The organism is Brevundimonas sp. (genome assembly GCF_036659295.1).
In the GTDB taxonomy this organism is placed as follows: domain Bacteria; phylum Pseudomonadota; class Alphaproteobacteria; order Caulobacterales; family Caulobacteraceae; genus Brevundimonas.
Map to the genome: position 1 here is coordinate 1 of NZ_JAVXCU010000003.1, position 57,109 is coordinate 57,109.

Annotated in this window: 52 protein-coding genes (1 of these 52 cut by a window edge); 28 read left to right on the forward strand and 24 right to left on the reverse strand. The window is 61.6% G+C overall.

Annotated elements, in window-relative coordinates; translation table 11 throughout:
* Nucleotides 1-91: 91 nt before the first annotated feature.
* Together RSB01_RS01035 and acnA are read right to left on the reverse strand one after the other, a co-directional pair.
* Nucleotides 92-595, reverse strand: coding sequence for an ATP-binding protein (locus RSB01_RS01035; protein ID WP_332619351.1), 504 nt, complete (start codon nt 593-595; stop codon nt 92-94).
* 178 nt (nt 596-773) lie between these two features.
* Entirely contained in the window at nt 774-3,467 is a 2,694-nt protein-coding gene (acnA, locus tag RSB01_RS01040) for an aconitate hydratase AcnA (RefSeq protein ID WP_332619350.1), read from the reverse strand.
* 184 nt (nt 3,468-3,651) lie between these two features.
* Here acnA and ccmA point away from each other — a divergent pair, with 184 nt between their 5' ends.
* Complete coding sequence (ccmA, locus tag RSB01_RS01045; RefSeq protein ID WP_332591587.1) at nt 3,652-4,272, forward strand: heme ABC exporter ATP-binding protein CcmA; 621 nt, start codon at nt 3,652-3,654, stop codon at nt 4,270-4,272.
* Entirely contained in the window at nt 4,269-4,934 is a 666-nt protein-coding gene (gene ccmB / locus RSB01_RS01050; protein ID WP_332591581.1) for a heme exporter protein CcmB, read from the forward strand. Before ccmA ends, ccmB begins: the two co-directional genes overlap by 4 nt.
* Before the next feature lies 1 nt (nt 4,935).
* Here the strand turns inward: ccmB and RSB01_RS01055 are convergent, their stop codons facing one another.
* From RSB01_RS01055 to RSB01_RS01065, 3 genes are read right to left on the reverse strand one after another with little or no spacing between them, the layout of a single operon-like run.
* Nucleotides 4,936-5,574, reverse strand: a complete 639-nt coding sequence (locus RSB01_RS01055) for a Smr/MutS family protein (protein WP_332591582.1) — start codon at nt 5,572-5,574, stop codon at nt 4,936-4,938.
* Nucleotides 5,575-5,578: 4 nt separating this feature from the next.
* On the reverse strand, nt 5,579-5,809 hold the full coding sequence (locus RSB01_RS01060; RefSeq protein ID WP_332591583.1) for a helix-turn-helix transcriptional regulator: 231 nt from the start codon (nt 5,807-5,809) through the stop codon (nt 5,579-5,581).
* Between the two features lie 26 nt (nt 5,810-5,835).
* Complete coding sequence (locus RSB01_RS01065) at nt 5,836-6,450, reverse strand: DUF2975 domain-containing protein (RefSeq protein WP_332591584.1); 615 nt, start codon at nt 6,448-6,450, stop codon at nt 5,836-5,838.
* 429 nt (nt 6,451-6,879) lie between these two features.
* Between RSB01_RS01065 and rdgB the strand changes: the two genes are divergently transcribed.
* On the forward strand, nt 6,880-7,482 hold the full coding sequence (gene rdgB / locus RSB01_RS01070; RefSeq protein WP_332591585.1) for an RdgB/HAM1 family non-canonical purine NTP pyrophosphatase: 603 nt from the start codon (nt 6,880-6,882) through the stop codon (nt 7,480-7,482).
* Nucleotides 7,475-8,638: a radical SAM family heme chaperone HemW gene (gene hemW, locus RSB01_RS01075; RefSeq protein ID WP_332591586.1), complete on the forward strand. Its 1,164-nt coding sequence runs from the start codon at nt 7,475-7,477 to the stop codon at nt 8,636-8,638. The genes rdgB and hemW overlap by 8 nt, the downstream gene beginning before the upstream one ends.
* On the opposite strand, the gene RSB01_RS01080 is transcribed toward hemW, so the two are convergent.
* Entirely contained in the window at nt 8,635-9,513 is an 879-nt protein-coding gene (locus RSB01_RS01080; RefSeq protein WP_332619348.1) for a metallophosphoesterase, read from the reverse strand. The two genes, hemW and RSB01_RS01080, sit on opposite strands and share 4 nt — an antisense overlap.
* Nucleotides 9,513-10,472: a diacylglycerol kinase family protein gene (locus RSB01_RS01085; RefSeq protein ID WP_332590020.1), complete on the reverse strand. Its 960-nt coding sequence runs from the start codon at nt 10,470-10,472 to the stop codon at nt 9,513-9,515. The genes RSB01_RS01080 and RSB01_RS01085 overlap by 1 nt, the downstream gene beginning before the upstream one ends.
* Before the next feature lie 141 nt (nt 10,473-10,613).
* Between RSB01_RS01085 and RSB01_RS01090 the strand changes: the two genes are divergently transcribed.
* The 4 genes from RSB01_RS01090 (at nt 10,614) to RSB01_RS01105 (ending at nt 14,488) form a co-directional block, all read left to right on the forward strand.
* Complete coding sequence (locus tag RSB01_RS01090) at nt 10,614-10,970, forward strand: glycine zipper domain-containing protein (protein WP_332590021.1); 357 nt, start codon at nt 10,614-10,616, stop codon at nt 10,968-10,970.
* Nucleotides 10,971-11,145: 175 nt separating this feature from the next.
* Nucleotides 11,146-11,538: an OmpA family protein gene (locus RSB01_RS01095; RefSeq protein ID WP_332590022.1), complete on the forward strand. Its 393-nt coding sequence runs from the start codon at nt 11,146-11,148 to the stop codon at nt 11,536-11,538.
* Nucleotides 11,539-11,642: 104 nt separating this feature from the next.
* Complete coding sequence (locus RSB01_RS01100; RefSeq protein WP_332590023.1) at nt 11,643-13,799, forward strand: protein-disulfide reductase DsbD domain-containing protein; 2,157 nt, start codon at nt 11,643-11,645, stop codon at nt 13,797-13,799.
* A gap of 14 nt (nt 13,800-13,813) precedes the next feature.
* Nucleotides 13,814-14,488 (forward strand): redoxin domain-containing protein, encoded by a 675-nt coding sequence (locus RSB01_RS01105; RefSeq protein WP_332619347.1) that lies wholly within the window; start codon nt 13,814-13,816, stop codon nt 14,486-14,488.
* 26 nt (nt 14,489-14,514) lie between these two features.
* On the opposite strand, the gene RSB01_RS01110 is transcribed toward RSB01_RS01105, so the two are convergent.
* Nucleotides 14,515-15,012 (reverse strand): hypothetical protein, encoded by a 498-nt coding sequence (locus RSB01_RS01110; RefSeq protein ID WP_332590025.1) that lies wholly within the window; start codon nt 15,010-15,012, stop codon nt 14,515-14,517.
* A 110-nt stretch (nt 15,013-15,122) separates the two neighbouring features.
* Between RSB01_RS01110 and pgi the strand changes: the two genes are divergently transcribed.
* Nucleotides 15,123-16,748, forward strand: coding sequence for a glucose-6-phosphate isomerase (gene pgi, locus RSB01_RS01115; protein ID WP_332624986.1), 1,626 nt, complete (start codon nt 15,123-15,125; stop codon nt 16,746-16,748).
* Nucleotides 16,749-16,834: 86 nt separating this feature from the next.
* On the opposite strand, the gene RSB01_RS01120 is transcribed toward pgi, so the two are convergent.
* Nucleotides 16,835-17,263: a hypothetical protein gene (locus RSB01_RS01120; RefSeq protein WP_332590027.1), complete on the reverse strand. Its 429-nt coding sequence runs from the start codon at nt 17,261-17,263 to the stop codon at nt 16,835-16,837.
* Between the two features lie 274 nt (nt 17,264-17,537).
* Between RSB01_RS01120 and groES the strand changes: the two genes are divergently transcribed.
* Nucleotides 17,538-17,825, forward strand: a complete 288-nt coding sequence (gene groES / locus RSB01_RS01125; protein ID WP_332590028.1) for a co-chaperone GroES — start codon at nt 17,538-17,540, stop codon at nt 17,823-17,825.
* A 110-nt stretch (nt 17,826-17,935) separates the two neighbouring features.
* Nucleotides 17,936-19,582: a chaperonin GroEL gene (groL, locus tag RSB01_RS01130; protein ID WP_332590029.1), complete on the forward strand. Its 1,647-nt coding sequence runs from the start codon at nt 17,936-17,938 to the stop codon at nt 19,580-19,582.
* Between the two features lie 70 nt (nt 19,583-19,652).
* Here the strand turns inward: groL and RSB01_RS01135 are convergent, their stop codons facing one another.
* Nucleotides 19,653-20,594 carry a LysR substrate-binding domain-containing protein gene (locus RSB01_RS01135; protein WP_332590030.1) on the reverse strand — a complete coding sequence of 314 codons (942 nt, stop codon included), beginning with the start codon at nt 20,592-20,594 and terminating at the stop codon, nt 19,653-19,655.
* Between the two features lie 368 nt (nt 20,595-20,962).
* Between RSB01_RS01135 and RSB01_RS01140 the strand changes: the two genes are divergently transcribed.
* Nucleotides 20,963-22,525 carry a leucyl aminopeptidase gene (locus RSB01_RS01140; RefSeq protein ID WP_332590031.1) on the forward strand — a complete coding sequence of 521 codons (1,563 nt, stop codon included), beginning with the start codon at nt 20,963-20,965 and terminating at the stop codon, nt 22,523-22,525.
* 54 nt (nt 22,526-22,579) lie between these two features.
* Here RSB01_RS01140 and greA read toward each other — a convergent pair whose 3' ends face one another.
* Nucleotides 22,580-23,059 (reverse strand): transcription elongation factor GreA, encoded by a 480-nt coding sequence (gene greA / locus RSB01_RS01145; RefSeq protein ID WP_332590032.1) that lies wholly within the window; start codon nt 23,057-23,059, stop codon nt 22,580-22,582.
* Nucleotides 23,060-23,104: 45 nt separating this feature from the next.
* Here greA and RSB01_RS01150 point away from each other — a divergent pair, with 45 nt between their 5' ends.
* The 3 genes from RSB01_RS01150 to RSB01_RS01160 are packed head-to-tail and all read left to right on the forward strand — an operon-like array spanning nt 23,105 to nt 27,230.
* A complete protein-coding gene (locus RSB01_RS01150; protein WP_332590033.1) occupies nt 23,105-24,322 on the forward strand; it encodes a TIGR03862 family flavoprotein in 1,218 nt (405 codons plus the stop codon).
* A 60-nt stretch (nt 24,323-24,382) separates the two neighbouring features.
* Nucleotides 24,383-26,029: a M20/M25/M40 family metallo-hydrolase gene (locus RSB01_RS01155; protein ID WP_332590034.1), complete on the forward strand. Its 1,647-nt coding sequence runs from the start codon at nt 24,383-24,385 to the stop codon at nt 26,027-26,029.
* A 55-nt stretch (nt 26,030-26,084) separates the two neighbouring features.
* Nucleotides 26,085-27,230 (forward strand): serine hydrolase domain-containing protein, encoded by a 1,146-nt coding sequence (locus RSB01_RS01160; RefSeq protein ID WP_332590035.1) that lies wholly within the window; start codon nt 26,085-26,087, stop codon nt 27,228-27,230.
* On the opposite strand, the gene RSB01_RS01165 is transcribed toward RSB01_RS01160, so the two are convergent.
* The 3 genes from RSB01_RS01165 to RSB01_RS01175 form a co-directional block, all read right to left on the reverse strand.
* The gene (locus RSB01_RS01165) at nt 27,227-27,787 is read right to left on the reverse strand and encodes a hypothetical protein (RefSeq protein ID WP_332590036.1); all 561 of its coding nucleotides are present in this window, start codon (nt 27,785-27,787) and stop codon (nt 27,227-27,229) included. The two genes, RSB01_RS01160 and RSB01_RS01165, sit on opposite strands and share 4 nt — an antisense overlap.
* Before the next feature lie 50 nt (nt 27,788-27,837).
* Nucleotides 27,838-28,812, reverse strand: coding sequence for an EamA family transporter RarD (gene rarD, locus RSB01_RS01170; protein WP_332590037.1), 975 nt, complete (start codon nt 28,810-28,812; stop codon nt 27,838-27,840).
* Nucleotides 28,813-28,888: 76 nt separating this feature from the next.
* Nucleotides 28,889-29,935, reverse strand: a complete 1,047-nt coding sequence (locus RSB01_RS01175) for an aspartate-semialdehyde dehydrogenase (protein WP_332590038.1) — start codon at nt 29,933-29,935, stop codon at nt 28,889-28,891.
* Between the two features lie 148 nt (nt 29,936-30,083).
* On the opposite strand from RSB01_RS01175, the gene zapE reads away from it, so the two are divergent.
* Entirely contained in the window at nt 30,084-31,190 is a 1,107-nt protein-coding gene (zapE, locus tag RSB01_RS01180; protein WP_332590039.1) for a cell division protein ZapE, read from the forward strand.
* 141 nt (nt 31,191-31,331) lie between these two features.
* Here the strand turns inward: zapE and mdh are convergent, their stop codons facing one another.
* Nucleotides 31,332-32,294, reverse strand: coding sequence for a malate dehydrogenase (gene mdh, locus RSB01_RS01185; RefSeq protein WP_332619344.1), 963 nt, complete (start codon nt 32,292-32,294; stop codon nt 31,332-31,334).
* A gap of 145 nt (nt 32,295-32,439) precedes the next feature.
* Between mdh and RSB01_RS01190 the strand changes: the two genes are divergently transcribed.
* The 9 genes from RSB01_RS01190 to RSB01_RS01230 all read left to right on the forward strand — a co-directional run bounded on the left by RSB01_RS01190 (nt 32,440) and on the right by RSB01_RS01230 (nt 38,705).
* On the forward strand, nt 32,440-33,180 hold the full coding sequence (locus RSB01_RS01190) for an EcsC family protein (RefSeq protein WP_332592084.1): 741 nt from the start codon (nt 32,440-32,442) through the stop codon (nt 33,178-33,180).
* On the forward strand, nt 33,177-33,602 hold the full coding sequence (locus tag RSB01_RS01195; protein WP_332592085.1) for an HIT domain-containing protein: 426 nt from the start codon (nt 33,177-33,179) through the stop codon (nt 33,600-33,602). The genes RSB01_RS01190 and RSB01_RS01195 overlap by 4 nt, the downstream gene beginning before the upstream one ends.
* Nucleotides 33,603-33,730: 128 nt before the next feature.
* The gene (gene sdhC / locus RSB01_RS01200) at nt 33,731-34,192 is read left to right on the forward strand and encodes a succinate dehydrogenase, cytochrome b556 subunit (protein WP_332592086.1); all 462 of its coding nucleotides are present in this window, start codon (nt 33,731-33,733) and stop codon (nt 34,190-34,192) included.
* A complete protein-coding gene (gene sdhD / locus RSB01_RS01205; RefSeq protein WP_332592087.1) occupies nt 34,189-34,578 on the forward strand; it encodes a succinate dehydrogenase, hydrophobic membrane anchor protein in 390 nt (129 codons plus the stop codon). Before sdhC ends, sdhD begins: the two co-directional genes overlap by 4 nt.
* A gap of 6 nt (nt 34,579-34,584) precedes the next feature.
* Complete coding sequence (sdhA, locus tag RSB01_RS01210; RefSeq protein ID WP_332624989.1) at nt 34,585-36,369, forward strand: succinate dehydrogenase flavoprotein subunit; 1,785 nt, start codon at nt 34,585-34,587, stop codon at nt 36,367-36,369.
* Between the two features lie 14 nt (nt 36,370-36,383).
* Nucleotides 36,384-37,187 (forward strand): succinate dehydrogenase iron-sulfur subunit, encoded by an 804-nt coding sequence (locus RSB01_RS01215; protein WP_332589768.1) that lies wholly within the window; start codon nt 36,384-36,386, stop codon nt 37,185-37,187.
* Nucleotides 37,188-37,203: 16 nt separating this feature from the next.
* Entirely contained in the window at nt 37,204-37,524 is a 321-nt protein-coding gene (locus RSB01_RS01220) for a 2Fe-2S iron-sulfur cluster-binding protein (protein WP_332589767.1), read from the forward strand.
* A 1-nt stretch (nt 37,525) separates the two neighbouring features.
* Nucleotides 37,526-38,338 (forward strand): kinase, encoded by an 813-nt coding sequence (locus tag RSB01_RS01225; RefSeq protein WP_332589766.1) that lies wholly within the window; start codon nt 37,526-37,528, stop codon nt 38,336-38,338.
* A gap of 40 nt (nt 38,339-38,378) precedes the next feature.
* A complete protein-coding gene (locus tag RSB01_RS01230) occupies nt 38,379-38,705 on the forward strand; it encodes a PilZ domain-containing protein (RefSeq protein WP_332589765.1) in 327 nt (108 codons plus the stop codon).
* Between the two features lie 3 nt (nt 38,706-38,708).
* Here the strand turns inward: RSB01_RS01230 and RSB01_RS01235 are convergent, their stop codons facing one another.
* Both RSB01_RS01235 and RSB01_RS01240 read right to left on the reverse strand, forming a co-directional pair.
* Nucleotides 38,709-39,557 (reverse strand): haloacid dehalogenase-like hydrolase, encoded by an 849-nt coding sequence (locus RSB01_RS01235; protein ID WP_332620280.1) that lies wholly within the window; start codon nt 39,555-39,557, stop codon nt 38,709-38,711.
* 46 nt (nt 39,558-39,603) lie between these two features.
* Complete coding sequence (locus RSB01_RS01240) at nt 39,604-41,943, reverse strand: ATP-binding protein (protein WP_332589763.1); 2,340 nt, start codon at nt 41,941-41,943, stop codon at nt 39,604-39,606.
* A 114-nt stretch (nt 41,944-42,057) separates the two neighbouring features.
* Between RSB01_RS01240 and RSB01_RS01245 the strand changes: the two genes are divergently transcribed.
* Nucleotides 42,058-42,468, forward strand: a complete 411-nt coding sequence (locus RSB01_RS01245; protein ID WP_332589762.1) for a metallopeptidase family protein — start codon at nt 42,058-42,060, stop codon at nt 42,466-42,468.
* Between the two features lie 40 nt (nt 42,469-42,508).
* Here RSB01_RS01245 and RSB01_RS01250 read toward each other — a convergent pair whose 3' ends face one another.
* The 6 genes from RSB01_RS01250 to RSB01_RS01275 form a co-directional block, all read right to left on the reverse strand.
* Nucleotides 42,509-43,918 carry an RsmB/NOP family class I SAM-dependent RNA methyltransferase gene (locus RSB01_RS01250; protein ID WP_332624991.1) on the reverse strand — a complete coding sequence of 470 codons (1,410 nt, stop codon included), beginning with the start codon at nt 43,916-43,918 and terminating at the stop codon, nt 42,509-42,511.
* Complete coding sequence (locus RSB01_RS01255) at nt 43,915-45,888, reverse strand: potassium transporter Kup (protein ID WP_332589760.1); 1,974 nt, start codon at nt 45,886-45,888, stop codon at nt 43,915-43,917. Before RSB01_RS01255 ends, RSB01_RS01250 begins: the two co-directional genes overlap by 4 nt.
* Before the next feature lie 74 nt (nt 45,889-45,962).
* The gene (locus RSB01_RS01260; RefSeq protein WP_332589759.1) at nt 45,963-46,757 is read right to left on the reverse strand and encodes a DUF1223 domain-containing protein; all 795 of its coding nucleotides are present in this window, start codon (nt 46,755-46,757) and stop codon (nt 45,963-45,965) included.
* Between the two features lie 66 nt (nt 46,758-46,823).
* A complete protein-coding gene (locus RSB01_RS01265; protein ID WP_332589758.1) occupies nt 46,824-49,028 on the reverse strand; it encodes a prolyl oligopeptidase family serine peptidase in 2,205 nt (734 codons plus the stop codon).
* A 5-nt stretch (nt 49,029-49,033) separates the two neighbouring features.
* Nucleotides 49,034-51,217, reverse strand: coding sequence for a prolyl oligopeptidase family serine peptidase (locus tag RSB01_RS01270; protein ID WP_332589757.1), 2,184 nt, complete (start codon nt 51,215-51,217; stop codon nt 49,034-49,036).
* Nucleotides 51,218-51,307: 90 nt separating this feature from the next.
* Nucleotides 51,308-52,123, reverse strand: a complete 816-nt coding sequence (locus tag RSB01_RS01275; protein ID WP_332589756.1) for an ion channel — start codon at nt 52,121-52,123, stop codon at nt 51,308-51,310.
* Nucleotides 52,124-52,175: 52 nt separating this feature from the next.
* Between RSB01_RS01275 and dapF the strand changes: the two genes are divergently transcribed.
* Together dapF and RSB01_RS01285 are read left to right on the forward strand one after the other, a co-directional pair.
* Nucleotides 52,176-53,054, forward strand: a complete 879-nt coding sequence (gene dapF / locus RSB01_RS01280; RefSeq protein ID WP_332589755.1) for a diaminopimelate epimerase — start codon at nt 52,176-52,178, stop codon at nt 53,052-53,054.
* 83 nt (nt 53,055-53,137) lie between these two features.
* The gene (locus RSB01_RS01285; protein WP_332589754.1) at nt 53,138-55,417 is read left to right on the forward strand and encodes an NADP-dependent malic enzyme; all 2,280 of its coding nucleotides are present in this window, start codon (nt 53,138-53,140) and stop codon (nt 55,415-55,417) included.
* A 55-nt stretch (nt 55,418-55,472) separates the two neighbouring features.
* Here the strand turns inward: RSB01_RS01285 and RSB01_RS01290 are convergent, their stop codons facing one another.
* Nucleotides 55,473-57,109, reverse strand: partial view of an MFS transporter gene (locus tag RSB01_RS01290; RefSeq protein WP_332619524.1) — the 3' portion only. Its footprint extends 79 nt past the window's final position; only the last 1,637 of its 1,716 coding nucleotides appear in the window; the start codon falls outside the window, past its right edge; it ends in the stop codon at nt 55,473-55,475.

The window sequence follows — 57,109 nt, forward strand, 5'->3', positions numbered from 1 at the left end:
GCTCTTAGGGAAATAGGGCTCCAGCCGAGCCATCTGCTCGTCCGTCAGCCAATAAAGATTGCTCATAATCCAGACTCCTCAGGAGCCTGAATCAGATCGCACGCCGCAAATCAATGGGTCCTGAGCCTAGTAGCCTCTTCACTGTATCTGGATCGCAATTTCGATCTCCATCGTGAAGTCTATGATAAGTGCCTGTAATGGGGTTTCCATTTATATAAACGGGTTTGTGTTGCCGGCTGGCGGGTCGAATATGAATTATTAATATAGATCTGTGATCTATATTTGATACATGAACATCCTCAGATTTCAGTATATTTGAGCTGACTTTTTGTTTATTGTTTAATTGGTTGAATAGGTCCGTTTTGAGTTTTTCAACGTTAATAACGTCGTCTGGTAATGTTAACTTACCATTCTCTACTTCTTTTACGCCAAGTATAATGTACCCGCCCCGACTGTTCGCGAAGGCGCTATAAGTTTCCCAAAAATCTTTAGGAATTTCTCCTTCGCCATTTCTGCCGCGAGCAAGCTTAGCTTCTACCTCTTCACTTTCGCGAATGGCGTGTAGATCCTCGAGTGAATTAATAATTAACGCCATGAATCCTATCAGGTTTTTCTTTAGAGCCCGTACGGTAAAGTGTCGGATTAAATCGATTATAGAAGTTCAAATGTGATTGTCGACGTGTACGAATTCTCGGCAATTCTACCTGTTGCACGACGCAAATAAAAAAGGCCGGTGGGATTTCCACCGGCCTGAGTTTGCTTGATGTTCTACCTTAGCGGGCCAGATTACGCAGCACGTACGGCATGACACCATCAGCGAGCAGGTAGTCCAACTCGGTCTGGTTATCGATGCGGCAGCGGACCGGGAAGCGGGCCATCTTGCCGTCTGACGGGCGGAACATCTCGACCCACAGGTCTTGGCGTGGCTTCAGCTTGCCGATGTTGGCGTCGCTCAGGCCACGGATGGTGACGATCTCTTCGCCGGTCAGGTTCAGCTTCTGCCAGCCGTCTTCCTTGAACTGGAGCGGAACGACGCCCATGCCGACCAGGTTCGAGCGGTGGATACGCTCGAAGCTTTCGGCGATGACGGCGCGAACGCCCAGCAGACGGGTACCCTTGGCTGCCCAGTCACGCGAGGAGCCGGTGCCGTATTCCTTGCCCGCAAACACGACCAGCGGACGACCTTCGGCCTGATAACGCATGGCAGCGTCATAGATCGACATGGTGTCTTGCGACGGGAAGTGCTTGGTCACGCCGCCTTCGATGTCGGGCGTGATCTTGTTGCGGATGCGGATATTGGCAAAGGTGCCGCGCATCATCACTTCGTGGTTGCCGCGACGGGCGCCGTACGAGTTGAAGTCCAGCACATCGACGCCGTGCTCGGTCAGATAGGCACCCGCAGGCGAGGCCTTCTTGATCGCGCCGGCCGGAGAAATGTGGTCGGTCGTGATCGAGTCACCGAAGATACCCAGAATGCGGGCTTCGACGATGTCCTGAACCGGAGCCGGTTGCATCGACAGGCCTTCGAAGTAAGGCGGGTTCTGGACGTAGGTGGAGTTGTTGTCCCACTCATAGGTCTGACCGCCCGAAACCTCGATCGCCTGCCAGTGCTCGTCGCCCTTGAAGACGTCGGCATAGCGTTTGGCGAACATTTTCGGCGTGACCGACTTCTTCTGGATGACGGCGATCTCTTCCGAGGTCGGCCAGATATCCTTCAGGAAGACGTCCTTGCCGTCCTTGTCCTGACCGATGGCTTCCTTGGTGATGTCGATACGCATCGAACCGGCGATGGCATAGGCGACAACCAGCGGCGGCGAGGCCAGATAGTTGGCCTGCACGTCAGGGTTCACGCGGCCTTCGAAGTTGCGGTTGCCCGACAGCACCGAGGTGGCGACCAGACCGTTGTCGTTGATCGCTTTCGAGATCGCCGGATCCAGCGGGCCCGAGTTGCCGATGCAGGTGGTGCAGCCATAACCGACAAGGTTGAAGCCCATCGCGTCGAGGTCGGCTTGCAGGCCGGCGTCGCTGAGATAGTCGGTGACGACCTGCGAGCCCGGAGCCAGCGATGTCTTGACCCACGGCTTGGGCGACAGGCCCAGAGCCTTGGCCTTGCGGGCCACGAGGCCAGCGGCGATCAGCACCGACGGGTTCGAGGTGTTGGTGCACGAGGTGATGGCGGCAATAACCACATCGCCGTCACCGACGGTGAAGTCCTTGCCTTCGACCTCGACGCGAGGTGCATCGGCCAGACGGCTGAAGGTGTCGGTCAGGTGGCCTTCGAACTCGGGTGCAGCGGTGGTCAACTCGACGCGGTCCTGCGGACGCTTCGGACCGGCCAGCGACGATACGACCGTCGAGATGTCCAGTTCCAGAACGTCGGTGAAGATCGGGTCTTCGGACTCGGCGTCGATCCACAGGCCCTGAGCCTTGGCATAGGCCTCGACCAGAGCAACGCGAGCCTTTTCGCGGCCGGTGGCGGTCAGGTAGTCGATGGTGGCTTGCGACACCGGGAAGAAGCCGCAGGTGGCGCCGTATTCCGGTGCCATGTTGGCGATGGTCGCCTGATCTTCGATGGTCATGCCAGCGATGGCCGGACCGAAGAACTCGACGAACTTGCCGACGACGCCCTTCTTACGCAGCATTTGCGTGACGGTCAGAACCAGATCGGTCGCGGTCGTGCCTTCCGGCATGGTGCCCGACAGTTTGAAGCCAATGACTTCGGGGATCAGCATCGGGATCGGCTGGCCCAACATGGCAGCTTCGGCCTCGATACCGCCAACGCCCCAGCCCAGAACGGCCAGACCATTGATCATGGTGGTGTGGCTGTCGGTGCCGACGACGGTGTCAGGATAGGCGACGGTCTTCTTGCCTTCGTCTGCGGTCCAGACGGTCTGGGCAAGGTGCTCCAGGTTGACCTGGTGGCAGATGCCGGTGCCGGGGGGCACAACGCGGAAATTGTTGAAAGCCGACGAGCCCCAGCGCAGGAAGTTGTAGCGCTCGATATTGCGCTCGTATTCGCGCTTTACGTTTTGCTCGAAAGCGGTCGGGTTACCAAAATGGTCCACCATGACCGAGTGGTCGATGACCAGATCAACCGGCACCAGCGGGTTGATCTTGGCGGCATCGGCGCCCAGCTTGGACATGGCGTCGCGCATAGCGGCAAGGTCGACCACGGCCGGAACGCCGGTGAAGTCCTGCATCAGCACGCGGGCCGGACGGAAGGCGATCTCGTGCTCGATGGCGCCCTTGTTCTCGATCCACGCAGCTACGGCCTTGAGGTCGGCTTCGGTAACCGAAACGCCATCTTCGTTGCGCAGCAGGTTCTCGAGAAGCACCTTCATCGAGCGCGGCAGGCGCGAAATTCCGGCAAGGCCCGCTTCCTCGGCGGCCGGAAGGCTGTAATAGGCGTATTTCTTGCGTCCGACCGCGAGGTCCTGACGGGTATTGAGGCTGTCAATCGACGGCATAGGGAAGTCCTCTGACAAACGCCGCCCGACAATTCGGTTGCGCCTTCGCGCGCAGAACGAAAGGGCTCACAGGTCCCTTGCGCGCGCGGCGAAAGCCTGCTGCGACGGAAATGCATATAAGCTCGCATGGGCATAACGTCCATGTATCCACATCATCGTCGTGGATATTGAGAAAGGTTCGCAAATGATGGATGCGCTGAATATTGCGGACCTTGGGGTATCGCGGGGTGACAGACGCCTGTTTCAAAAGCTTTTTCTGGATGTTCGGGCGGGCGAGGCTGTGGCCCTGACGGGGGCTAATGGTGCCGGTAAGACCAGTCTGTTGCGGGCCATTGCAGGCTTTATCCGGCCCGATGGCGGCCGGATCGAATTCGCCAACAATTCAGCTCTACAGGACACGGATGAAGCGCGCCGCACAGGCCTGCATATGCTGGGGCATCTGGAGGGATTGAAGCCTGCCCGCTTGGCGGCACAGGAACTGGCCTTCCAGTGTCGCTATCTGGGTGGCGATGTCGCCCATATGCAAAAGGCGGTCGAGGCGTTCCATCTGGGCCCCCTGCTGGATCTGGAGACGCGGCGTCTGTCGGCAGGACAGAGGCGGCGCCTGTCTCTGGCGCGGCTGGTGTCGGCCCCGCGCCCCCTGTGGTTGCTGGACGAACCGCTAAGCCCGCTGGATTCGGTCTGGCGGATGCGGGCGGGCGAGCAGATGCAGGCGCATCTGGCCTCGGGCGGTATGATTATCGCCGCTGTGCACGATCCCCTGCCCTTTGCGGCGCGAGAGTTTGATCTGGGGGCCTTTTCATGAGGGCGGCTCTGGAACTGTTCAAACGCGAGCTGTCACTGGCATGGGGCGGTGGCGGCGGGCCGTTATTGGCGTGCGGCTTTATGGTTTGCTTTGCGGTTATCCTGCCCTTGGCTGTGGGAGCCGATTCCGGTGTGCTGTCGCCGGTGGCGGCAGGCGTGACATGGGTGGGACTGGCCGTGGCCTCGCTCTTGTCGCTGGAGCGGATGTTCGAGCGCGATCTGGAAGATGGTTCGCTGGATATACTGGCGCTGGGACCGGTGCCGATGGAGGGCGTGGTGCTGTTAAAGGCCCTGTGCCAGTGGCTGGCCAATGGTGTGCCTCTGGCCCTGACCGTGCCTCTGGTGGCGCTGGTGCTGGGACAATCCGCTGACACGATCGGCCTGATGACGCTGACGGCGCTGTTGGGCGGGCTGGGCTTTGCTTTGACGGGGGCGCTGGGTGCGGCTCTGGCACTGGGGGCCAAGCGTGGCGGGGTGCTGATCGCGGTGATCGTGCTGCCGCTGTTTATTCCGCCGGTGATTTTCGGGGCCGGTATTCTGGCGCGTCGGGGACTGGAGCAGCCGATCGGCTCGGCCATCGCCTTTTTGGTGGCCTATGTGCTGTTTGCGCTGGTGATTGCGCCGCTTGCGGGCGCGGCGGCCATCCGCAATGCCCAGTCTTAAGTTAGCGCTGGCGCAAGGTGACGTAGAAGGCGCCGTCGCCGCCATGTCGCTGGTGGGCCACCGAATAGCCGGACACGATCAGCCGTAAATACGGACTGGCCAGCCATTCCTGAATGGAGGCGCGGATCACGCCCCCGCCCCTGCGGCCCTGTCCGGTGATGACCAGAACCGCTTTCATGCCGCGTGCCTGACTGGTCATCAGGAAGGCGCGTAGCTGGTCCTCGGCTTCGAAACGGCCAAAGCCGTGCAGGTCGATACGGGCCTCGATGGGATCGCGTTCGCGCGTCAGGCGACGCTTGCGACGCGGCTCCAACTCTTCGGGCGGCGGTTTGTCGGCGGGGCGTTTGGTAACAGGTGTGACCGGCTGGATGCTCAGACCGACCGAGGCGGCGGTGGGTGTGGCCACCGATGCGGTCTTGGCCGAGGCGCGTTTGGTAGCGCGGGTCCTGGGTTTTGTGGTCGGTGTGACCTCGCCCAGAAGTTCGGCCAATTCCGCCTGTGCGGCCTCGTTCAATGCGGCTTCGGTCGCGTCATTGGCCACATAGGCCGATTTGACAGGCGCTTGAGGCGTGACGGTGCGCGCCACCCGTTTCCACAGGCGCCGGTCGTCCTCGCTGGGTCTGGGGGGACGACGCGCCACAGTCTCAGTCTTCGGTGTAGGTGTTGGGTGGCCCCGGCTCAAAGGCCAGAAGGTCGCCCGGCTGGCATTCCAGTTCGCGGCACAGGGCTTCCAGCGTTGAAAACCGCACGGCGCGAGCCTTGCCGGTCTTGAGGATCGACAGGTTGGCGACGGTCACACCGACCCGATCGGCGAGCTCGGTCAGAGACATACGCCGTTCGGCAAGCAGACGGTCGAGTTGAACGCGGATGGCCATGATTCAATGCTTCTAGCGTGTAATCTTCAGATCGTCAGTTCGGTTTCGCGGCGCAGGCGTGCGCCTTCGCGGAACAGTTCGGCGAGGGTGAAGGTGATGATGATGGCAAAGGCGGGGGTAATCAGCTCGCCAATGCCCGGAGACTCGATCGCACCCACAGCCAGTTTCTCGGCAACCAGAAACCGTGCGCCCCAGCCCAGCAGGGTCACAGAGGCCAGCACTGCGCCGATCAGGCGCAGGCGCAGAACATTGGCGGGCTGGAAAGGATCACCGGCCAAAAGGGTGCGGAACAGGCGTCGCAAATAATGCAGGATGGCGGCGGTGCCGCCGAAATAGGTGGTGACCACAGCCAGAACAAACAGGACCAGTGTGCGCGTCAGAGGCATCTGGCGGGCATTGGCACCATTATCGATGGTGATGCTGAAACTGTTCAGGGGCAGGACAATCGCCACCACAAAGACAATGGCGAACAGCACGGTCAGGCAGACCGAAGCCATAAAGGCGGTGTCGATGATGATTCTGAGCAGGCGTGCGGGCAGGCTCCAGCCTGAAATACCCGTGGCAGGAACCAGCGGGGCCGGAACCAGAGGGGGATGACGCGGTGCGCCCATCAGACGTTTTGCGGAAAGCTTGAAACCCATGGGACGTGTGTGATCGGTTTTGAGCAGATGTGAAAGAGGCTGCGCCCGAACAGTCGGTTACGAGGCGCAGCTATTCTTTTCACGTTCTGCACGTCCGTCAAAACCTTGCTTCAATCAAAAGGCCTGGAGGATGGTGGCCAGCGCAGCAGCCGGAATGGCGGCCAGCAGGACGGTGTTAAGGAAGAGGGCGCAGAACTTGTCCATAAACAGGGACGCTTTCATGGCTTGCATAATGGTATCTCCGTGAGGGTGTTATTTTGTTTTTTAATGCGTCGCTGGAATAATCCTTCGTTAGCGGCGAAGGTTGGGAACGTTGCGACCCCTCGTTCTTGAAAATAAACATACGCCCACCTCTCGGTTGAGGCACGTTACATATCGTTTAACGATATTAAACTTTCGCAAGGTGCGAAGTCAGGTTAAAAGCGCTCTATGAAATTGCGTCTTATCAAGGGGATGCGGCTGGTGGCCGCGACCCACAATCCGGGCAAGGCACGCGAGATCGAAGCGCTGCTGGACGGAAATTACGAGATTGTCACGGCGGGCTCGCTGAATCTGCCCGAGCCGGACGAGACAGAGAGCACCTTTGTTGGCAATGCCATGCTGAAGGCGCGCCATGCTGCGGCCCTGTCCGGCGAGGTTTGCCTTGCCGATGACAGCGGCATGTCGGTGACGGCTCTGGAAGGGGCACCGGGTATCTTCTCGGCGCGCTGGGCGGGGCCGTCCAAGGACTTTGCTGTGGCGATGCAGAAGGTCGAGGACCGTCTCGAAGAGACAGGCTCCCGAGATCGCTCGGCATGGTTCACCTCGGCACTGGCTGTGGCATGGCCGGATGGCACCTGTGTCGTGGTCGAGGGCCGCGTGGATGGCACGATTGTCTATCCGCCGCGCGGTGATCGCGGCTTTGGCTATGATCCGATGTTCCAGCCGCACGGTTATGACGTAACCTTTGGCGAGATGGACCCTGCCGAAAAGGACGCCATCAGTCACCGCGCTCTGGCCTTTGATCGTCTGAAGGCGGTTCTGATTGATTGAGGCTGTGCCGGACACGGACGGGCTGGTCGCCCTCTATGTCCACTGGCCCTATTGCGCGCGCATCTGTCCGTATTGCGACTTCAATGTCGTGCGCGATCGCGGCCGCGTCGAGGAACAGGCACGGCTGGTCGATGCCATTGTGCGCGATATCGAAGCGCAGGCCGAGCGGATCGGGCCACGTAAACTGGCCTCGGTCTTTTTCGGGGGCGGTACGCCGTCCCTGATGGCTCCCGAGGCGGTGGCGCGGGTGCTGGAAACGGCCTGCGGCCTGTTTGCGCCCGTCGCCAAGATGGAAGTGTCGCTAGAGGCCAATCCGACCGATGCCGAGGCGGACCGCTATGCGGCTCTGGCCGATGCGGGGGTGACGCGCCTGTCGATGGGCATCCAGTCCTTTGACGATGCGGCGCTGAGGTTTCTGGGGCGCGACCACAGTGCGGGGTCTGCCCGCAGGGCGGCACAGAGCGCAGCGCGTATCTTCCCGCGTCTGTCGATCGATCTGATCTATGCCCGTCCCGACCAGTCGGTAGCCGACTGGAAGGCGGAACTGAACACCGCTTTTGATCTGGGTTTCGAGCACGTCTCGCCCTATCAACTGACGATTGAATCCACGACCGCGTTTGGCCGTGCCTTTGCGCGAGGGCAACTGGTGCCGCCGGACGAAGATCTGGCCATCGCCCTTTATGAAACCACGCAGGAGGTTCTGGAGGGGGCGGGCTTTGAGGCCTATGAGGTGTCAAACCATGCCCGCAGTGTAGCGGCCCGATCCAGCCACAACCTGCATGTCTGGCGTGGCGGCGACTATATTGGTGCCGGACCGGGGGCGCATGGCCGCCTGACCACGGTCGAGGGTCGTATGGCCACTGTCGCCCAGCGCCGTATCGCCGACTATATCGAAGGCTTGGCGCAAGGCCGTCCGTGGGCAGAGCATGTCGCCATGACGCCGCAGGATGCAGACGAAGAGCGCGTACTTCTGGGCTTGCGAACCGTCGAGGGCGTTGCGTTGTCCGTGCTGGAGCGGCTGGGATTGAGTGCGCTCAATGGGCCGCTGGCAGACATGCTGTCCGAAGGTTTCCTGCAACAGGATCACGGTCGTATCCGTGCCAGCCGTGAGGGCCGCCCCGTGCTGGACAGTATCCTCAAGCGGCTTTTGATTTAAGGCGCTTTTGGGGTCGTTTCGGGCAGGGTATCGTGTTCCAGCGGTCCGGCATGGGCCGGATCGGGGGCGGTTTCGCTGTGGCGGGTGTCCTGACGGCGTTTCAGCGTCCAGCTTTCACCATCCACAAACCCGAGGCCGTCCCATTGGACCACCGTGACGGTGATATGGGTCGCATCCCATTCGATACGGTTGAAACTGGGCGGATAGCTGTCGCGCTCGCGCATCGACAAGGTGCCACAGCCTATGGCGTAGCAGCGCCGCTCGCTCATATCGATGGGCAAGGCAAACGGCACATGCACATGGCCGGTGGTTATCAGGTCCACTCCCGCTTCGCCGAAAATACGGGCCGCGCGATCACCGCGTTTGACCTCGCCGGTCATGGGGGCGTCGATCATCTCTACCAGCGGGTGGTGGCAGGCCAGAATGCGCAAGGTATCGGGCGGGGTCTGGCGCAGGGCCTGTGCCGCGCGCGCGGTCTGGTCCAGATCGATCACGCCCTTTGACCAGTTCAAACGCGCCTGCCAGCCACGGGCGGTGGTGACGCCACGCACCATGAAATCGGCACCCTTCAGTTCATGGTCGTGGGCGGGGTGTCCGGTGGCGCTCTCGAACGCCTTCCATGGCCAGAATAACCGCGCCAGCACATCCCAATAGGGCACATCATGGTTGCCGACGGTGACGAAGACCGGATCGGGCAAGGCCTTGATCCATTCGGCGGCGGCTTCGAACTCGTGTTTCAGGCCGCTTTGGGTGATGTCGCCGGTGATAAGGTTCAGATCGGCCTTATAGGCATGGGCATAGGCCATGGCCTCGTCGACAGCGGCCTTGTGCTCGCACCCAAAATGGATGTCGGAGAACTGTAGAATAACGCCCATCAGTCGGCATCGCCCAAAGCATCGGCAGATAGGGCCAGTGAAGACAGGGCCAGTGCGGTAAAGGCGTGCGGGACAAAGCGCACCCTGGCCGACTTGCCGACCGGAACGGTTTCTCCGTCGATCACGGCGGGAATATGCGAGCGGCCCCACAGTTCGACATTGCGGGTCTTGCGCGTTTCTACGGCCTGATCGTTGCGCCAGTCGGTGAACAGGGCATTGGCCGCAAGTCTTAGGGCCTGTCCGGCATCGGCGGTTTTCATGGCGGCGGCTTCAAGCCCGGGCGTGCTTTCGTGAAAAGCTTTGGAAATCAGAGGCGTGATGAGAACCAGTGCCTCGGCCTTTTCGGCAGGCTTGCCATCAAGGCTGAAGCGGATACGCCCCGAAAAGGCACGGTTGAACGCCAGTCTGGCCTTGGAGAAGGCTTGCCCGATCTTGCCCGACCGGATCGCCTCGCGGGCGGGGGCCCACAGGGCTGGTGCGCCGAGTATGGCGGCACAGTAGAAATATTCGTCGCCGATGGCACCGCCCGCCACTTCGCGCGGTTCGCCCTCTTCGAGAACGCGGCGCAGGGCTTTTTGCCAGTCGCCGGTACCGTAAAGGGCTTTGGGCAGCATGTTCATGGTGCCACCGGGCAAGGTCGCCACCAGAATATTGTTCTGGCCTGCCAATGTGGCGATGGTGCGGGCTGTGCCGTCACCGGCCAGCACCAGCAGGGCATCGGGCCTGGCCCTGACGGCCTCGTCTATGGTCTGGTCAAAACTGTCGCCGTCCACCGTCCGGATGTCGGCATTGATATCGTATTCGTCCAGAATGGAGCGGGCCTGATCTGCGGCACCATTGCCGACGCCCCCCGACATCGGATTGATCAGCATAATAATATTGCCCAGCTTGACCTTGGGCGTAACGGGTTTGCTGTTTGGGGGCACCGAATCCATCGGGCTGGCAACAATATCGGTCATGGGCAGAAAATGTTCATCCTCTGTCTAGGTTCCGGCCTTTAGCGTCGCAGTTCCCTATAACACAGGGGAACCACAGCCCCTCAGGACCGTTGGTCTTGGCAAGAGGGCTGTATATCTAAGACATCTGGAGAGGACTCCCCCATGAACAAGGCATTTATCGCTCTGGCCGGTGCCGGTCTTTTGGTTTCGGCGTGTGCTTCCGACCCCTATTATGGCGGTGGCATCAACACCAACAGCCAGGCTGTCCGTCAGGGCGCAACCGGCGCAGCACTGGGTGCTGTCGCAGGTGCAATCATCGGCAATAATACCGGCAGCGGCAGCGCTGGCACGGGTGCCGCTATCGGTGCGGTTCTGGGTGGTGCAGCGGGCGCTATGCGCGGCTCGTCGCAAGACCGTAACAACCAACAGCGTTACCGCGACAATCAGGGCCGTTATTACTACTGCTACGATAACCGCCAAAGCGAATGCTATTGGGATAACGGCCAGCGCCGTAACTAATCTCCGAATAACATCGATACACATTGCCGGTTGACCGGCAGTGCAAAGGGTGGCCCCTTGAGGGCCGCCCTTTTTCTTTCAGGGGGCTGTGCGAGGAGGGCTGGAAATGGGTCATGCGTCTAAGGGCTTAACCGCTGTCGCATTGATGGGAGCGGGACTGTTGGCAGGCTGCGCAATGCAGGGGGATTATGCCACGCGCGATGCGCTGGTCGATCCGGTCAATTGCAGCAACCAGACCTTCGAAGTCTATTTCGATCAGGGTCAGGCGCGACTGACAAATGCGGCGCGTGAAGCCATCTCCATGACGGCTACCCGTCTGGCGGGATGCCATGTGGAAAGTGTGCGGGTGACCGGACTTGCCGATGCCACCGGCACGGCAACCGCTAACCAGAACCTGTCCGAACAACGCGCCCAGTCTGTACGCGAGGCCATGGCCGCGACGGGCTGGCCGGCACCTGCCATTGAAATGGCGGCCGTAGGTTCCGACGGTGCCCGCACAGGCTCGGTCAACGAGCCGCTGCGTCGTCGTACCGAAGTGGTTGTGGTGGCCTCGGCCCCGCGTCGCTAGGCGCTGTCGGGTCACAAGAGCCTGCGTCCTGCCGTCGCCCTACCGGTGCGGGCGGTAGACGCAGGCATCTTTAGGTTTAAACTCCCGGCACGTTTGACGAGAGTATGGCCTTGGTAAGATTTCTGTCCGTTCTGGTTCTGGTGCTGGCCCTGTTGTGGGGCGCACCTGTACGCGCACAGGCGGTTACAACCGCATTGGGGCCGCAGTCGACCGAGCGGATAGAGGCCGAACTGGTCCCGATGGGCCAGTGGGCCGTCCCCGGCTCGACCGCCATCATCGCCATTCGCCAAAAGATCCAGCCGGGCTGGCACACCTATTGGCGCAATCCGGGTGACAGCGGCGGTCCGACCGAGGCCCAATGGGTCTTGCCGCAGGGCTTTGTCGCGGGCGATATCGTCTGGCCCCTGCCGGAGCGCCAGCGTCTGCAGACCCTGATGAACTATGGCTATAGCGATGTGGTCTATCTGCCGGTGCCGGTAGAGGTTCCGGCGACGGCCAAGGCGGGCCAGACGGTACGGATCGCCGCCTCGGTCCTGTTCATGGTCTGCTCGGACGAGATGTGCGTGCCCGATGAGCTGGAACTGGCCGTGGACCTGCCCGTGGGCGAAGGTGCGCCCCCTCTCAATAAGGATCATGGCGCGGCGATCCAGCGGGTGCTGGAAAACGCACCGCGTCCTGCCGATATCACGGCGCACGCCAGTCTGAAGGACGGTGTGCTGACGCTGGGCGCAACGGGCGGTCCTCTGGCGGGTACGCAGCCCAAATGGGCGTACTTCTTCCCTTTTGAAGGCGGCATGATCGACCATGCGGCCCTGCAACAGGCGCAGCGCGGTGAGGCCGGATTGAGCCTGACCATGGTGGCGGGACGTGGCCTGAAGGCCAAGGGGCTGGACCAGGGAATAGAAGGCGTTCTGGCGACCGATCTGGGCGCATGGGAGGTTCGCGCCAGCGAAGGCGCGATACCGGCGGGCACCAGCGGACAGGCGGTGCTGGGAACCGGCGAGGGCGCAAAGACAACGGGCGGCTCCACATCGACAGGGTTCCTGAAGGCCGTGCTGTTTGCACTTGTCGGTGGGTTGATCCTGAACCTGATGCCGTGCGTGTTTCCGGTTCTGGCTATGAAGGCCGCGGCACTGGGGCGTGCGGCTCATGACCCGCGCGAGGCCCGCAAGGATGGTCTCGGTTTTCTGGCCGGTGTGCTGGTGACCTTTGTGGCGCTGGCGGGTTTGCTCTTGGCATTGCGGGCCGGTGGTCAGGCCATTGGCTGGGGCTTCCAGTTGCAGTCACCGGCAGTAACGGCAGCTCTGGCCCTGCTGATGCTGGCCGTGGGGCTGAATATGTCGGGCCTGTTCCATATTGGGGGGCGTCTGCAAGGCATCGGCAGCGGGCTGGCGCAGGGCAAGAGCGGCGTTGTCGGGGCCTTCTTTACTGGCGTTCTGGCAGTGGTGGTCGCGGCGCCGTGTACCGCACCGTTTATGGCGCTGGCTCTGGGGGCGGCGCTGGTTATGCCGTGGCCGATGGCGCTGGCTGTATTTGTCATGCTGGGTCTGGGTCTGGCTCTGCCCTATGTGCTGGTCAGCTTCTCGCCGCGCATCCTGTCGCGCCTGCCTAGGCCCGGGGCGTGGATGGAGACGTTCCGCAACCTGCTGGCCTTCCCGATGTATGGCGCGGCCCTGTGGCTGGCATGGGTGTTTGCCCGCCAGACCGGTGATGCGCTGGGTCTGCTGTTTGTGGCGGGCCTGCTGCTGGCGTTCACCCTGTGGCTGTGTGGCCGTTACCAGTCGGGCGGGCGTCGTTTGATACTGGCCGTGGCCATAGTAGCGGCGGTGGTGACAGGGCCTGCCATTGTCTTTGCCATGAAGGCTCCGCCGGTCCTGACGGCCATGGCCAATACGGACGGCAAGTCACTGGCCTCACAGCCGTGGTCCGGCGAAGCGGTCGAGACGGCCTTGGCGCAGGGACGTCCGGTGCTGGTGAACTTTACCGCCGACTGGTGCGTGACCTGCAAGATCAACGAGCGGGCCGCCTTGGCCTCGTCGGGGACAGCCAAGGCGCTGGTAGATACGAATGCCGTCTATATGGTGGGCGACTGGACCAATCGTGATGACGCTATCGCACGCGAACTGGAGCGCCATGGTCGCTCGGGTGTGCCGCTTTATCTGCTCTATACGCCAGGCAAGGCCGAGCCGCGTATCCTGCCGCAGCTACTGACCGAGGGACTTGTCGTAAAAGCCTTGTCGGAGACGACAAAACAGGACTGAGAGGGAGGAAGGCGATGATGCGTAAACTGGTAATGGCTTCGGCCATGGTGTTGGCGCTGGCGGCTTGCCAGCAGGCCGAAAAACCCGCGGCTCCGGCCGAACCGGTGGCGGCTGCAACCGAGATGGTCGTGGCCGGTCCGGGAGATATGGCCGCTGACTTCACACTGGTGGATGCGGAGGGCGTGTCTCGCAAGCTGTCCGATTATCGCGGCAAGACGGTGGTTCTGGAATGGACCAACGAGGGCTGCCCGTATGTGAAGAAGCACTATACGGGTGCCATGCAGGCACTCCAGCGTGAGGCGACGGCGGATGGTGTGGTGTGGCTGACCATCATCTCGTCGGCTCCGACCACACAGGGCTATGTCGAGGGTGACGAGGCCAAGGCGTGGAAGGCTAAGCATAATGCCGCCTTTACCCACCTGTTGCTCGATCCCACAGGCGAGGTCGGCAAGTTGTATGATGCCAAGACCACGCCGGACATGCGCATCATCGACGCGGATGGCCGCCTGATCTTTGTCGGCGGTATCGACGACAAGCCGACCAGCAAGGTCGAGGACCTGCAAGGGGCGACCAACTATGTGAAGGCCGCCCTTGCCGATCACAAGGCGGGACGTCCGGTCGCGACGACCTTTGCCCAGCCCTATGGTTGCGCCATCAAATATCCCGAGACGCTCAAGGCCGAAGCCTGAATCCTGTCAGGCCTCGGCGTTTGGCCTTAGTGGGCCAGCGCCGGGGCCAGAATGACCTCGGCATTGTCGTTGAGAAGATAGGACAGCTCTTCCAGAGCCATCTTGCGCGAGGCACCGGGGGCGGCCTCTTCCAGTTGTGCCAGCTTCTGGGGCATGTCCTCGGCAATGCCGCGCATGATGCAGGTCAGGTCGCTGTCTGTGCCGCGCTGTTTCAGCTCCAGATGCCCGTTCATATCAGCCGCAGCCAGTGCTGCGATCTGGGTTTTGAAGGTCTGGAAGGCGGGCATGTGCACGAAATGCGCATCGCCCAGAATGTCGGGCACAATCCAGCCGTCGGTCACGGCTTTCAGCCTTTGGGCTTCCTGTACCAGAGCGGCAAAGGCCGGTTCCGAGGCCAAAGCGGAAGCGCCTGTCGCGGCTGAAGCCTCGGCAGGCGCTTGAACGGCGGGGGATTCCGGCAGAGCGCTTGCGACCGGATCAGACGCGAAAAACAGGGCAGCGGCGACGGCAAGGTTGCAGGACATTTGAAATTTCGATCCAAACTTCGAGAGAATACGATAGAAGCGTCTGCAAGCTTCGGGCCGCCAATAGTGTCCGTTTTGAATATTGCCTGTATTAATGAGGATTGGCACCTTTGGTTGAAGCTGGAACGAGCCTTGTGGCAGATAACGCATGGGCGCAGTTACGGGCCGTTGCCGAGCGCGACAAGGATGCACGGATCGCCGAGCAGTTCACACTTGACCCGAACCGTTTAGAGCGCCTGAGCCTTACGGCAGCAGGCTTATATATTGATCTGTCTAAACAAAGCTGGACACAGCAAGGCTTGGATGCGGCGCTGGATCTGGCGCGGGCGCGCAAGGTGGAAGCCTGCCGCGAGGCTTTGTTTGCCGGTTTGCCCGTCAATACAACCGAGGGGCGGGCCGTTCTTCATCCGGCGCTTCGGGCCTCCCCGCACAAAGTTTTTAGCGCCCTTGGCGAGCCGATTTCCGAAGGGGTTATGGCCCAGCGCGAGGCGCTGAAAGCGTTTGCGACGGGGGTGCGTAATGGCACAATCACCGGCGCAACGGGCAAGTCGTTCAATGCGGTGGTTCATATTGGCATTGGCGGATCGGACCTTGGCCCGCGTGTGGTCTGGGAGGGCCTGAGACCACGCCAACCCGATTTTCTGGTGCGCTTTGTCGCCAATATTGATCCGGCCGACCGCCTGGAAGCTTTGGCGGGGCTGGACCCCGAGACCACGCTGGTCATCATTGTCTCAAAGACTTTTACCACGCTGGAAACCTTGGCCAATGCCAAGGCGGTTCGCGACTGGCTGGAGAGCAGGTTGCCCACGGGGGCCGATATTGCCCGCCAGATTGTCGGCGTAACGGCACGCCCGCAAAAGGCGCAAGACTTCGGGTGCAGCCGGACCTTTTCGTTCTGTGACTGGGTCGGCGGGCGCTTCTCGCTGTGGTCGCCGGTCAGCCTGTCCTGTGCCATCGGTCTGGGCTGGGAGGTGTTCGAACAGTTGCTGGCGGGCGCCGAGGCCATGGACGAGCATTTCGTCGCGGCCCCGCTCGAGAAGAATGCGCCGGTGCTGATGGCGCTGGCCCAGATTTATAATGTTGACGGGCTGGGCCGGACGGCACGCTCGGTCGCGCCCTATGCCTATGTGCTGCGACGCTTTCCGGCTTACTTGCAGCAGCTGGAAATGGAGTCCAACGGCAAGCGCGTGACCCGCAACGGCGAGCCGATCGAACGCATGACCTGTCCGGTGATTTTCGGCGAGGTCGGCTCTAACGGCCAGCATGCCTTCTTCCAGCAACTGCATCAGGGACCACAGGTGGTCCCGACCGAGTTCATCATCGTGCGCCAGACCCATGATGACGGGGCCGAGCAGCAGCTATGGGCCAATGCGCTCGCCCAGTCGCGGGCCTTGATGATGGGACAGTCCGAAGAGGCGGCCCGCGCCGAGATGCTGGCGGCGGGCTATAGCGAGGCGGATGCCAAACGCCTGGCCCCGCACAAGACCTTCCCCGGCAACCGCCCTTCGACAGCGATTGTTCTGGACCGGGTGACCCCGCACACGCTGGGGGCGCTGATTGCGCTTTTCGAGCACAAAACCTTTGTCGAGGGCGTGCTGTGGGACATTAACAGCTTTGACCAGTGGGGCGTTGAACTGGGCAAGTCGGTGGCCCGTTCGGTCATGTCGGCAGCGTCAGGCACCAAGGAAGCTCTGGATCCTTCGACCGAGGCCCTGCTGGACCATCTGGCCAGATAAGAAGAGCCGATAAACAGGTATAAATAAAAGGCCCGACCTTGCGGTCGGGCCTTTCAGGGAACATCGCTGGCCTTGGCGGGGACCGGTTACCAGCGACGGTCGTAGCGGTAATCGCGGTCACGACGGTCGTAACGGCCATTATAGTGGCCACGGTCGCGACGGTCATAGCGATCGCCATAGCGGTAATCGCGGCTGTTGATGCCGTGCTCGCGTTCCCAGTGACCCTGGTTACGATAGCAGCGGCCGCCGCGGTAATAGTTGCAGTCGCGGTCATTGTCGGACGAGGCGACACCGACAGCGGCACCGGCAAGGGCACCACCGGCGACATAGCGGCCATCGCCATTACCGATGATGGCACCGGCCAGACCGCCGACCACGGCACCGATCACCGCATCCTTGCCCGAGTCATTGCGGTCACGATCGTGATAGCGCTGGGCAGAGGCGGGCGAGGCCATGAGGGTCAGGGCAAGAGCCGGGGCGATTGCGGCGACGCCGATTTTGGAAAGGGTCTTCATGTGCGGGCTCCTCTCAGGGCCGGTGTTTGAACTCTGATGATGGTTATATCTGACGCTATCTGAACAAGCCCAGCGGCCCTTGTTCATATTCGCTTCATGTTGCGGCCCGTGTTTTCGGGCTTCTGGTGCGAAGGGCGTTACGTAAAATTCGCGGTACCGCCCTTGACCCTTCACGGGGGGCTGCCTAACTGCCCTGCATTGGCACTCGAGGGGGCAGATTGCTAAGCCTGCTGCCTCAAGGGCTCACACGATAATCTATACCGGAGATCATCAGATGGCGTTTCGTCCTCTCGGCGACCGCGTGCTGGTTAAGCGCGTTGAAGAAGCTACCACCACCAAGGGCGGGATCATCATCCCCGACACGGCTAAAGAAAAGCCGCAAGAAGGCGAAGTGATCGCTGTTGGTTCGGGCGTTCGTGACGAAGACGGCAAGTTTGTCGCTCTGGACGTCAAGGTCGGCGACCGCATCCTGTTCGGCAAATGGTCGGGCACTGAAATCAAGATCGAAGGCGAAGACCTGATGATCATGAAGGAATCCGACATTCTGGGCGTGCTCTCCTAAAGCGAAATCGGGCCGGGTCGCGTAGCGATCGGTCTTAGATATTCGCGAGGTGAATGACACCCGCTGTCTCTGAATTCCTGAATAACAACATTTAGATAGGAGCAGCCCGCATGGCCGCTAAAATCGTAAAGTTCAACACCGATGCCCGCGACAAGATGCTGCGCGGCGTCAACATCCTGGCTGATGCTGTCAAGGTGACCCTGGGTCCGAAGGGCCGCAACGTGGTCATCCAGAAGTCGTTCGGCGCTCCGCGCTCGACCAAGGACGGCGTATCGGTTGCCAAAGAGATCGAGCTGGAAGACGCCTTCGAGAACATGGGCGCCCAGATGATCCGCGAAGTCGCTTCGAAAGCGAACGACAAGGCGGGTGACGGCACCACGACGGCAACCGTTCTGGCTCAAGCCATCGTGCAAGAAGGCCTCAAGGCCGTTGCTGCCGGCATGAACCCGATGGACCTGAAGCGCGGCATCGACAAGGCTGTCGACGCGGTTCTGGACGAAGTGAAGACCATCTCGAAGCCGGTTTCCAACAACTCGGAAATCGCTCAGGTCGGCACCATCTCGGCCAATGGCGACGAAGAAATCGGCGGCCTGATCGCGCAAGCCATGGCCAAGGTTGGCAATGAAGGCGTCATCACCGTGGAAGAAGCCAAGACGGCTGAAACCACTGTCGACATCGTCGAAGGCATGCAGTTCGACCGCGGCTACCTGTCGCCGTACTTCATCACCAACCCGGACAAGATGGAAGCTGTTCTCGAAGAGCCGCTGATCCTGCTCCACGAGAAGAAGCTGACCTCGCTGCAACCGATGCTGCCGATCCTGGAAGCTGTCGTGCAGTCGGGCCGTCCGCTGCTGATCATCGCTGAAGACATCGAAGGCGAGGCTCTGGCGACCCTGGTGGTCAACAAGCTGCGTGGCGGCCTGCGCGTCGCTGCCGTCAAGGCTCCGGGCTTCGGCGACCGCCGCAAGGCCATGCTGGAAGACATCGCCATCCTGACGGGCGGCGAAGTCATTTCGGAAGACCTCGGCATCAAGCTGGAAACGGTGACCCTCGACATGCTTGGCAAGGCCAAGAAGATCGTCATCACCAAGGAAGACACCACCGTCGTTGAAGGCGTTGGCGAGAAGGACAAGATCGAAGCCCGTGTCGGCCAGATCAAGCGCCAGATCGAAGAGACTTCCTCGGACTACGACAAAGAGAAGCTGCAAGAGCGTCTGGCCAAGCTGGCTGGCGGCGTAGCTGTCCTACGCGTCGGCGGCGAGACCGAAGTCGAAGTGAAAGAAAAGAAAGACCGCGTTGACGACGCCCTGAACGCAACCCGCGCTGCTGCTGACGAAGGTATCGTCCCGGGCGGTGGTGTGGCCCTGCTGAAGGCCTCGAAGGTTCTGGCTAACGTGGAAGGCATCAATGCCGACCAGAAGGCTGGCATCAATATCGTCCGTCGTGCCCTGCAAGCTCCGATCCGTCAGATCTCGGAAAACTCGGGCGTCGAAGGTTCGATCGTCGTTGGCAAGGTTCTGGATTCGACCGACGTCAACTTCGGCTTCAACGCGCAAACCGAAGAGTATGGCGACCTCGTCCAAATGGGCGTGATCGATCCGGCCAAGGTTGTGCTTTCGGCTCTGAAGTCGGCGGCCTCGGTTGCCGGTATCATGATCACCACCGAAGCGGCTATTGCCGATGCACCGAAGAAGGCCTCGGCTGGCGGCGCACCGGACATGGGCGGCATGGGCGGTATGGGCGGCATGGACTTCTAAGGAAGTTCATCAGCTCCAAGCTGATCTATCTGAAGGGCGGGATCGAAAGGTCCCGCCCTTTCTTTTTGGCCTATCCTAGAGAGCCAACCACGCGACCGCTCTGGCGGCAGGCTTCGATATTGGATGGATCGCTGCGGGCCATATCCAGCATCCAGTCGCGGAAACGCACGATCTTGGGCACGCTGCGGCGCTCCTTGGGGTAGCAGAGCCAATAGCCCCCCCCCAGCGCGACATTTTTGTCAAACAAACGCACCAGCTGGCCGTTCCTGATCTCGCGGTCATAGAAGACCGGATTGCCAAGGGCGATCCCCTGCCCGGCAATGGCGCTGGCCACCTCCATGGCCTGGTTTTCGCTGACGACGCGTGGTGGCGGGGGGCTGCTATCGTCAGGCAGGCCGACATGGGCAAACCATGCCGTCCATTCTTGTGGCAGGCCCACCAGAGGGGTCGATTTCAGATCGGCAGGGGTGCGGATATTCAGCTGGGCCTGAAGTTCGGGGCTGCATAGCGGGGTGAACAGGGCGGGGATCAAAAACCGGCTTTCCAGACCCGCCCACTGGCCGGATCCAAAGCGCAGACCGACATCCATGCCGTGGCCCGAAAAATCGGATAGGGCATTATCGACATCAACCTTTACCGCCAGGTCGGGATTGGCCAGCTGGAACATTCCCAACCGTGTCGCCAGCCACTGGGTGGCCATGGTCTGCAAGGTGGTAATGCCCAGAACGGTTTGATCCTGTTGCATCACATCGCTGACGGCACGGCGCAGCAGGTTCAGCGCCTCGCTGGCCGCCGAGGCCAGTCTTTGACCCTCTGCGGTCAGAGAGACCTGTCGCGTTTCGCGCACAAACAAGGTCACGCCCAGCCGCTGTTCAAGATCGCGGATGCGCCAGCTGACGGCGGCCTGCGTCATGCCCAGAGACTGTGCCGCACGGGTAAAACTGTTCAGGCGGGCCGTGGCCTCGAACACCCGGATGGCATCCAGAGGAATACGGGACAGATTGTCATCCATAAATACACCTTATGAATACTCACAGAGTCTCGTTTGCTCTCAAACGGCGTGTTTGCCAATAGATTGGTATCTGAAAGGAGATCGAACCATGGAAGAAGCACACCGTACACATAAGGAACCCGCATGGGGCTGGATCTCGGTCCTGCTCGCCAGCAAGGCCCGACCCGCTGTCGCTACCGGTAAATCCGCTACGGGCGCGACACGACGCCGCGTCTTTACAAGGTCTTAGGCGCAGGCTTGCCCTCTCTCACCGCAGCACCCCATAAGGGCAGATTGCAAATGAGGGGCGTGGGCCAGTGCATCATACTATTCAAAAATATTCCTTAGCGGTCGCGGCCGTTCTGGTCGCGACAGGCCTGACTGTTGCCTTGCCAGCTGAAGCCCAATCGCGCCGTGCGCCCGCCGCCAGTACGGCCGTAGCGACACCGTCAGGCGCGCAGGCCCGCTATAGCGTCGTGCGCGATGTAAACTTCGCCCAGACGATGCCGAGCGCTTCGGGCACGCTGGTCCTGTTCGTGACGGGTGAAGGTGATCTGGCCGCGCGCGGTCTGGATGCGGCGACTGTCGATGCCATCAAGACCGGCCTGACCGGTGCCCGCTTCACCTATGGTGCCCGCAAAAACATCAGCCTGTACGGCGTGGCCGGTTGGGACCGTGTCTATGTGCAGGGCGTAAGCTCGACAGCGACCGGTGCAGACCTGCAAACCGCAGGCACCATGGTCGGTCGCGCCCTGATGGCCGATCCGGCGACCCTGACGCTGGCGGCCAAGGGTCTGGACAATGACGCGGTGTCGGAAATCGTCACCGGTCTGGGTCTGGGCCAGTATCGCGTTGATTTCTACAACACCACGGCGTCGCGGCCCGAGACAGGTGCCGTGACGGTTGTAACCGACAGCACCGATGCGCAAGGCCATTATCGCGGTCGCGGTGCCCATATCGTTTCGGCGATGGAATGGACCCGCAACATCTCCAACGAACCGGCCAATGTCGTCTATCCGGACGTGTTTGCCGCCCGCACCCGCGAAGCCTTTGCCGGTGTGCCGAACGTCACCGTCGAGGTGCTGGACGGTGCCGCTATGGAACGTCTGGGTATGGGGGCCATTCTGGGCGTTGGTCGCGGTTCGGTGCGCCCGCCCGCTATCGTGGCTGTGCGTTATCGCGGCGTGGCTTCGGATGCGCCGGTGGCTCTGGTCGGCAAGGGTATTACGTTTGACTCCGGCGGTATCTCCATCAAGCCCAGCGCCAATATGGGCAATATGAAGATGGACATGTCGGGCGCGGCGGGCGTTGTCGGGGCCGTTCTGGCACTGGCCAAGTCCGGCGCACCGGTGGACGTGGTGGCCGTCGCTGCCGTGGCCGAGAACATGCCGGACGGCAATGCGATCCGCCCCGGTGACGTGCTGACCGCCATGACTGGCAAGACCATCGAGATCGGTTCGACCGATGCCGAAGGGCGTCTGGTTCTGGCCGATGCGATTGCATGGGCCGACACCACCTATAACCCGTCGGCCATTATCGATGTGGCGACCTTGACGGGCTCGGTCGGCGGGGCGCTGGGTCCGGACTATGCCGGTCTGTTCAGCCGTCACGATGCATTGGCCGATCAGGTTACCGCAGCGGGCAAGGCCTCTGGCGAAACCGTCTGGCAATTGCCGATGAACCCTGCCTATGGCAGCCGCATCTCGTCGCCGATCGCTGACTATCGCAATGGTGGCGAGCCGGGACCGGGCGCTGGCCTGGGGGCCGAGTTCATTGGCGAGTTCGTGCGTCCCGAAACCCCGTGGGCCCATATCGACATGGCCAATATGGCCTATGGCGGCGGCAATGATGTGAAACCGGCAGGCTCTGCAGGCTGGTCGGTGCGTCTGCTGGAGCGTTTTGTGCGCGACTTCCAGCCGGTGACCAAGGAAAAAGGTCAAGGCGGCTACTAAGCGCCTAAGGAACGGAAATAAATGAAGGCCTCCGGTTTTTGCCGGAGGCCTTTTTCAGATGTCCACGGCCGTTACGGCCACGGTCTGACCGGCAACCTCGGCCTCGTCATCGACCCGCTTGCCCATCAGGGCACGGGCAAGTGGTGAGACATGGCTGATAGAGCCCTTGGCCGGATCGGCTTCGTCCTCGCCGACAATCGCCCATGTCTGGGTGCGGCCATCCCCGCGCTCGATGGTGAAGGTGCCGCCAAAACGCACACGGCCATCGGCCTCTACCTCCACCAGTTGCGCTGTGGCACGACGCGCGATCCAGTAGCGCAGATCGCGCGTGGCGCGGGCCATGGCGGTGCGGTCGCTCTCGATAGAGCCGGAGGTCTGGGCGGCATTATAGGCCGCACGCGCCGAGGCCAGCTCGGCTTCGATCTGTTCCAGACCTTGTTTCGTCACCCAGTTCGGGTGCGTCGAGACAGGGCGGTCCACCAGATCTGCGGCGGTCGCCTCGAGGTCTTCTTCACGGGTAAAAGCTACGCTCATAAGTCCAACATAGGCGGTTTGGCCGTGTTCCGGTAGGAAGGCCGTATGAATACGCCTGCTGCCCCCCTACCCCGTGTTTTAATTATCGGCGCCGGTCCTGCCGGACTGATGGCCGCCGAGCGGCTTGCAATGGCTGGGCACAGGGTCGAGGTGTTCGAGAAAATGCCGTCTGTGGCACGCAAATTCCTGATGGCCGGTCGTGGCGGGCTGAACCTGACCCATTCGGAGCCGCGCCCCGCTTTTGATGAGCGCTATGGCGCGGCCAAGGATGTGGTCGCCGCATGGCTGGACGGGTTCGATGCGGAGGCGCTTAAGGGCTGGGCCGATGGACTGGGGGCGCAAACCTTTACCGGATCGTCGGGACGGGTCTTTCCCGAGGTGATGAAGGCCTCGCCCCTGTTGCGGGCCTGGCTGGTACGGTTGGAAGACTTGGGTGTCGTCATCCATACCCGTCACAACTGGACAGGGCGCGAGGGCGAGAACTGGCTGTTTGAGACGCCGCAGGGGCAAAAAAGCTTTCAGGCGGATGCGGTCATTCTGGCGCTGGGCGGTGGCTCCTATGCCCGACTGGGATCGGATGGCGGCTGGGCGCGCTGGATGGAAGACAATGCCATTGCCGTTCGCCCGCTACAGGCGGCCAATGCGGGTTTCGGGGTGGCGTGGTCGAATGTGCTGCGCGAGCGTTTTGCCGGTCATCCGCTGAAAAATATCGCTCTCTCGCACAAGGGCCACAACGTGCGTGGCGAGGCTATGATCGCCGCCTATGGTCTGGAGGGCGGTGCCATCTATGCCCTGTCGTCAGGTCTTCGCGAGGCAATCCATACGGATGGCTATGCCGATATTGTTATCGACCTGCGCCCCGATATGACGCTGGCCGATCTGGAGCGCCGACTGTCCAAGCCGCGCGGCAAGAACAGCCTTGGCAACCATCTGCGCAAGGCCCTGCATCTGGACGGGGCGTCGGCGGCATTGCTGCGCGAGGCGGGCCCCCTGCCAGACAGCCCGCAGGCTCTGGCGGCCCGCATCAAGGCGGTGCCCGTGCGCCTAGGCAGCGTGCAGGATCTGGACAAGGCCATATCCAGCGCGGGCGGTATCGGTCTGGACCAGATCAATGATGATCTGATGCTAAAGGCGCTGCCGGGTGTGTTTGTCTGCGGCGAGATGCTGGACTGGGAAGCACCGACGGGCGGCTATCTGCTTCAGGCCTGTTTTGCGTCGGGCGTGCGCGCGGCCGAAGGTGTGAAGGATTATTTGCAGGTCTAAGGCTCGACAGGGCCGTCAAAAAGCGCACACCTTTGGAACAGGGTTCCAAGGGAGATGATAATGTTGCGTTCGGTTTTGTTCGGTGCCGGTCAGATGGCTTTGCTGGCGGCCTTGATGGCGGCGAACCCCGCAGTGGCCCAGACGATTGATCCGGAGCGCCTGAACATGCTGACGCGCGAACTGGCGTCTGACCATTTCGAGGGGCGCGGGCCGGTGACGGTCGGCGAGGATCGCACCATTGAATGGCTGGTCCAGCAGTTCTCGTCACTGGGGCTGGAACCGGGCGGCAAGGATGGCAGCTGGGTGCAGGTGGCCGAGGTCAGCCGCACCATGCAGGATGGCCCCGCCACCCTCAGCGCTCGTCATGGCGACCACACCGTGACCTTTAACCGCGCCAGCGACATCATTGTCGCCTCGGACCGTCCGGTGGACCGTATCAGTCTGCAAGACGTGCCGGTGGTGTTTGCCGGTTATGGTGTTTCGGCCCCCGAGCGCGGCTGGGACGATTTCAAGGATGTGGATGTGGCGGGCAAGATCATCCTTGTCATCGTCAACGATCCCGATTTCGGCGCGCCCGAAGGCCATCCGGTGGCTAACCGTTTCGATGGTCGCGCCATGACCTTCTATGGCCGCTGGCCCTACAAGTTCCAGGAAGCGGCGGCACAGGGTGCGGCCGGTGTTCTGGTCATCCACGATACGGCGGGCGCGGGTTATCCGTGGTCCACGCTGGAAGCGTCTTCGACCGCCCCCGACTTCGATATTGTCCGCGCCGATCCGATGAAGGAGCGTGTGGCGGCGCAAGGCTGGATTTCCAGCGATGCGGCACAAAAGCTTATCGCGCTGGGCGGGCATGATCTGGCGGCGCTGCGCGAGGCGGCCCGCAGCGAGGACTTCCGCCCTGTCGAACTGTCGGGCGTCGGTATGACCATTGATTTTGGCCAGAAGCACGACCGCGTTCAAACCCGCAATGTGCTGGCCCGCGTGGCCGGATCGGAGCGCCCCGACGAGGTGGTGATGTATGGTGCCCACTGGGACGCCTATGGCCGCGCCACCCCCAAGAATGGCGACGACATCTATAATGGTGCGGTCGACAATGCGACGGGTGTTGCCGGTATTCTGGAGGTCGCGCGTCTGTTTGCCGAAGGGCCCAAGCCGCGCCGTTCGGTCGGATTTGTAGCCTGGGCGGCCGAGGAAAACGGCCTGTTGGGGGCGGAATACTATGCTGCCAATCCCGTCTGGCCGCTGGAAAAGACCGTGGCCAATATCAATCTCGACAGCCTGTTGCCGGGAGCGGAAATCGATCCGACCGTGGTGGTGATCGGTCCGGACAAGTCCGATCTGGATGGCCGTCTCAAGATCAAGGTCGAGCGTGACGGACGCCGTCTGATCCCTGATCCTGCGCCGCAAGCGGGGGCCTTCTATCGCTCCGACCACTTCCCTCTGGCGCGCTCGGGTGTCCCTGCCCTGTTCGCGGCAGCGGGCTTTACCGGACATAATGCGGCCAGCCGCGATTATGTCGCCAACCGCTATCACCAGCCGACCGACGAATGGACACCGGACTGGACGATGGAGGGGGCCGCCGCCGATCTGCAGCTTCTGTTCGAGGTCGGGCGTGATCTGGCCAATGGCTCGGACTGGCCGCAATGGGCACAAGGGGCCGAGTTCGAGGCGGTACGCAAACAAAGCGATGGGCAGCGCAAGCCTTAAGCAGTGACGCGAACGGGTCGTGACCTTGGACGCCTCTCGGGGTAAGTCTGGGGTCATGACCCAGTCTGTCGAAATCCACGGCCTTTGCCCCGCCCCGTTCAGCGCAGTGAAGGATGCCTTTGCTGCCAATTTCACCGATGCGCCCGAAGGCCTCAACGAGGTCGGAGCGCGCTTCTCGATCACGATCGAGGGCGAGACGGTGATCGACCTGTGGGGCGGCTCTGCCGATGTGTCGGGCCACAAGCCCTTTACCCAGACGACGCTGGTGCCGGTGTTTTCCAGCGGCAAGGCGGTCATGGCGCTGCTGATCGCCACCTGTGTGGAACGTGGTCTGTTGTCCTATGAGGAAAAGGTCGCGACCTATTGGCCGGACTTTGCCCAGAACGGCAAAGGCGATCTGACGGTCGGCCAGTTGATGAGCCATCAGGCCGGCCTGCCGGGCTTTGACGAGCCGGTTGATCCGGCGATCTGGTATGATCCGCCGGCGGTTCTGGCGCGTCTGGCGGCGCAAAAACCGATGTGGGAGCCGGGCACGGCTTCGGGCTATCATCCTATTTCCATCGGCCTGATGGCGGGCGAACTGTTCCGTCTTGTCGATGGTCGCAGCATGGGCGCGGCCCTGCGCGAAGAATTCTGCGAGCCGTTCGGCCTTGATCTTTGGATTGGCACCCCTGCCAGCGAGCATGACCGCGCCGCCGAAATGAAACGCCCCAGCAGCCTGCCCAATCTGGGCAAGTTGGACGAACTGAAGATGGCGGCCTTTGTGAACAAGGGCGCGGCCCCCGGTGGACGTGGCTCGGCCGAATGGCGCGAGGCGGAAATCCCGTCGGCCAATATGCATGCGGCCGGTGTCGATCTGGCGCGCATCTTGTCGGTTATCGCCAATGGGGGCCATTTTAACGGTCAGAAAATCCTGTCGGCTGACACCCTGTCCCAATTGTCGCGCGAGCGTATTTCGGGACCGGACAAGATCCTGCCCTTCACCCTGTCATGGGCGGCAGGTCTGATGCGCAACGAAGGCTTGAATATTTTCGGCACCAATCCCGACGCGCTTGGCCATTGCGGCTGGGGCGGTTCGCTGGTCTGGGCCGATGCCAAGGCGCGTGTGTCGGGGGCCTATGTGATGAACCGCCAGTCGCCGCATCTGTTGGGCGACCCGCGCGCCGTAGCATTGGTCAACGCGGTTTACGCCGCGCTCTAGGCCTTGGGTACCGTATAGGCCGACGGCGGCAAGGCGATCTGGTCATGCAGAATCTGCCAGCCGTCGGTCGAACGGCGCAACAGGCGTGTGAACAGGGCGCGATGGTGCTGGCCATTGATGCTGACGATCATGCGACCCGAGGCAATGGCCGTATAATCGTCCAGTTGCAGCGTCTCGAACCACTCATAGTTCATGGTGCCCAGACCGCCGGGCATGGCCTGGCGGGTGGTCAGCCAGTGGCGCACCGGATCGGGGCCTTTGAGCGGCTCGTCACCCAGCATGACCAGCAGGGGCTGGTCCACGGTGTAAAAGCCCATAATGGTGTCGACATCGCCGCCCGACCATGCCGCGGCGGCGGCATCCAGCGTGTCGCTGATCTGGTCAAAGATCACCGCTGTTGAAGGCGTGGGGTTCAAGCTGACCTGCTCGCGTGCCTCCAGTTGCGGGGCATCGCGTGCGGTACGGATGATTTCGTCCTGTGCCGTGGCACAGGAGGGAAGCCCCGTCAGGATAATCAGAGACAGAGTGGCGGTGGCGAGGGGGCGCAAAATCTTCATTACTCCCATCATGGCCGACCTGTGGCCCGCACTCAATCGTTCTGCCGCACTTAGTCCGGCCGGTTGTCTGGATTACGCTCTTGCGGGGTTGTGACGAGGCCCGGTTCGAACTCGGTGATGGCGGCAGCCTTCTTGCGGGCATTGTGAACAGCGCCTGCGGTAAAGATGGCCACAGCCGCCCAGATAAAGCCGAAGGAAATGCCGCGCAGCAGGCCAAGGGACTCGCCTTGCAACATGCCGATCACAAACACCATGGTCGGCGCGATATATTGCAGGAAGCCCATGGTCGACAGCGGCATACGACGTGCGGCCCACGAGAACAGCATCAGCGGAATGACCGTCAGCGGACCGGAGAACAACAGCCACAGGCTGATCGGCCACGCTGTGCCAAAATGCCCCTGTCCCGACAATTGCAGCCAGATCACCCATGCGAGAGCCGGAACCGACAGGATCAGGCATTCGATAAACAGGCCGGTCTGGGCATCGGCAGACACACGTTTGCGGATGATCCCGTATAACGAGAAGCTGCATGCCAGTATCAGCGAAATCCACGGCGCGTGGCCCAGCGCGATGGTCTGGATCACCACACCTATGACGGCCAGACCGATGGCGACAAAGCCGATACGGGTGATCTTCTCGCGGAACAGCCATGCGCCCGCGGCCATGTTGAGCAGCGGGTTTAGATAATAGCCCAGCGCGGCATCCAGCGTGCGGCCATTATTGACCGCCAGAATATAGGTCACCCAGTTGGTGGCGATGACCAGCGAGGACAACAGCAAAAAACCAAAGGTGCGCGGGTCCCTGAGGACCGTCATGATCTGGCTGGACTGGCGCGCCAGAATGACCAGACCGGCGGCCCAAACCACGCCCCACATCGAACGGTGGGCCAGAATTTCCCACGGGTCGGCCCCGTGGGCCCCCATCTGCTGGAAGGCCAGCGGGATAACGCCCCAGATCAGATAGCAGATGATGCCGGCGGTCAGGGCCTGACGGGATTCAGGATGGGCGGAGTAGGACGCGTTCACAGTTCACCTATGGGCGTAGGCCACAAGGAGGTTGCAGGAAAAACGCCCCGAAGGCGGGCTTCGGGGCGTAATGTTTTTAGACGATAATGGTCCGCACACCGGACTTCGGTGTGATGGTTCCGGTCTCGTCCAGCAGCTGGGCGATTTGCACCGCGTTCAGTGCCGCGCCCTTGCGCAGGTTGTCCGAGACAACCCAGAAGGACAGGCCGTTCTCGACCGTCGGGTCCTTGCGGATGCGCGAGACGAATACGGCATGCTCACCGGCAGCATCGACGGGGGTGATGTAACCGTCGTGTTCCATTTTATCGATGACCAGAACGCCGGGGGCCTCGCGCAGGATTTCGCGGGCCTCGTCCGGTTCGATCGGGCGGTCGAACTCGACCGTGACCGACTCCGAGTGGCCGACAAAGACCGGCACACGTACGCAGGTGACCGTCAGCTTGATGTTCGGATCAAGCATCTTGTGGGTCTCTTCCCACATCTTGGCTTCTTCGTCGGTATAGCCGTCGTCACGGAACGAGCCGATATACGGAATGACGTTGAAGGCGATCTGCTTGGGGAATTTCTTGGGTGTGGCATCGCCCAGACCGTAGATGGCCTTGGTCTGGTTCCACAGTTCGTCCATGCCTTCCTTGCCCGCGCCCGAAACCGACTGGTAGGTCGAGACGACGCAGCGCTTGATCTTGGCGGCATCGTGCAGAGGCTTGAGCGCCACAACCAGTTGCGCGGTCGAGCAGTTGGGGTTGGCGACAATGTTCTTCTTGCGCGCCAGCTTGACCGCATCCGGATTCACTTCCGGCACGATCAGCGGTACGTCGGGATCCTGACGGAAGGCCGAAGAGTTGTCGATCACGATCGGGCCAAGCTTGCCGATCTTTTCGGACCATTCGCGCGAGGCATCGCCACCGGCCGACATCAGAACAATGTCTACGGTCGAGAAGTCGAAACGCTCGATATCTTCACACAGGATAGTCTTGTCGCCCCAGGCGACTTCCATGCCTTTCGATTTTCGTGAGGCAATCGCGTGCATTTTCTCGACGGGAAAGTTCAGTTCCTCGAGGATGGCCAACATTTCACGACCGACATTGCCGGTGGCGCCTACGATGGCGACGCGATAGCCCATGATAAAATCTACCTTTTGGGATGGTTGTTGAAATAGAGTTTCTGCATTTGGTGCTTTCGTAGGTGCAGTGCAACCAAAAACATCCAAGATCGGTGTTTTGCTTCGATGCGTCTTTGCAACCTGATGCGTGGCGGACTATCTGCAGCCTATGACCTCCCGCATTCGAAACGCTTATGACATCCGCCTTGAAGAGGGCGTCATCAATCCCGATCCGGCTCAGGTGGGCCTGATTGCGGAACTGGAACGTCTGGAACTTGATCTGGCCAGGAAGGGCCTGTTCGGTTCGGTGCCGGAGGTGCGCGGCATCTATATCTGGGGCCCGCCGGGGCGCGGGAAGTCCATGCTGATGGACCTGTTCTACTCCTCGACGCCGGAACAGAAAAAGGTCCGTGCCCACTTCCACGCCTTTATGGCGCGCATTCATGATCTGGTGCGCCAGTGGCGCGAGGGCGACAAGGCTCAGCGCAAGGCCGTGTTTGGCCAGCACAAGGGCGATGACCCCATCCCGCCTGTGGCGGCGCTGATTGCGTCCGAGGCGCGCTTGCTGTGCTTTGACGAGCTACAGGTCACCGATATTGCCGATGCGATGATTTTGGGCCGTCTGTTCGACGCCCTGTTCGAAAAAAAGGTGGTGCTGGCCATCACCTCGAACCGTGCGCCCGATGACCTCTATAAGAACGGCATCAATCGCCAGCTTTTCCTGCCCTTCATCAAGACCTTGAAGGAAAGGACTGTGGTGGTGGAAACCGCCGGAGCCAAGGACTTCCGCCTGGATCGCCTGTCGGGCGAGAAGGTGTGGTTTGCCACGGATTCCGAAGGGGCCGCAGAGACGTTCGAGCTGTTGTGGTCGGACCTGAAGGGCGGTGAACCCGAAGAACCCACACACCTGACGGTGCTGGGCCGCGAGGTGGTGGTGAACCGCACGGTGGGCGGTATGGCGCGGGCGACATTCGATGAACTGTGCGTCAAACCCTTGGGACCGCAGGATTATCTGGCCATCGCCAAACGCTTCCACACCCTGTTCCTCGAAGGCGTACCCAAGCTGGGGCCGAACAAGCGTCAGGAAGCGCGTCGTCTGGTGACGCTGATTGACGCGCTCTATGAGGCCAAGACCCGTCTGGTGGTTCTGGCCGATGCCGAGCCGGAAGTGCTGTACACGGAAGGCGACGGTGCCTTCGAGTTCGAGCGCACCGTCTCGCGCCTCAATGAAATGCGCAGCCAAAGCTGGTTGGAGCAGGGCCGCGAAGAAGTCTGACCTTCTTCACTAGATACAAAAAGGGCCGCCCCATCTGGAGCGGCCCTTTTCTTATTCTAAAGTCAGTTCACTCAAGCAGCGAGCGACCGCGTCGCGAGCGTTAGGGAACCGGCGTCGCCCGCTCCTAAGAGCGGGCCAGCATTATGCCAGAGACGGATCAGCAGCCTTACAGGCTTCGATCAGGCCGTTCACCGAGGCGACCGAGGTGGCCAGCATGGCCTTCTCTTCGTCATTGGTGGTGAACTCGATGATCTTCTCGACGCCAGCGGCACCGATCATGGCCGGAACGCCGACATACAGATCGTTCAGGCCGTATTCGCCCGAGACGTAAACCGCCGACGGCAGGACGCGCTTTTGGTCCAGCAGGTACGAACGGGCCATGGCGATGGCCGATTCAGCGGGAGCATAGAAGGCCGAGCCGGTCTTCAGCAGGGCCACGATCTCGCCGCCGCCCTTGCGGGTGCGCTCGACGATAGCGTCCAGATCAGCTTGGGTCAGCAGGCCAGCAGCCACAGCGTCCGGCAGCGGCAGGCCGCCCACGGTCGAGTGACGCACCATCGGAACCATGTCGTCGCCGTGACCGCCCAGGGTCCAGGCGTGGATGTCCTGGATCGAAACGCCGGTCTTTTCAGCCAGGAAGTAGGCGAAGCGTGCCGAGTCCAGAACGCCGGCCATGCCGACGACCTTCTCTTTCGGCAGGCCCGAGAATTTTTGCAGAGCCCAGACCATGGCGTCCAGCGGGTTGGTGATGCAGATCACAAACGCGTTCGGTGCGTATTGCTTGATGCCTTCACCGACGGCCTTCATGACCTTCAGGTTGATACCGATCAGGTCGTCGCGGCTCATGCCCGGCTTGCGCGGAACACCGGCGGTGACGATGCAGACGTCTGCGCCAGCGATATCGGCGTAGGAGTTTGCGCCCTTCAGGGCCACGTCTTGACCGAAGACAGCCGAAGCTTCGGCGATGTCCAGACCCTTACCTTGCGGGGTGCCTTCTGCGATGTCGAACAGGACGACGTCGCCCAGAGCTTCACGAGCTGCGATGTGGGCGAGGGTGCCGCCGATCATACCGGCGCCGATAAGGGCGATCTTTGCACGAGCCATTTAAGGTCTCTCCAAGTCGATGTTGCGTGTGCGAAACACTATTCGATGGCGGGCGGTCTAGACCCGCGCGGGAGCGGGAGCAAGTCTTCCGCGTTTCGCCTTTGGTACGCGATTAAACGGTCCAACCGTCTGTCAGGATGTCTGAATGGCCTCGAAAAACAATCCAACAGGCTATGAAAGCAGAGCCTTAACAACAGCTTTGACATGGCGAACGCGACAGCAAAAGCGGCCCGGTGTTTGGGATCGCACCACCCGTGCCACGCAGGACCGGATCAACAACATCATTCCAGAACCGGTTCACAAGGTGGTGACGGCAGTGATGAAACAGATGACCAAAGCCATTGTCATGGGATCGGGCTGGATAACATCCCGCCCGCGTAGCGAAGGCACGCTGCAAGAGCGCGAACTGGCGGTTCGCCAACTGATGAAGACCTATCGCACAACCGCTAGTATCGAAGGCGGCGTTGCGGGTGCGGGCGGGTTTGTTCTGGCGGCGGTCGATCTTCCGGCGCTGATGACCATCAAAATCAAGCTGCTGTTCGAGATTTGCGCCCTTTATGGCCATGACAGCCGTGATCCGGCTGAGCGGTTTTTTATACTGCGCATATTCCACATGGCCTTTTCGAGCGCGCGCCAGAGGCCCCATGCGCTGGCGGCTCTGGAGGCCAGCTATCCCGATAAAGAGGGCGAGCCGGTTGAACTGGACTGGCACCAGTTTCAACTGGAGTATCGCGACTATATTGATCTGGCCAAGCTGGCGCAGTTGCTGCCCGTTGTGGGGGCACCGGTCGGGGCGGTGGCCAATTGGCGGCTGACCACGCATGTAGCCAATACGGCCATTCAGGCCTATCGACTGCGCTGGTTCAACGAGGCTGACCCGTTATGATCCCTGCTGAAATGTTTAAAGCCGATCCCGCTTTCGAAGCCGCGTCGCTGCATGTGGCGGACTGGCCGCTGTGTCAGGTCCGCCTCCAGAATGATGCGCGTTTCTGCTGGCTTATTCTTTTGCCGCGCGTTGAAGGCGCGGTGGAACTGTCCGATCTGAGCGCCGCACAGCGGGCGCAACTGATTGAAGAAGTCGTAAAGGCTGGAAAACAGGTGGCCGAGATGGCCGAAGTCGAAGGCGCGCCGATTGATAAGATCAATACAGCAGCCCTGGGCAATGTGACCCGCCAACTCCATGTACATGTGGTGGGGCGCAGGCGTGACGATCCGCTGTGGCCCGATCCGGTCTGGGGCCGTCCGGGGGCAGTTTTTTGCGCGACCGAGGTTCTCGAGCGACGTTTGTCGATCATCGGAACGGCGTAAATTACCGCCTGACGCACTATATATCCCGACTATTGGTGCGGTTTCGTTGACATCGTGTGCTGCACAGCACAAAAGCCTTTGCAATAGTCTGACCCTGAATTTCCACAGGTTTTTTGAGAATCATTCGCATGTCCAATCATCAGGCAGCGGGTGGAACCAACGGCGACCGGACCGGCCGCTACGTTCGCCACCCCAACGGGCACGTCACGCCCATGTCCCCTTTCACCTCGGTATGGCGCTGGCACATCACCATGGTGGCCTCCATCCTGTTCCGCGTCACGATTGGCGCGGCCACGGTGGGTGCTGTCCTGATGCTGGGCTGGATCGCGACCGCCTCTTCGGGCGCTGACGCCTATGCCAAGCTGCTGGCATGCTCGGCCTCGCCGCTGGGCCTGTTTGTCTGGTTCGGTCTGTCGGTCGTGCTGTTCTCCTTCCTGCTGAACGGTGCCCGCCACCTGATCAACGACATGGGCAAGGGTCTGGACCTCAAGACGGCCAACCTGATGTCCCGCGTCGCGGTTTGGGGTCCCCTGGTTCTGGCCGTCCTGTTCTGGGTCGTGCTGTTTGCTAGCGGAAAGGTTGCCCTGTGAGCGCTGCACCCAAGTTCAAGAACAATGTGAAGATCTCCGAGCGCCACGGTGCTGGCGAATGGAAGATCGAAAAGCTGGCACTGGCGGCTCTGATGCCGCTGTCGATCTGGGTGGCCTCGACGGGCTTCACCCTAGCCGGTGCCGACTTCGCAACGGTTGCCGCCTGGTTCGGTAACCCGCTGAATGCTGGCCTTTGCGCCATCACCGCTGTGGTGTTCTTCCTGTTCGCCTCGCTGGCGTGGAAGGTGATCATCGAGGACTACGTACCGGCTCCGTCGTCGCGTAAGGCTCTGATTACTGTGTCGAACATCGTCTTTGTGCTGCTGGCTGCCGGCAGCGTCTTCTTTATCGTGCGCGCGGCTTCGCTGCCGATCGCAGGAGCTTAATCGACCATGGCTGCATACGAGCTTATCGATCACGAATACGACGTCGTTGTCGTCGGCGCGGGTGGCTCCGGCCTTCGCGCCGCACTCGGCGCCGCCCAGCAGGGCCTGAAGGTCGCCTGCGTCACCAAGGTCTTCCCGACCCGCTCGCATACCGTGGCTGCCCAGGGCGGCATCTCGGCTTCGCTGGGCAATATGGGCGAGGACAGCTGGCAATGGCACATGTACGACACCGTCAAGGGGTCGGACTGGCTGGGTGACCAGGACTCGATTGAATATCTGGTCCGTAACGCGCCTCAGGCCGTTTACGAGCTGGAACACTGGGGTGTGCCGTTCTCGCGTACCGAGGAAGGCAAGATCTACCAGCGCGCCTTCGGCGGTATGACCCGCAACTTCGGTGAAGGTCCGGTGCAACGCACCTGCGCCGCCGCCGACCGTACCGGTCACGCCATCCTGCACACCCTGTACGGCCAGTCGGTTCGTCGTGAAGTGAAGTTCTTCGTTGAATACTTCGCGCTCGACCTGATTATGCAAGACGGCGTCTGCACCGGCGTGACGGCACTGCAACTGGACAATGGCCAGATGCACCAGTTCCGCGCCAAGATGGTCGTTCTGGCCACCGGCGGTTATGGCCGTGCCTACTTCTCGGCGACCTCGGCCCACACCTGCACCGGCGACGGTAATGCGATGGTGCTGCGTGCCGGTCTGCCGCTGCAAGACATGGAATTCGTCCAGTTCCACCCGACCGGCATCTATGGTGCCGGCTGCCTGATCACCGAAGGTGCTCGCGGCGAAGGTGGCTACCTGACCAACTCGGAAGGCGAGCGCTTCATGGAGCGTTATGCGCCGACCGTGAAGGATCTGGCACCGCGTGACATGGTCTCGCGCTCGATGACGATCGAAATCCGCGAAGGTCGCGGTGTGGGCCCGAACAAGGACCACATCCACCTGCATCTGGATCACCTCGATCCGGCTATCCTGCATGCGCGCCTGCCGGGCATCTCGGAAAGCGCCAAGATCTTCGCCGGTGTGGACGTGACCAAGGAGCCGATCCCGGTTCTGCCGACCGTTCACTACAATATGGGCGGTATCCCGACCAATTATCACGGTGAAGTTCTGACCCTGCGCGACGGCAACCCCGACAGCGTGGTTCCGGGCCTGATGGCCGTGGGCGAAGCCGCTTGCGTCTCGGTGCACGGCGCCAACCGTCTGGGCTCCAACTCGCTGACCGATCTGGTTGTGTTCGGTCGTGCTGTGGGTCTGCGTTGCGGTGAAGTGGTCGACAAGGCCTCGGCTGTACCGTCGGCTCCCAAATCGACGACCGATGGCCACATGGCCCGCTTTGACCGCTTCCGTAACGCCTCGGGTTCGACCCCGACATCGGAACTGCGCCTGTCGATGCAACGCGCCATGCAGTCGGACGCTGCGGTGTTCCGTACCGGCAAGACGCTGGAAGAAGGCGTGCAGAAACTGCGTGCCATCGACGCTGCCGGTTCGGATATCAAGACGACCGACCGCGGCCTGATCTGGAACACGGATCTGATGGAAACCCTCGAATATGACAACCTGATCGCTCAGGCTCTGGTCACCATCGAGGGCGCAGCCAACCGTACCGAGTCCCGCGGCGCCCATGCCCGTGAAGACTTCCCGGAACGTGATGACGAAAACTGGATGAAGCACACCCTGGCGTGGAAGCGTCCGGGCGAAGGCGTCCAGATCGACTACCGTCCGGTTCACAAATACACGATGTCCGACGAGGTCTCGTATATCGAGCCCAAGGCTCGGGTTTACTAAGGAGGATTTGAAACATGGTTCAACTCAACCTCCCGCGTGGCTCCAAGCCCACGACCGGCAAGGTCCACAAGGCTGCGGCTGGCGCCAAGAACGTCAAGTCGTACAAGGTCTATCGTTACGACCCCGAGACCGACGCTGATCCGCGTTGGGACACCTATGAGGTGTCGTCGGACGATCACGGCCCGATGCTGCTGGACGCCCTGCTGCACATCAAGAACACGATCGACCCGACCCTGTCGTTCCGTCGTTCGTGCCGCGAAGGCATTTGCGGTTCGTGCTCGATGAACATCGACGGCTCGAACACTCTGGCCTGCACCAAGGGCTGGGACGAGTGCAAGTCGCACAACATCACCATTGCTCCCCTGCCCCACCAGCCGGTGGTCAAGGATCTGGTGACGGACATGTCGCTGTTCTACGCCCAGTACGACTCCATCCAGCCCTACCTGCAGTCCGACCTTCCGGATCCGGAAAAAGAACGTCTGCAGTCGCCGCAAGAGCGTGAAAAGCTGGACGGTCTGTACGAGTGCATCCTGTGCGCCTGCTGCTCGACCTCGTGCCCGAGCTACTGGTGGAACCAGGAAGAATACATCGGTCCGGCAGCCCTTCTGGGTGCCTACCGCTGGATCTCGGACAGCCGCGACGACGCCACCCAGAAACGTCTCGACGATCTGGAAGACCCGTTCAAGCTGTACCGCTGCCACACGATCATGAACTGCGCCCAGGTGTGCCCGAAGGGTCTGAACCCTGCCAAGGCCATCGCCGAGACGAAGAAACTGATGGTTGCTCCGTCGCGCAAGAAGGAGAAGGCGAGCGCGTAAGCGCCCGCCCCATCCCTTGGCGAAGATCAAATATATCGAGTTCGACGGCCGCGAGCATGAGATCGAGGTCAAGAACGGCCTCTCTGTCATGGAAGGCGCGGTCCGTCACAACGTCCCGGGCATCGATGCGGACTGTGGCGGGGCTTGCGCCTGCGCCACCTGCCACGTCTATGTCGATGAGGGCTTTCTGGACGTGACGGGTCGCCCGTCGGCGATGGAAGAGTCCATGCTCGACTTTGCCGAGAACGTGCAGCCCAACAGCCGGCTCTCGTGCCAGATACGGGTCAGCGATGATCTGGATGGCCTGATTGTCCGTCTGCCGGAAAACCAGCACTAAGATGATTGATCCCCGACTGCTCCATGTGGTCGGGGATTTTCTTTTGCCGCATCTGCAAAATGATCGCCCTGCCCTGATCGGCATTGCGGGCTCGCAAGGCTCGGGCAAGAGCACTCTGGCGGCCTATCTGGCGAGCGCCTATGGCGGGGTCAGTCTGTCGCTGGACGATGTCTATCTGACAAAGGCCGAGCGCCAGAATCTGGCAAGCACCCTGCATCCCTTGTTTGCGACACGAGGCCCGCCCCTGACCCATGATCTGGGACTGCTGGATCGGGTATTGGCGGCGTTGCATCAGGCCTTACCGGACAGCCGCACGGCCCTGCCCGCGTTTGACAAGCTGGCCGATGACCGCAGGCCGCAAAGCGAATGGCCGGTCTATGTCGGGCGCCCAAGACTGATTGTGCTGGAAGGCTGGTGTCTGGGGGCGAAGCCAGAGCCGGAGGCGCAGCTCTTGGTCCCCGTCAATGCGATGGAGGCTAATCTTGATCCGGACGCCGTGTGGCGAAGGGCGGTAAACGGGGCGCTTGCGGCGGACTATGCGCGTTTAAGGGCGCGGCTGGAGGGTCTGGTCTATCTACGGGCCCCGAGCTTCGAGCGTGTGCTTGACTGGCGCTGTCAGCAGGAGGCCGGGCTTTTGGGGATCGATGCCGTGGATGCGGACAGACGCCGTGCCATTGGCGATTTTATTGCCCGTTTTGAACGGCTGACCCGCTGGATTATGCGTGGCGGCATTGTCGCGGATCTGGAAATCCGTCTGGACGATGACCGGCGTTTCATTGTCTGGCCACAGGAAGACCCTATGTCAGAGGGATGATACGGCCCTCTGGTACAGGCTGGTTTTAGAGTTTGGTTCTGTGTTCGCTTTGTTCAAACGAGGTGCCGCTACGGCTCCGGCAATGGAAACCCTGAATACGGCCGCAACCTTGTGCGCGGGGCGCATGGAATATGCCTGCGTGATCCGTCAGGCCTCGAAAGAGCGGATGTCTGTCTTGATCAGTCGCGCCGCCAATATTTCGGGCGCGGTGATTGTGGTCGACCATGCGCGCGGACTGGCATTCGAGGCCCGTATCACGGCCTTCAAAGGGCAGGATGTGTCGCTGGAGATTGCCGCCAGCCACAAATTGGGTGGCCTGGTACCCGCGCGGCTTTCGCGCGCGCGGGACATTTGGAAACGGACCTGAAGCTTACAGTCCGGCCGGCATGGTGCCGGAATTGATGGCGATACGCCCGACCAGACCCTTGACGATCAGGTCCAGCGCCGACCCTTCGCGGTAATCGGCGGCCGCGACAAAGTTCACGCGGTCTTCCGAGATCAGCGAATAGACCTTCTTCTGGTCCTTCTCGTTCGAGCGCGGGTCATAGACGGCGATCGAGAAGCCACCCTTGGTGTGCATCATCTTCATGGTCGGCACATCGGTATCGCCGTCGCCGAGGAAGATCATACGGTCGAACGGGATCGGGCGATCTTCGTCAGGAATGAAGTGGTTGACCCGCTCGTGCTCCCAGTGGTTCTTCACGCCCTTATTGATGCGGAACAGGTACTGGGTCTTGGTGGTGTAGTTGACGCCCACAGCCGGCCATGCGGCCTCGCCGTTCTCGTCATAGACATAGTGGCTGGCAAACACATGGTGCAAGGCCGAACGGATCGGGGTGCCGTCGATCATTTCCTCGAGACCGGCCGAGATAATATAGTGCTCGATATCGAGATTATATTTGGCCCCGAAGGCGTTGATGCGGTCGAACCACGACAGGTCACGCAGGCCCTCGAACAGGGCGACGTCCTTGCCGTGATCGGCCAGCATGTCCTTGGTGATGGAAATGCCCTTGTCGCGGGCATGTTTCAGCATCAACTGCATATACATCAGGATACCGTCGGCATCGGCCGACTTGGTCAGGGTTTCGGCCTGACCCCAGAAGGCTCCGATATCCATGCCCACGGATGGAATGAAGCTGACCTCCTGCATGTTTCCACGGGCAAGTGTGCCGTCGAAATCATAGATGAGGGCGGTTTTCAGCGGGGCTTGATCGGCCATGGGGGCAGCGGTTCCTAATCTCTTGGATCGGCCCTGTAGCACGAAGTCATTCCAAAATCAGTTCCGGTGTCGCACGGTCACTATGGGCCTTGGTCGGAAGCTTGAGGATGAAGGTCGCGCCCTTGCCGGGCGCGCTCTCGACCTCGGCCGAGCCGCCATGCAGTTCCACAAACGCTTTGACCAGAGCCAGGGCGACACCCGGTCCGCCGCGCTCGCGACGGACAAAGCGGTCGAACACATGGGCCTGAAGATGGAAGGGGATGCCGCGTCCGGTGTCACTGACGCGGATATGGACTTCGTCACCGGCGGCCACGACCGCCAGATCGACCGATCCACCATCACTGACCGCACGGCAGGCATTTTCCAGCAGGTGCTCGACCGCCTGTCCGACGCGGCGCTCGTCGGCGCGCAGCACAGGCAGGTTGTCTGCGAACGACAGGTTCAGGCTAGCCCCGCGACCCTCGATCTTGGGCCGGACGTTTTGCGACAGCGTTTCCAGCAGCGTGCGCAGATGGACGTCGTTGAGATTCAGCTCCATCTCGCCCGCATCAATCTGGGCCATGTCCAGCACATCGTCGATGGAACGGGCCAGATGGCTGGCGGCCACGCGGATGGCGCCGGCATGCTGGCGGCTGCGGTCGGGCAGGTCGCCCATGGCTTCCAGCAGTTCCGAATAGCCGACAATGGTCGTCAGCGGCGTACGCAACTCATAGGAGACACTGCCGACAAACTCGCGCTTCAGGGCCTGACTTTCGGCAAGGGCCGCTTCTTTTTCGGCCAGAGCCTGTTCCAGTGCCCGTCGGGCCGTCTCGTCCGAGAAGGCGACCAGAGTGGCACCGTCGGGCAGGGGACGGGTCTTCCAGACCACATGGCGGCCATCCTGCGTGCGACCCTCGCCGGACACCGGCACACGGCTTTCGGGGTCAGGATCGGCCACGCGGGCCTTCAGGCCCATCCACAGGGCATTGTCGGGCAGTAGGGAACGACACAGCTGGGCCACGTCGTCAAAGTCCTGCGCCACATCCAGACGGTCCTTGGATAGGTTCCAGAAGGCCTCGAAGGCATCGTTACGCAAGCGCAGGCGGCTGTCGGAGCCGAACACGGCCACGGCGTCGGACAGTTTGTCGAGCGTCGCGGTCTGGACCTGAATCTGCGCATTATAGCGGCTGCGCAGGTTCAACTCGTCGGTGATATCCGAGAAGATCAGCAGGATACCGCCCAGCGGGTGCGGCTGGCGTACTACACGCAGGGTGCGGCCATCGGGCAGGCGCCATGTGTCGTCGGGCGACACCTGTGCCGCGCCGTAGAAATCCAGTTCCGAGGCCTTCCACTGGGCGTAGTCGACCACTTCGGGCAGCAGGCGGCGCTGGCGCAGACGATCCAGAAGTTCGCCATGGGTCGGGCGCTCGTCCAGCCATGCGGCATCGATGCTGAACAATTGCTGGAAGGCGGTATTGTGGAAGGCCAGACGTTTGGCCGGACCGAAAATGGCCACGGCATCGGCCAGATGGTTCAGCGTCTCGTCATGGGCCTCGACGTGACGGCGCAGGGTGTCGCGCGTTTCCTCGGCCTCGGTCATGTCGATGGCAAAGGCAATCACGGCACCGCGACCGCCGATCAGGGGCTGGGCCAGTATCTTCCATGCGCGGCGGCGGCCATCCGAGGAGGACCAGCGGAAGCCTTCCTGAGGGCTGTTGAGACGCAGGGCCTCGCCAATAATGGCATCGGCACCGCGATCAAAGCTGATGGCACTGTCGCGAGCCTGTTGCAGGTTCTCGGCACGGGTTTCGTGCAGCCAGGCACTATTGGCCCAGACCAGCTTACCGGTGCCGTCGACCACCCATGTCGGGGCAGGCGACTGTTCGGCCAGAACTCCTGGCCCTGCTTCCAGACCAATGGCGTGGGTGATGCGCGACAGGCGAACCCATGCCCCGCCGCCCAGTGCGCGGCCCTCGACAGCCCATGATCCGTCGCCGGATTCAATCACCGTCTCAAAGCCTTCGCCCTCGTGAAGAAGGGCGTTCATGCGCTCGGGATGCAGGTGTTTCAGCCGGGTGGCCAGTTGCTCGCCTGCCTGGCTGATGGCCTCGGTACTGCCGGATAGAGGCTGTTCAACCAACTGGAACAGCGGCTCGTGGGGGCCGTAGATGGCGCGCACAGTGCCTTCGGGTGACAGCGCCATGCGCAGATCATCAAAAGCGTTCAGCGCCCCTGAACAGGCAGCAGACTGCACCAACGCATGCGAGGCCTGAAGTTCGACCTCCTGCTCGCGGCGCTTGATCCCCTTGTGCAGACGGGCTGCCCAAGTCGTGACGGCGAGCGCCAGACCTGCGGCTCCTGCCGTTGCCACATAGGCAATGTCTGCGGCGATGTTGGCCTCGGCCATACGCGCTCCAGAGGGGAAAATGGTTGATTCGCGTTTACCATACTCTGTGCAGGGCATTTGGGCGACGCTTGATGGCGCATTGCCGTGCGGCTTGCGACGGGCGATAGCTTTTGCATGCAACAGACATGGCTCGACCAGACCGCCCCGTCATTGGACGATTTTGATCGTATGGCCCGCAAGGCCTTTGATGACCTGCCCGCTGTGTTCCGGCAGGCGGCTGCCGATGTGGTTATTCGGATTGATGATTTCCCCGACGAGCAGACGCTGCGCGATCTGGAAATCGAAGACGGTTTCGAACTGACCGGCCTCTATCACGGCGTGCATCTGGGCGATCGCGACGGGTTGGGTCCCGCCCCCGAACCGTCGCGCGTTTTTCTATATCGCCGCCCTATTTTGGATGAATGGTGCGCGCGCGGGGATGTGGGGCTGTACGAACTTGTCTCGCATGTACTGGTCCACGAACTGGGTCACCACATGGGTCTGGACGACGACGAGATCCATGCGATCGAGGATGACGGGGACTGAGCATAAAAAAAGGCGACCCGTCGGGTCGCCTTTTTGTCTTTTAGGCCGTGCGTTCCAGCAGAGCGATGAAGAAGCCGTCGAGGCTGCCCTTCTCGTCCCACTGGCCGGGCAGGATACGCAGCCAGCCTTCCTTGGTCAGGGCCTCGGCGGGGGCTCCAACCGAGGCCGGATCGGCAGCGACGGTCTTGAAACCGGCATTGCGACGCAGGAAGGCGATCATCTGGACTTCGCCCTCTTCGCGTTCCAGCGAGCAGACGCAGTAAACCAGCTTGCCGCCGACCTTGACCTTCTGGGCGGCCACATCCAGCAGACGGTGCTGCACATCGGCCAGTTTGGCGATGTCGGCCGGACGCACGGCGCGCAGGGCTTCGGGGTTACGGCGATAGGTGCCGGTAGCCGAGCAGGGGGCGTCCAGCAGGACGGCGTCGAACTGGCGATCATCTTCCCAGTCTTCGGCAGGGATGGCGACGACTTCGGTTTGCAGCTTTGTGCGCTCGAAATTCTGGCGCAGACGCTTCAGGCGGCTCTCCGAACGGTCCAGCGCCACAACCGAGGCACCGGCAGCAGCCAGTTGCAGGGTCTTGCCACCGGGGGCAGCGCACAGATCCAGAGCGGTCTGGCCGGGTTTTACGTCCAGCAGGCGGGCAGGGATGGCGGCGGCGGCGTCTTGCACCCACCAGTCACCGTCCTCGAAATGCGGCCACTGGGCCACATCGCCACGGCGGTCGGTACGCAAGGTACCACCCGGCAGGATATTGGCTTCGAGAGCTTCGGCCAGAGCGGCGCTATCGGCAGACGGCTTGACCGAGATGTCGGTGGCAGGCTCGAAACGGGTGGCTTCGGCCAGACCCTTCAGGGCCTCATCGCCGTAATTGGCCTGCCAGCGGGCGGCCAGCCATTCGGGCAGGTTGGCCTCGGGCTTGGTCACACCGAAACCGTCACGGTCGATACCGCGCAGAACCGCATTGATGAGGTTCTTGTAGGGACGGGTCTTATTGTCGCGCTCGGCCAGTTTGACGGCGGTCGATACCGCGGCAAAGGACGGCGTTTCCAGCACCAGCATCTGGGCCACAGCAATGCGCAGGATGGTGATGGTCGGCAGGGCCGGCATAGCCTTCAGGCGCTTGCCCAAGATCTGGTCGATCTCGCCCAGACGGCGCAGCGCGCCCATGGCGCAGGCGCGGGCAAAGGCGCGGTCGGCAGGCGACAGGCCGCGCGCCGGGCTCTTGGCCATTTCGTCATCAAGACCGGTGCGCTTTTCGAGGGCGGCATTCAGCAGGATACCGGCCACCAGACGAGCCTGAACCCCGACCTCGGGATAGCGGTCTTCGCCCTGCGGACGGTTCGAGGGCTTGTGGCTGGTCGCGTGGCGGCGCTGGGCGCTGCCACGGTTGGAACCACGGTTTTGCGGACGACCCTGATCGCCCCCTTTGGCTGGCGGACGGCTCATACGGACACCTGTGTGCCAAGTTCGACCACACGGCCGGGGGGAATACGGAAGAAGTCGGTGGGGTTGGCGGCGTTACGCATAAGGAAGATGAAAAGCTTGTCCTGCCACATGGGCATGCCCTGTTGGGCGCTGGGGATGACGGAGCGACGGCCAAGGAAGAAGCTGGTCGACATGATGTCGAACTTCAGCCCCTGACGGCGGCACTGGGCCAGCGCCTTGGGTACGTTCGGGGTCTCCATATAGCCGAAGGTCAGCGTCACGCGTTTAAAATCGTCGGAAATGGCTTCGATTTCGATGCGGTTCTGGTCGCTGACACGCGGCTTGTGCGAGGTGTGCACGGTCATGATGATGTTCTTCTCGTGCAACACCTTGTTGTGCTTGAGATTGTGCATCATCGCCACCGGCGCAACGGTGGGGTCCGAGGTCAGGAAGATGGCCGTGCCCTGAGCGCGGTGCGGCGGACGGGCCGACAACATATCGATCAGGTCCGTCAGCGGCAGGCTGTCGCGACGGGTCTTCTCGCCAAGAATCTGGGTGCCGCGCACCCATGTCCACATCAGCATGACGATCAGGCCGCCGATCAGCAGCGGCATCCATGCGCCATCCGGCAGCTTAAGCAGGTTGGAGCTGAGGAAGACGAGGTCGACAAAGCCCATCGGGATCAGGATGGCCAGGACGCCCCACAGAGGCCACTTCCATTTGTGGCGGGCGACGGTGAAGGCCATCAGGGTGTTGACGAACATCACACCGGTAACGGCCACGCCATAGGCGGCGGTCAGGTTATGCGTGTTCTGGAAGGTCACGAGCAGGAACAGCACCCCGACCATCAGAAGGCCGTTGATCGCCGGAACGAAGATCTGGCCCGCCTGTGTTTCGGAGGTATTGCGGATATCCAGACGCGGCAGCAGACCCAGCTGTACGGCCTGCTGGGTGACCGAGAAGGCACCGGTGATCACAGCTTGCGACGCGATCACGGTGGCGGCGGTCGCCAGCAGCAGCAGCGGCCAGTAGATCAGTTCCGGCACCATGTTCCAGAACGGGTTGTCCATGGCTGAGGGGTTGGCCAGCAGGAAGGCACCCTGACCCAGATAGTTCAAGGTCAGACAGGGCAGGACGACAAACAGCCAGCCCTTGCGGATAGGCGATTTTCCGAAATGGCCCATATCGGCATACAGGGCCTCGGCACCGGTCACGGCCAGAAACACACTGCCGAGAATGACAAAGCCCAGCATCGGCTTGGCGGCCAGCATGGTCAGCGCATAGTGGGGCGACAGGGCGGTGATGATCGTCAGATCATCAAACATATGGAACAGGCCTAGCGCGCCCAGCGACAGGAACCAGACAAGGGTAATGGGGCCAAAAAACTTGGCCAGACCGGCTGTGCCATGGGATTGCACCATGAACAGCCCGATCAGAATGACAGCAGCAATCGGCACGATAAACGGATTGATGGTGTCGCCGACGCCGGGGGCACCCTTGATGCCCTCGACGGCCGATAGAACCGAGATGGCAGGCGTAATCACGCCGTCGGCATAGAACAGCGCGGCCCCGCACAGGCCCAGCACAAACAGCATGGCACTGCGGCGGCCCAGAGCGTTTTGCGCCAGTGCCATCAGCGACAGGGCTCCGCCCTCGCCACGGTTGTCGGCTCGCATCAGGAACAAGACGTATTTGAACGTCACCACGATCATCAGCGCCCAGAAGGCCAGCGAGACAACGCCCATAATGGCCAGATGCGGATCACCCAGACCCTGGGCATGCCCGACCGCTTCGCGCAGGGCATAGATGGGGCTGGTGCCGATGTCACCGAACACCACACCGATGGCCCCGATAAGCAGGGCACGCTGGGCTTGCTTGGAGACAGGCGTGCCAGCGGGTCCGTCGTGGGACGGATGTGGCGCGTTGTCAGAAGAAGCAGATTCACTTGCGGCGGCCGGTCGTCGGTCGTCGCGGGGTTGGTCCCCGACCATGCAAAACCTCCGGGCGGCGTAAGGAGACGCGCCCATCAAGAGCGGCGGGCCTTTAGCCCCTTTCTGTCAGCGGTTCAATCGTGATGAAGTTCCGGCAGGCGGGCAGCCGATAAAATGCGCCGGTCTGATTTACCCTGAACGATCACGACCAGAGCATCGTCGCTTAGGCCGCGTGCGGACAATTCACGCGGGAGCTCATAAAGGGAGGGGCGCCCCCTCCAATCGCCCAAGTGATGGATTTCCTTCACGACATTGATATGTTTGACCGACTGTCCCTGATTGTCGCCGGCCTTGACTTCGACCGTTTGCAGGCCCGGTGCATAGCGTACAGCGACCACTTCGGCCCCGCCTCGCGGCAACCGGCCAGAGCCAACGGCGACGCGGTCGCCGGTTTCACGAAATTCGATATCGGGTGGCGGCAGGCTGTTGGCGTCGGTCCGGGCTAGGGCATTGTCCAGATCGGGAGCGCGGCGCGGGGTCAACTGGCGCTGGCCGTCGATAACGACCTGCGGGGTGGCGACATTACGCAGACCCAGAGCCTGACGATAGCCGCGTTGACGTTCGGTGAATTCGGGGCGGGCAAAGGTATCGCGCCAGCCCAGATAATCCCAGTAATCAACGCCATAGGTCAGGACCACGACATTGGGATTGCGGGCCACCTGTTCCAGTGTCGCATTGGCGTCGGGACAGGCGCTACAGCCTTGTGCAGTGAATAGCTCCACCACGACGGGCCGGTCGTCTGGCGCCAAAGCTACGGACGCGCTGGCCCCGAACAGGGCAGCACCGACAAGACCTCCAAGAGCGATACGGGTGGACCATTTTTGCATGGCGGCCAGATTAAGCACTGCTTTTACAAAAGCGCCGCTCATAAAAGCGTGAAGGGCGGCAGGTTGACCCTGCCGCCCTCCATCAGATCACGCTAAAGCGCGGATCGTTTAGTCCATCAGCTGTTGCGACAGATAGACATAATGGCGCGCCCAGCGACGGGCATTGGCCACCGGATCGGCATCGTTGGAGTGACCGCCGACGGTGTCCTCGTAATAGAGGTGGTCATGGCCCTGATCGCCCAGACGTGCCGCGAACTTGCGGGCGTGGCCCGGATGGACACGATCGTCCAGCGTATTGGTGGTGATATAGGCGCGCGGATATTTCACGTCCGGTCGCAGCAGCTGATAGGCCGAGTATTTGGAGATGAACTCGGCATCGGCGGGGATGCGCGGATCGCCATATTCACCGATCCACGAGGCACCGGCGGGCATTTCCGGATAGCGCATCATGTCGATCAGCGGGCTTTCGATCACGGCAGCATTGAACAGGTCGGGGTTCTGGGTGATGGACACCGAGGTCAGAACACCGCCGTTGGAGCGGCCATAAATGCCCAGATGGCGCGGCGAGGTGATGCCGCGTGCGATCAGGTCACGACCGACAGCCGCAAAGTCGTCAAAGGCGCGCTGGCGGTTTTCGCGCAGGGCTGCCTGGTGCCATTGCGGACCGAACTCGCCACCGCCACGGATATTGGCCTGAACGAAGATGCCGCCATTCTCGAGCCACAGCTTGCCCATTTCCGGCTTGTAGGCCGGTGTCAGGCTGACCTGGAAGCCACCATAACCCAGCATGACGGTCGGGTTGGTTCCGTCCAGCTTCATCTCGCGCGGGCGGGTGATGAAATAGGGAATCTTGGTGCCGTCGGCCGAGGTGGCTTCATACTGTTCGACGACATGGGTCGAAGCGTCGAACTTGGCCGGAGCGGATTTCAGCTCGGTGGTGGCACCGGTGTTGAAATCGGTCAGGCTGAGGGTCGGCGGGGTCAAGAAGCCCTGCGTCGAGACAAAGACGCGGCCCGTGGTGCGCGAGCTGGAGCCGAGGCTGACAGCCATATTGTCCGGCACGGCGATGGCGGTGGTGGTCCAGCCGTTTTCACCTTCGCTGAAGCGCGACAGGCGACCCACAACATTGTCGGAGATCACGGCCAGAATGCCGTCCTTCATCACCCGCACATCCTGAAGCGACTGGCGCTCGGTCGGCGAGAAGACGAGGGCGGCATTGCGCGGATAGGCAATGCGCGGACGCATTTCGCCCAGCAGGTTGAACGGAATGGCCAACAGCTCGCCGCCCTTATAGGCGTGACCGTCAAAGGCCCAGTCTTCGTCGGGCGAGAAGACCAGCTTGTCACCCAGCATGCCCTGCACACCGACGCGGGTCGGCAGGGTCAGCTTATAAGGCTTGTTGTCGCGGCCCAGTGCCCAGGTTTCCGAGCGGAAAGTGTCCAGCGGACGGCTGAACAGCACGGCCTGCACCACGCCGTTCGGGTCGCGCATGACCATGGGCGAGACGCCATAGCCACCATCGGCCTGTTCGCCACGATAGACCTCGGTGGCCTGTGCCAGTGACTGGCCGCGCTTGAGGGCCTTGATGATGAAGGGATAGCCCGACTCCGTCATGGTGCCCGCACCGAAATCGGTGGCCACCAGCAGGGTGTCGGCATCCAGCCAGCTGATGCGGTGCTTGCCTTCGGGCAGGTCGAAACCGCCCGCGACAAAGCTCTTGGTGGTGGTGTCGAACTCGCGCACGCGCACGGCATCCTTGCCGCCGTCCGACAGGTTGATCAGGCAGCGGGTCTCGTCCGGTTGCAGGCAGGACGAGCCCTTGAACACCCAGTCACGACCTTCAGCCTTGGCGAGGGCGTCGATGTCCAGCAGGGTTTCCCATTGCGGCTGGGCTGTGCGGTAGCTGTCCAGCGTGGTCCGGCGCCACACACCCTTGGGGTTGGCACCGTCCTGCCAGAAATTACCCAGACCATCGCCCAGGAAGCTGACGCCCGGAATGCGGTCGGTGGCCGTCAGAATGGCCTGCGCCTGCTCGCGGAAAGGCTCGTAGCGGGCATCGGTGGTCAGAGCGCCCAGAGACTTGCGGTTGGCCTCGGCAACAAAGGCCATGGCCTCGGTGCCTTGCACCTCTTCCAGCGCCAGATGGTCATCGGCAGCGGCGACACCGGCGGGCGACAGGTCCTTGGGGAAGTGCGGCGGCATGGCGTTCGATTGCACCACAGTGGTCGAGGCATTTTGCACGGCGGTTGCCGCAGGCGCGCAGGCCATCAGCAGGACCGGCACGCAGGCCGAAGCGATAAGTGTTTTCATCATCGGATTTAGTTTCCCTGAGCTTCGGTGGTCTGCGGATTATCGATCAGACGACGGGTCAGATAGGTGTATTCGAGGGCCAGACGACGGGCGCTTTCGCGCAGGTTGGCACCGGCGGCGTGGCCACCATCGGTGTTCTCGTAGAACAGCACCTGATGGCCCAGTTCTTCGAGGCGTGCGGCAGCCTTGCGGGCGTGGCCGGGGTGGACGCGGTCATCCTTGGTCGAAGTGTGGATGAAGACTTCCGGATAGGGCGCGTCGGCCGACAGGCGCTGGTAAGGCGAGTATTCGGCGATCCATGCGCGTTCTTCGGCAATGTCGGGATTGCCGTATTCACCCATCCACGATGCACCGGCCAGCAGCTTGTGGAAGCGCAGCATGTCGAACAGGGGCACCTGAATGACGGCGGCGTTGATCAGGTCCGGACGCTGGGTCAGCATCGCGCCCATGAACAGGCCGCCTTGCGAGCCGCCCATAATGCCCAGATGCGGCTGGCTGGTGATGCCGCGTGCGATCAGGTCCAGAGCCACCGCCTGGAAGTCTTCGTGGGCACGCTGGCGGTTTTCTTGCAGAGCGGCCTGGTGCCAGCGCGGGCCGAACTCGCCACCGCCACGGGTATTGGCGATGACATAGACGCCGCCGCGCTCCAGCCACAGCTTGCCCATGGGGCCGCTATAGGACGGCAGCAGCGACGACTGGAAGCCGCCATAGCCATAGAGCAGGGTCGGGTTGGAGCCGTCCATCGGTGCGTTTTCGCTGCGCACGACGAAATAGGGCACCAGAGTGCCGTCCTTGCTGACAGCCTGATGCTGTTCGACGATCTTGCCGGTGGCATCGAACTTGGGCGGTAGCGATTTGGACAGGGCCATCTGGCCGGTCGCCGCGTCACCGAAATACAGGCTGGACGGCGTCAGGTAGCCGCTGACCGAGGCGAAGAACTGGTCGTTCTGGTCGGAGGTCGAGCCGATACCGACGGTGACGTTTTCCGGCAGGTTGGCGCGGGTGCGCGACCAGTCGGCGGGGTCATAGACATAGATCGAGCCGCGTACGTTTTCATAAAGCGCGACGATCAGGCGGTTGCGGGTGGCGCTGATGCCTTCGACAGCTTCGCGCTCGCCTGGGCTGATGACCAGTTCGGCCTGAACCGACTTGTCGGCCAGCCATGCGTCGAGATCATAGGCAAAGATGTCGCCGGTCTTGAAGGTCTGGCCCGACGGTGCGGTCCAGTCTTGGTCGGTCGAGATGATCACCTTGCCTGCGACCAGCGCATTGATACCGCCCTTGGACGGCAGCGGCACCGGCGTGACCGAACCGTCGGCATTCAGGATGTATTTGTCGCTGTTATAGAAGTCGCGCATGCGGGTGATGAAGGTGGCCTTCACCACACCGTCGGCATCGCGCAGGCTGTAGCCGCTGACCGACATGTCGGTGGTTTCGCCCTCGAACACCTGAACCGCCTGAACCAGTGTCTGGCCGCGCTTGAGAATACGCACGGTGCGCGCATAGCCCGAAGTGGTCAGCGAGCTTTCGTCGAAAGCATAGGAGATCAGCAGGGTGTCCTGATCGATCCAGCTGGCACCCGACTTGGATTCCGGCAGGTTGATGCCGCCGTCGACGAACTGTTTGGTGACCTTGTCGAACTCGCGGATGGTCACGGCATCCTTGCCGCCATCCGACAGCGAGATCAGGCAGTAGCGGCCTTCGGGAGCAAGGCAGGACGCGCCCTTATAAACCCAGTTAGCACCTTCGGCAGCGGCAAGCGCGTCAAAGTCGAGAATGGTTTCCCACTGCGGGTTGGCAGTGTTGTAGGAGTCCATCGACGTGCGGCGCCAGATGCCGCGCACATGGTCGGCGTCCTGCCAGAAATTCTCGACCGAACCGTCACGCTGGATGCTGGCACCCGGAATACGGTCACGCGATTGCAGGATGTCCAGTGCCTGCTGGTACAGGCCCTCATAGCGTGGATCAGATTGCAGCGTACCCAGCGAATGCTTGTTCTTCTCGGCCACCCATGCATCGACACGCTCGCTCTGCACGTCTTCCAGCCACAGATAGGGATCGGTCGCGTCGGTTGTCGCAAAAGCGGCGGCGGGGGCAGGGGTATTCTGGGCCATGGCGACAGCAGGAATTCCGGAAGCAAGAAGAAGCGCTGCGGCAGCAACTGCCGAGCGACGGGCCAAGTGACGGTGCATTTGAAAGATAGGCTCCCTATGGGTTCTGATTTTTCGGCACCTTGGCTGTGGTCGGGCCGTGGGGCAAGGCGACAAAATAGAGCGGCCGGTTTAGTTGCCCTCGTCGGGGATATTCAGCAACAGCCCGCAGGCCTTGCAGTGGACCGCATCGGGGTCATGTTTTTGTAAGCCACAGGACGGACAGGGAAATTTGACCTTGTGCGGGCGGATCAGGGTCTGGGCCAGACGGATAAACAGCGTGATTCCCACCAACATGATGATGATGGAAATCAACCGTCCCCAATTTCCGGGCAGGGTGATGTCGCCAAAGCCGGTGGTCGAAAGCGTGGCGACCGTGAAATAGAGCGCGTCCAGATAGCCGTTAATGCCGTCGGCCTTGCCACGGAAATAGGCATAGACGAAGCCGGTGGTCACAAAGATAAAGGTGATCAGGGCGACCGCTGCGCGGGTGATTTCCTCGACGCGGGTATCGTCGAAGCGGCGCCCGACGGTACGCCAGAACAGATCACTGTTCAGCAGGCTCCAGAACCGCAGCAGTCGCAGGAAGCCGAAATTGGCCAGCCAGGCCGGAAACAAAAGCGTGGCCAGCACAAACAGGTCGACCCACACAATCGGCCGTTTCAGCCACTCCTTGAGCGAGGAGTGGGCATAGGCCCTCGCCGCCAGATCAAGTCCGAGGATCAGCGCAACCAGATAGTCCAGCGCATAAAAGACCCAGCCCGCTTCCTTGAGGATAGGTGCGGCGATGAAAAAGCCGATAATGGCCAGATCGATAAGGATGACCATCAGGCGGAATTTCACCGCTGTTGGCTGGGTACCGTGATAAAGGTAGCGCAAGCGCGCCCTCAGGCGCAGACCTTCGATGCTTTTGGGCGGCTGGGGGTGGTGTGGATCGCTGGAGCGCATAGCGCAGCGATACATGAGTTGGGGCGAAAGCCCAGAGGATGAGTGTCAGATAATGAGCGACGGCCAGCATCGGAAAAGCGGCGAATACGGCTATGTGCGCATGAATGGTGCGGGCAATGCCTTTATCGTGGTCGATGCGATGGAGACGCCGTTCCGGCCTTCCGAAGGCGAGGTGCGCCGTCTGGCGTCCGTCGAGGCCGGTCTTGGCGGGTTTGACCAGTTGATCGCGGTCGAGAAGGCAGACGGTGGTGATGCCTTCATGCGGGTGTGGAACTCCGACGGCTCGCTAGTGGAGACGTGCGGCAATGCTCTGCGCTGTGTTGGCTGGCTGATGCTGGATGCGACCGAAAAGGCCGAGGTGACGATCGACACACTGGCCGGTCCTACACTGGCACGCACAGCGGCCGAACGGGACGGGTTGAAACAGGTCACGGTGGATATGGGCCGTCCGCGTCTGGACTGGCAACAGATCCCGCTGGCCGAAGAAATGGATACGCGCGGGATCGAGCTACAGGTCGGGCCCATCGACAACCCGCTGGTGCATACGCCGGGGGCGGTTTCGATGGGCAATCCGCATGTGGTGTTTTTCACCGACCGTCTGGACGATGTCTTTGTGCGCGGCACCGGCTCGCTGATCGAACACCACCCGCTATTTCCCGAAGGCGTGAATGTCGGCTTTGCCGATGTTCTGGACCGCCAGACCATCCGTTTGCGGGTGTGGGAACGCGGGGCGGGTCTGACGCTGGCCTGCGGTACCGGCGCCTGTGCGGCCATGGTGGCGGCCAGCCGCCGCGGCCTGATTGATCGCTCGGCAAGGATGATCCTGGATGGCGGCGAATTGACGATCGAATGGGATGCGGTTTCGGATCATGTCTTCATGACCGGACCGATTGAAATTGAACGGACGGGACAACTTCAGTCTGTACTGTAATGTAGTGTGAGCAATGAGCGGTTGTCCCTGAGGAAACCACGCTCTAGGAACAAGATGCTGCACACGCCTCTGGTTGAGAATAAATGCCTGATTTGACCGATAAACAAACCTTCTCCGATGACGACGCCCTGGAATTCCACAAGGCGCCGACGCCGGGCAAGATTTCCATGGCTCCGACCAAGCCGATGGCGACCCAGCGCGACCTGTCGCTGGCCTATTCGCCGGGCGTGGCTGTGCCGGTGCGCGCCATCGCCGAAGATCCCGACAAGGCCTATGACTATACGTCCAAGGGCAACCTTGTTGCCGTGATCTCGAACGGCACGGCCATTCTGGGTCTGGGCAACCTTGGTCACATGGCATCCAAGCCGGTGATGGAAGGCAAGTCGGTTCTGTTCAAACGCTTTGCCGACGTCGACAGCTTCGACGTGGAAGTGAAGACGACCGATCCCGACGAGTTCATCACCGTTGTGAAAAACATCGGCGACACCTGGGGCGGCATCAACCTCGAGGACATCAAGTCCCCCGAGTGTTTCGAGATCGAAGCCCAGCTTCAGGATCTGCTTGATATTCCGGTCTTCCATGATGACCAGCACGGTACGGCCATCATCGCCACTGCCGGCCTGATCAACGCGGCCCATATTGCGGGCAAGCGACTGGACGAGCTGAAAGTGGTTCTGTCGGGTGCCGGTGCTGCCGGTTTGTCGACTATCGCCCTGATGAAGGCTGCGGGCGTCAAGGCCGAGAACACCGTCATCTGCGACCGCGACGGCGTGGTCTATAAGGGCCGCCCGAGCGGTATGGACCAGTGGAAGGCGGCGCATGCCACCGACACACCGCACCGCACTCTGGCCGAGGCTATGGTGGGTGCAGACGTGGTCATCGGTCTGTCGGCCAAGGGCGCGATCAGCAAGGACATGGTGGCCTCGATGGGCCCGCGTCCGATCATCTTCGCCATGGCCAACCCCGATCCGGAAATCACACCGGAAGAGGTTCAAGAAGTGCGCGATGACGCGATCATCGCCACCGGCCGTTCGGACTATCCCAACCAGGTCAATAACGTCCTGGCCTTCCCGTACCTGTTCCGTGGTGCGCTGGACGTGCGTGCGCGCCAGATCAACCACGAGATGAAGGTGGCCTGCGCCGAGGCTCTGGCCGCGCTGGCCCGTGAGGATGTGCCGGACGAGGTTGCGGCGGCTTATCGCGGTCGCAAGCTGAAATTCGGTGCCGACTACATCATTCCGTCGCCGTTCGATCCGCGTCTGATCTGGTACATCCCGCCCTTCATCGCGCAAGTCGCGATGGATACCGGCGTGGCGCGTATGCCGATCGAAAACATGGAGGCGTATCGCATTTCGCTGCGCCAGCGCGTCGATCCGTCGGCGGCCCTGATGCAGAAGATCTCGTCGGCGGTCCGCATGGGCCCCAAACAGCGCGTGGTCTTTGCCGAGGGCGAAGAACAGGTCGTCATCCGTGCGGCCTGGGCCTTCAAACAGGCCGAGCTGGGCGAGCCGATCCTGGTCGGTCGCGAAGAACTGATCCGCCAGAATGCTGCCGAAGCCGGTCTGAACTTCGACGATCTGGGCATCAAGATCATGAATGCCCGCGTCTCGGAGCGTAATGCCGACTATGTGGAGTGGTTGTATAACCGTCTGCAACGTCGCGGCTATCTGCGCCGCGATGTGCAGCGCATGATCAATCAGGACCGCAACTATTTCGGCGCGGCCATGGTCGCGCGCGGTGATGCAGACTGCATGGTCACGGGCGTCACCCGCAACTTCAACATGGCCCTGAAAGAGGTCCGCCGCGTTCTGGACGTGAGCGACCGTATGATCGGCCTGTCGATTGTATTGGCCAAGGGACGCACCCTGTTTGTGGCCGACACCTCGATCCACGAACTGCCTAATGCCGAGGAACTGGCCGAAATCGCCGTCAAGGCGGCCTCGACCGTTCGCAAGCTGGGCCGGACCCCGCGCGTCGCCTTCATGTCGTACTCGACCTTCGGTGATCCCCCCGGCGATCGTGGCGAAAAGGTCCGCGAGGCGATCCGTATCCTCGACGGTATGGATGTCGATTTCGAATACGAAGGCGAGATTCCGCCGGAACTGGCTCTGAACCCCGAGGCACGCGCCAACTATCCGTTCATGCGTCTGACGGGCGATGCCAATGTGCTGGTCATGCCGGCCATCCATTCGGCCGCCATCTCGACCCGTCTGGTACAGTCGCTGGGCGCAGCGACCGTGATTGGTCCGCTGCTGGTCGGTCTTGAAAAGTCGGTACAGATCGTGCCGCTGGGTGCCTCGGTCAGCGAGATCATCACCTCGGCGACCTTTGCCGCCTATTCGGGCGCAGGTATCGAAGAGTAATCTTCGGACGAGTGACAAAGATATAGGGCGGTGCCAATGGCGCCGCCCTTTTTGTTTAGGCGTCCTGTTCTTCTTGCGCCTTCTTCAGCGCCATGTGGCGCGGGGCGACATAGAAGGCCAGCGCAATGGCAAACAGGCCGATGCCCATCGAATAGAAGAAGAAGGTCATATAGCCCGCACCAAGCCCGGCGACGCTGACCCCGCTCTTGGCAGCGCCTTCGACCAGAGAGCCTTCGGGCAGGGCGGTGAAAAAGCCTTTCAGCGGGGCGGTAAAGCCGCCTGCGTCGGCGCTGCGGGCCGAGGCCTCGACGATCTTGCCCGATTGCGACGCCACCAGCTTGCCGGGCAGGGCATAGAGCGAACTGAACAGGGCATACTGGGTGGCCGTAAAGCCGACCGAGGTCAGGCTGGACATATAGGCGATCAGGGCTGTGCCCGCGATGCCGGTGGCGACATTGTCGATGCCGATGGAGATAAACAGAGCACCAAGATCATGTCCTTGCGTGGCCAGCCATGCAAAGACCAGATTGGAGACAGGGCTCATAAAGGCCCCGACCAGCATGGAGCGGATCAGGCCGAAACGGGCCACCATCGCGCCGCCCACAAAAACGCCCAGCGACATGGCGACGACGCCGAAAATCTTGCGAACCTCGCCGATTTCCAGAAGGCTGAACCCGAGATCCAGATAGAAGGGGTTCATGATGTTCAGCACAAAATCGGACAGACGATAGAGGCAGATCAGGGCGAGGATCGGCCCCGCCAGCTTGCCAAAGCGGACGAAGAAATCCTTCACCGGCGCACCGAACGACGCGGCCAGATAGGCCCCCGGGCGTGTGCGGTAGTTGGGAATGGGCGAACAGGCACCGAACAGCAGGCCAAAGCCGGCAATGATCCAGACAAATTGGACCAGCACGCCCAAGCCGCCCGAGGTTTCAAGACCGCTGGCAAAGAGGTTCATCAGGGCATCGGGCAAGACCGGACCCAGGGCCCATTTAAAGGCGTCGATCTTGTCCGTCAGGCCGGTGCCGATCAGGATGGCGGCAAGGAAGATCAAGCCGATACGGACGACCCATTCGATCTTTTCGGCAACGGGACGCGACGGGATGTCGGAGACCGGAATGGGGCGAATAACATGGGCCTGTTCGCGCGGGGCCAGAAGAACGCCCAACACGCCGATGCCCATCAGGGCCGCCATCACCGCATAGGACAGGTTCCAATTATAGAACTCGGCCAGTGCCAGCGGCACGAAACCGGCAACAATCTGGGCGACGCGGTAACCCAGTTGATAGGCGGCGGCCATGGCGCCCTGACGACTGTCATCCACGGCCTCGATCCGCCAGGCGTCGATCGCGATATCCTGTGTCGCGCCAAAGAAGCCGACCATGACGGCGAAGAGCGCCACCATGCCAAGATTGTCATTGGGGTTCTGACCCGAGATCAGCCACAGGCCCAGAATAATGACCCCTTGCGTGGCCAGCATCCATGAACGGCGATGCCCCAGCCATTTGGACAAGAAGGGGATGTTGGTGCGGTCCAGCAGCGGGGCCCAGACGAATTTCAACGCATAGGTCAGTGTCGCCAGCGCGAAGAAGCCGATCATCTCCAGCGACACACCCGAATGGCGCAACCACGCCGACAGGGTGTCGTAGATCAGCAGGAACGGCAGGCCCGCCGAGAAGCCCAGGAGCAGCA

Excerpts from the sequence above, each read along its gene's own strand:
- RSB01_RS01155 (WP_332590034.1), top strand. The coding sequence starts at position 24,383 with ATGTTGCGTTCGGTTTTGTTCGGTGCCGGTCAGATGGCTTTGCTGGCG.
- RSB01_RS01235 (WP_332620280.1), bottom strand. The coding sequence starts at position 39,557 with ATGGCCGATCAAGCCCCGCTGAAAACCGCCCTCATCTATGATTTCGAC.
- acnA (WP_332619350.1), bottom strand. The coding sequence starts at position 3,467 with ATGCCGTCGATTGACAGCCTCAATACCCGTCAGGACCTCGCGGTCGGA.
- RSB01_RS01265 (WP_332589758.1), bottom strand. The coding sequence starts at position 49,028 with ATGATGAAAACACTTATCGCTTCGGCCTGCGTGCCGGTCCTGCTGATG.
- RSB01_RS01255 (WP_332589760.1), bottom strand. The coding sequence starts at position 45,888 with ATGGTCGGGGACCAACCCCGCGACGACCGACGACCGGCCGCCGCAAGT.
- mdh (WP_332619344.1), bottom strand. The coding sequence starts at position 32,294 with ATGGCTCGTGCAAAGATCGCCCTTATCGGCGCCGGTATGATCGGCGGC.
- ccmB (WP_332591581.1), top strand. The coding sequence starts at position 4,269 with ATGAGGGCGGCTCTGGAACTGTTCAAACGCGAGCTGTCACTGGCATGG.
- groL (WP_332590029.1), top strand. The coding sequence starts at position 17,936 with ATGGCCGCTAAAATCGTAAAGTTCAACACCGATGCCCGCGACAAGATG.
- ccmA (WP_332591587.1), top strand. The coding sequence starts at position 3,652 with ATGATGGATGCGCTGAATATTGCGGACCTTGGGGTATCGCGGGGTGAC.
- RSB01_RS01275 (WP_332589756.1), bottom strand. The coding sequence starts at position 52,123 with ATGCGCTCCAGCGATCCACACCACCCCCAGCCGCCCAAAAGCATCGAA.
- RSB01_RS01285 (WP_332589754.1), top strand. The coding sequence starts at position 53,138 with ATGCCTGATTTGACCGATAAACAAACCTTCTCCGATGACGACGCCCTG.
- RSB01_RS01065 (WP_332591584.1), bottom strand. The coding sequence starts at position 6,450 with ATGGGTTTCAAGCTTTCCGCAAAACGTCTGATGGGCGCACCGCGTCAT.
- RSB01_RS01195 (WP_332592085.1), top strand. The coding sequence starts at position 33,177 with ATGATCCCTGCTGAAATGTTTAAAGCCGATCCCGCTTTCGAAGCCGCG.
- RSB01_RS01135 (WP_332590030.1), bottom strand. The coding sequence starts at position 20,594 with ATGGATGACAATCTGTCCCGTATTCCTCTGGATGCCATCCGGGTGTTC.
- RSB01_RS01160 (WP_332590035.1), top strand. The coding sequence starts at position 26,085 with ATGACCCAGTCTGTCGAAATCCACGGCCTTTGCCCCGCCCCGTTCAGC.
- RSB01_RS01105 (WP_332619347.1), top strand. The coding sequence starts at position 13,814 with ATGATGCGTAAACTGGTAATGGCTTCGGCCATGGTGTTGGCGCTGGCG.
- sdhA (WP_332624989.1), top strand. The coding sequence starts at position 34,585 with ATGGCTGCATACGAGCTTATCGATCACGAATACGACGTCGTTGTCGTC.
- RSB01_RS01060 (WP_332591583.1), bottom strand. The coding sequence starts at position 5,809 with ATGGCCATCCGCGTTCAACTCGACCGTCTGCTTGCCGAACGGCGTATG.
- rdgB (WP_332591585.1), top strand. The coding sequence starts at position 6,880 with ATGAAATTGCGTCTTATCAAGGGGATGCGGCTGGTGGCCGCGACCCAC.
- RSB01_RS01100 (WP_332590023.1), top strand. The coding sequence starts at position 11,643 with ATGGCCTTGGTAAGATTTCTGTCCGTTCTGGTTCTGGTGCTGGCCCTG.
- RSB01_RS01080 (WP_332619348.1), bottom strand. The coding sequence starts at position 9,513 with ATGGGCGTTATTCTACAGTTCTCCGACATCCATTTTGGGTGCGAGCAC.
- RSB01_RS01165 (WP_332590036.1), bottom strand. The coding sequence starts at position 27,787 with ATGAAGATTTTGCGCCCCCTCGCCACCGCCACTCTGTCTCTGATTATC.
- RSB01_RS01095 (WP_332590022.1), top strand. The coding sequence starts at position 11,146 with ATGCAGGGGGATTATGCCACGCGCGATGCGCTGGTCGATCCGGTCAAT.
- RSB01_RS01090 (WP_332590021.1), top strand. The coding sequence starts at position 10,614 with ATGAACAAGGCATTTATCGCTCTGGCCGGTGCCGGTCTTTTGGTTTCG.
- RSB01_RS01240 (WP_332589763.1), bottom strand. The coding sequence starts at position 41,943 with ATGGCCGAGGCCAACATCGCCGCAGACATTGCCTATGTGGCAACGGCA.
- RSB01_RS01245 (WP_332589762.1), top strand. The coding sequence starts at position 42,058 with ATGCAACAGACATGGCTCGACCAGACCGCCCCGTCATTGGACGATTTT.
- zapE (WP_332590039.1), top strand. The coding sequence starts at position 30,084 with ATGACCTCCCGCATTCGAAACGCTTATGACATCCGCCTTGAAGAGGGC.
- dapF (WP_332589755.1), top strand. The coding sequence starts at position 52,176 with ATGAGCGACGGCCAGCATCGGAAAAGCGGCGAATACGGCTATGTGCGC.
- RSB01_RS01190 (WP_332592084.1), top strand. The coding sequence starts at position 32,440 with ATGGCCTCGAAAAACAATCCAACAGGCTATGAAAGCAGAGCCTTAACA.
- RSB01_RS01175 (WP_332590038.1), bottom strand. The coding sequence starts at position 29,935 with ATGGGCTATCGCGTCGCCATCGTAGGCGCCACCGGCAATGTCGGTCGT.
- RSB01_RS01085 (WP_332590020.1), bottom strand. The coding sequence starts at position 10,472 with ATGACCGATATTGTTGCCAGCCCGATGGATTCGGTGCCCCCAAACAGC.
- RSB01_RS01260 (WP_332589759.1), bottom strand. The coding sequence starts at position 46,757 with ATGAGCGGCGCTTTTGTAAAAGCAGTGCTTAATCTGGCCGCCATGCAA.
- RSB01_RS01225 (WP_332589766.1), top strand. The coding sequence starts at position 37,526 with ATGATTGATCCCCGACTGCTCCATGTGGTCGGGGATTTTCTTTTGCCG.
- RSB01_RS01270 (WP_332589757.1), bottom strand. The coding sequence starts at position 51,217 with ATGCACCGTCACTTGGCCCGTCGCTCGGCAGTTGCTGCCGCAGCGCTT.
- RSB01_RS01150 (WP_332590033.1), top strand. The coding sequence starts at position 23,105 with ATGAATACGCCTGCTGCCCCCCTACCCCGTGTTTTAATTATCGGCGCC.
- greA (WP_332590032.1), bottom strand. The coding sequence starts at position 23,059 with ATGAGCGTAGCTTTTACCCGTGAAGAAGACCTCGAGGCGACCGCCGCA.
- RSB01_RS01120 (WP_332590027.1), bottom strand. The coding sequence starts at position 17,263 with ATGAAGACCCTTTCCAAAATCGGCGTCGCCGCAATCGCCCCGGCTCTT.
- RSB01_RS01110 (WP_332590025.1), bottom strand. The coding sequence starts at position 15,012 with ATGTCCTGCAACCTTGCCGTCGCCGCTGCCCTGTTTTTCGCGTCTGAT.
- sdhC (WP_332592086.1), top strand. The coding sequence starts at position 33,731 with ATGTCCAATCATCAGGCAGCGGGTGGAACCAACGGCGACCGGACCGGC.
- groES (WP_332590028.1), top strand. The coding sequence starts at position 17,538 with ATGGCGTTTCGTCCTCTCGGCGACCGCGTGCTGGTTAAGCGCGTTGAA.
- RSB01_RS01035 (WP_332619351.1), bottom strand. The coding sequence starts at position 595 with ATGGCGTTAATTATTAATTCACTCGAGGATCTACACGCCATTCGCGAA.
- RSB01_RS01215 (WP_332589768.1), top strand. The coding sequence starts at position 36,384 with ATGGTTCAACTCAACCTCCCGCGTGGCTCCAAGCCCACGACCGGCAAG.
- RSB01_RS01250 (WP_332624991.1), bottom strand. The coding sequence starts at position 43,918 with ATGAGCCGTCCGCCAGCCAAAGGGGGCGATCAGGGTCGTCCGCAAAAC.